The sequence below is a fragment of the Chryseobacterium jejuense genome (assembly GCF_900100075.1).
In the GTDB taxonomy this organism is placed as follows: Bacteria; Bacteroidota; Bacteroidia; order Flavobacteriales; family Weeksellaceae; genus Chryseobacterium; species Chryseobacterium jejuense.
The window spans coordinates 576716-634386 of the sequence record NZ_FNEG01000001.1; the positions used below are offsets into that span (position 1 = coordinate 576716).

Below are 57671 nucleotides of genomic sequence, written 5' to 3' on the forward strand. Positions count from 1 at the left end.
TATCTATAGGATATAACGAACAGAATGGTATTGTGAAGACAAATTCCTTTAAAAGAACTTCTGTAGGTTTGAATATTAACCCTAAATTCTTTGATAATCATTTAACCGTAAACATTAATGCTAAAGGAACCTTTACCGATAACAGATTTGTAGATGGTGGAATAATTAAAGCTGCTACTTATTTTGATCCTACACAATCTGTTTATGATAATGTAAATGCAGTGCCAGGAAACGGAGGATATTATGAATGGTTCTTAACTGAGGAGAAAAATGGATTGCTTACCAATAAATTGAATGGTAATGCCAATGCCAATCCAGTATCTATGCTGAATGCAATTCGTGACATTTCTTCAGTAACCAGAGGATTAGGGAACATTCAGTTAGATTATAAATTTCACTTCCTTCCGGATCTTCGCTTTAACGTGAATGCCGGGTATGATTACACCAAAAGTGAAGGTCATAAAGTAAAGGATGGAAATTATAAATCCGGTTATGATGACAGAGGAAGTTCCAATTTCTATTCTATGGAAAAGAATAATAAGTTATTGGAAACTTACTTCAACTATGTGAAGACTATATCAGCAATTAATACAGGAGTAGATATTACCGCTGGATATGCTTATCAGGATTTTCAAACTACTATTCCTGGGGCATTAACGTATAGAGGAACGGGAATCAATAGTAAGGATTTGGATTTTAAAACTCAAAATACCCTGATCTCTTTCTATGGAAGAGCGATCTTTACTATTGACAATAAATATGTTATTTCAGGGTCAGTACGTAGAGACGGATCTTCAAGATTCTTTAATGGAACAAGAAATAATGTATGGGGTGTTTTCCCTGGAGTATCTGCAGCTTGGAAATTAAATGAAGAAAACTTTATTAAAAACATTTCTGCAATCAGTACTTTAAAATTGAGAGCAGGATGGGGGAAAACCGGACAGCAAGAGCTTCCTGCTCTAGATGGAAACAAACCTAATAACTATCCTGCTTTTGCTTCATACAATCCAAGTTATTCGGAAGCAAGTTATCAGTTTGGTAATCAATATTATTATATGTTCAGGCCTGCTAACTATAATCCAAATCTTACCTGGGAAACCACAACAACAAAAAACTTAGGATTGGATTTTGGATTCAAAAATAACAGAATTACAGGTTCAATTGATGTGTTCAGAAAGGATACTAAAGACTTGTTAGTATATGCAGATGAACCTGCAGGAGGTTTAAGTAATGCCAGCTGGCAGAATGTTGGAGATATGAAGAACGAAGGTATTGAAGGGAGTATTACTGTAGTTCCTATTAAAACTGAAAAAACAACTTGGGAGGTAAGTTTCAACGCTACTCATTATAAACCTGTCATTACCAAATTAAAAGAAAGAGCAGATGCATCATTTAATATGGAAGTTGGTGGTATTGAAGGAGCAGCAGGAAATAGAATTCAGGCGCATGCTGTAGGATATGCCCCTAATGCATTCTGGGTGTACCAGCAGGTATATGATACTAATGGAAAACCAGTAGATGGAGCTTATGTAGACAGAAATGGAGATGGTATAATTAATACAAAAGACATGTATTATTATAAATCTACAACACCAGATGCTATTTTAGGTTTCTCTACTAAAGTATCTCACAAGAACTGGGATTTCTCTTTAAGTGCAAGAGCTGTATTAGGAAATTATGTATATAATAATGCTGCCTCAAACAGTTCTTTACAGTCTGCATCTACCAATGAGTATCTTCAGAATGTATTTATGACAGCACCTCAATATAAATTTTCATTACCTCAATATAAATCGGATATTTATGTAGAGAATGCATCATTCTTAAGGTTGGATAATATCAATATTGGATACAATTTCGGAGAAATTTTCTCTAAGGGAAGTAATCTGAAAATATATGGAATGGCACAAAATGTTTTTGTGATCACGAAATATTCAGGAGTTGATCCTGAGGTTTTCGGAGGAATAGATAATGGTTACTATCAAATGCCTAGAATCTATTCTTTAGGTTTTAACTTCCAATTTTAAATAAGAATCAAATGAAACTAAATAGAATTAAAATTAAAAATATTGTTTTGTCTCTTTCTGCAGTATTTTTGTTAACAGCCACTTCTTGTGTGAAAGATCTTGAAAGAGAACCCATAACAGATGTGACTTCCGTGAGTATATATAAGGATTTCGCAAACTATAAAAATATTCTGGCAAAATTATACGGCGGGTATGCTATGGGAGGTCAGATTGGTGGTGATGGAGATCAGCCAAATAGTGATATCAACGGAATTAATGGTGGTTTTTCCCAATACACAAGACTACTTTATAACTTGAATGTTGTTACTACTGATGAAGCAGTAATTGGCTGGAATGATGGAAATCTTCATACCCTTCATAAAATGACTTGGGATTCTTCTAATGAGTTCATTGCAGCAATGTATTACAGAGTTTATACTGAGATTGCTTTTTGTAACGAATTTTTAAGAAATGTTACAGATGAGAAACTGGCATCCAATGGTATTACTGGAGATAATCTTAATCAGGCAAAATTAATGAAAGCTGAAGCTCGTTTCTTAAGAGCACAGTCTTATTTTTATGCCATAGATATGTTTGGAAATGTTCCTTTTGTGGATGAATCTTATATGCCGGGATCTAAAACTCCACCACAAAGAATAGAAAGAAAAGAATTATTTAAATTCATTGAGTCTGAGTTATTAGCTATTGCTGGAGAATTAAAAGACCCGAAAACTAATGAATACGGTAGAGCAGATAAAGCTGCAGCCTGGTCATTATTGGCAAAATTATATTTGAATGCTGAAGTATATACAGGAACTCAAAGAAATACAGACTGTATTACCTATTGTAATAAAGTGATTACTGCAGGATACTCTTTAAAACCAAAATATGAAGAATTATTCCTTGCAGATAATGATGTCAATAATCCTGAACAAATCTTAAGTGTAAATTTTGATGGACTTCGAACGCAAACCAATGGTGGAACCACTTTTCTGGTACATGCTGCAGTAGGAGGAACAATGCCTTCTTCTGATTTTGGAATTAATGTAGGATGGGGTGGTTTAAGAACTACTAAAGCTTTTGTAGGTTTGTTTCCAACAAATGGAAGCGATAAAAGAGGAAGATTCTATACATCAGGACAGAATCTGGAGATTAATGATCTAGGATCTTTTAGTGACGGTTATGCATTCATAAAATATAAAAACATAAAAAGTAATGGATCTCCGGGAGCCCATAACAATTGGGTTGAAGCAGATATTCCGTTATATCGTTTAGCTGATATTTATTTGATGTATGCAGAAGCTGTTCTTAGAGGTGGTACTGGTGGAAGTCAGACTACTGCTATCGAATATATTAATAAGTTAAGAGAACGAGCTTATGGTAATGTAAGTGGAAATGTAACCTCTATAAATCTTAATTTTATTCTGGATGAAAGATCAAGAGAGCTATCTTGGGAAACAACAAGAAGAAGTGACCTAATCCGTTTCAATAAATTTACATCAGGAGATTATGTATGGCCATGGAAAGGAAATGTTAAAGATGGAAAAGCGGTAGAAAGTTATAGAAATCTTTTCCCAATTCCGGCTAAAGATATTATTGCAAACCCTAATCTGATTCAAAATCCTGGGTATTAATCTAAAATATTGCTTAAACATGAAAAATATAATTAAAATATTAGCAATAGCTTTTATAGGAATGGGGCTTGTTTCTTGTGAAAAAGATGAAGATCAGGCGATTATTAGTGAAACTTCACAAAGCAGTATTTCTGCAGATAAAACAACAATTGTTTTAGATAAAAGTAATCTAGATGCTACTGCTGTAAACTTTAAATGGGCAAAATCAACATTTAATATTTCTGTAGTATCTACTCAGCAGGTTGAATTTGGAATAAAAGGAAAAGGATTTAAAGACAGCAAATTAATTGATGTTGTATCTTCTCCTTTTTCTATGACTAATAAGCAGTTGAATACGCTAGTATTAGGATTAGGAGGGACTGGAAATGTGGTTAATGAATTAGAGGTTAGGTTTAAGACTGCTGTAGGTGGTGCTAAATACTATTCTAATGTAATAACATTGCAGGTAACTCCATATATCTTAGGACCTGTATACAATTATACAGATCTATTCCTGATTGGTGATGCTACAGCAGGAGCTTGGGATAACACTACAGCCAATGCAAGATTGTATCCTTTACAGAAAACAACTACTGCTGGAAAATATTCATATACCGGATATTTTGCAAAAGGAGGCTTTAAGTTTATCAAAACTCCTGGATCTTGGGATTCTCAGTACGGAATGGGGGGAGCTGCAGGAACATTAAGTGCAAGTGGCTCTTCTGGAAATATTTCAGTGGAAACAGCGGGATATTATAAGTTGACTGTTGATACCAATGCACTAAGCTATACATTGACATCAATACCTACTCCAACCACTACATACACAACAGTTTCTATGATTGGATCCGCTTCAGGAGATTGGAATACAGATGCAGATTTACAAAAATCAACATTTGATTCTCATATTTGGGTGAAGAAAAAAGCTAATCTAGGTTCTGGTGAATTTAAATTCAGAGCCAATCACGATTGGGGAACAAACTGGGGAGCTACTCAGGAGTTTTTTGGTGTAGCAGAGCTTAATGGAGGAAATATTCCTGTAAAAGAAACTTTCAATTACGACGTGTATTTCAATGATATCACGGGAGAATTCTCAGTAATTCCAGTATTTTAAGTCAATAAAAATCAAATTAAAATAAAGCAAAGTGCTGCTTTACCGCAGCACTTTATCTATTTTTTTAAGTTAATAAATAGTCATTATGAAGAAAATTACAGTTGGAGCACTCTTGCTCTCAATGATGTTTGGTGTGAAAGCACAATCTTTAAAATCGCCGGACGGTAAATTTGAAATGAATTTCCAGCTAAAAGATGGAGTTCCTTTCTATAATCTGAAATACAACGGTGCGGTGGTTGTTGAAGATTCAAAATTGGGATTGAGATTATTTAAAGACACAGCCATAAAATTTGCTTCTGAAATTGCCAAAGCAGAAGATGCAAAATACGACCTAAACAACGGTTTTGCAAAAGTAGATGAAAAAAGAGACTCTAAAAACGAGACATGGCAGCCGGTTTTAGGAGAAAAGAAAAACTATATCAACCACTACAATGAATTAGCAGTGACGTTAAATCAGGCTTCTACAGACAGAAGTATTGTAGTGAAATTCAGACTTTTCAATGATGGTCTTGGATTTAGATACGAATTTCCACAGCAGAAAAATCTAAATTATTTCGTGATCAGAGAAGAAGATTCTGAAATTGATTTCCCAACCGATATGAAGGCCTGGTGGATGGTAGCAGATTACGATTCTCAGGAATATCAGTATCAGGAAACAAAAGTGTCTGAAATTCCTGCAAAATGGGATAAAGCATTTGATGCCAATGCTTCTCAGAGCTTGGTGAAAAATGCAGTTCAGTCTCCATTGATGCTTAAGAAAGAGGGAAAATCACCTTTGTACATTAACGTTGCAGAAGCAGCTGTATTAGATTATCCGGTTTCACACCTTGAAGTAGACGCTCAGAACTTTAAGTTCAAAACACACTTAACCGCAGACAGACAAGGAGCAAAAGGGTATATCCAGACTCCATCAGTAACTCCTTGGAGAACAATTATCGTTGCGCCAAAAGCTGAAGAGGTAATGGATTCTAAAATGATCTTTAACCTGAACGAGCCTACAAAATACACAGATACCTCTTACATTCACCCTACAAAATACATGGGAGTTTGGTGGGAAATGATTATCGGAAAATCTCAATGGGCCTATTCTACAGCAGAAAATGTTCATTTAGGGAAAACAGACTTTGCGAAGTTAACTCCAAACGGAAAACATGCAGCTAACAATACGAAAGTTAAAGAATATATCGATTTTGCTGCTGAAAACGGATTCCAAGGGCTATTGATTGAAGGATGGAACATTGGCTGGGAAGACTGGTTCGGACATTCTAAAGAATTTGTTTTCGATTTCATTACTCCTTACCCGGATTTCGATATCAAAATGCTGAACGATTATGCACATTCAAAAGGAATTAAATTGATCATGCACCACGAAACTTCAGGTTCTGCTACGAACTATGAAAGATGGGCAGATAAAGCGTTCCAAACGATGAATAAATATGGCTATGATGCTGTAAAAACAGGATATGTAGGAGATATTATTCCAAGAGGAGAGCATCACTATTCTCAATGGACAATCAATCACTATTATAGAATTGCTGAAAAAGCAAACGACTATAAAATCATGGTAAACTCTCACGAGTCTGTACGTCCTACAGGGGAAAGCCGTACTTACCCGAACTACATCTCTGCAGAAGCAGCACGTGGAACAGAGTATGAAGCATTCGGAGGAAACAAGCCGGATCACCAGACAGTACTTCCGTTTACAAGATGGATGGGTGGTTCTATGGATTATACACCGGGAATTTTCCAGACGAAATTAGACTATTATTTCCCTGGAGATAACCGTTTCGTAAAAACTACATTGGCAAAACAGCTTGCTTTATACGTAACGATGTATATGCCCCTTCAGATGGCTGCTGACCTTCCTGAGAACTATAAAAAGCATATGGATGCATTCCAGTTTATCAAAGATGTAGCTGCTGATTGGGATGATACGAAAATTTTATCTGCAGAACCAGGAGATTATGTTATCACTGCCAGAAAAGCAAAAGGTACAGAAAACTGGTTTGTAGGAGGCATTACGGATGAAAACAAACGTGAATATACAGTAGATTTTTCATTCCTGGATAAAGGTCAGACCTATGAAGCAACCATTTATGAAGATGGAAAAGATGCTGATTATATAGATAATCCTCAGAGTTATCATATTTATAACAAAACAATCACAAGTAAATCAAAAATTAATTTTAAAATGGCTAGAAGTGGTGGTTTTGCAATAACTATTAAAAAAAAGTAATTATTTTGTAAAATATTTCTTTTTCCGTTTGATAAAATATCTATATTTGGGGAATTATTGTAATTTATTAACCAAAACTATTTTATCATGAAAAAGAAACTAAAAATTACCAGTAACTTAGAGCAAAAGAACATCCTTAAAAAAGCGATGCAGTCTTCTGAAAATGTAGATTTGTATAAATCTATTTTTGGTGGGGTTTCTGTAATAATATCCCCTGACAATTGTAGCGTAACAGCTAGATCAGGAGCATCTGCTGCTTATAACAGAGCTGATCAATTCTTATTAGCTACCACTAAGCTATAATTACTAAATTAAAATGTATAGTTCTTCGCTATGGCGGAGAACTATTTTTTTATTCTATAGGATATGATTACATCTTTTGTATTAAAGGTTGCAAGTAGATGCAATCTCAACTGTTCGTATTGTTACATGTATAATTTGGGCGATAAAACGTATCTGAAGCAGCCTAAATTCATGTCAATTGATACCATAAAAGCCTTTGCTGCTAAACTTAATGAATATTGCCTGGAAAATAATTTGAATAATATACAGATTGTTTTTCATGGAGGTGAACCCTTATTAATATCCAAAGAGTTTTATCGTGAATCTATCAGGATTTTCACGGAAATACTTCCCGATAATTACTTTGATTTTGTCATCCAGACCAATGGTGTTGGGCTAGATGATGAATGGTATCAGCTTTTTAATGAGTTGGATATCAGGGTTGGGATAAGTATAGATGGGCCTAAAGAATATCATGATAAATACCGTGTTTTTCATAATGGAAAAGGCTCTTATGATGAGGTAAAAGAAGCAATTATATTAGGACAGGAGTATGGGCTTAATGGAATTTTGTCTGTCATAAATATTAATATTCCTCCTCAGGAACTGTATGATGAAGCGAAGGATCTTAAAGTAAAAGGTCTTAATATCCTTTTGCCTGATGGTCATTTTGACCAACTTCCTGATGGAATGGAAAAAGAATTGGTTAATACAAAAAATTATACACCCTATGCAGATTGGCTTATAGAATTATTTAAGATCTGGAAGGACGACAAAGATAGGATGAGTGTAAGATTTTTTAAAACACTTATAGACCTTATTGTAGGTGAAGATGAAGGAGATCAGATTTTAGGTAAAAACGTCAATGGAGTTGCTGTACTGGAAACTAATGGTAATTTAGAAGTAGCAGACTTTATAAGAGCCTGTTATGAAGGAATCACCAGAAATGATATTAATATCCATACCCACGCTATTGGTGATGTTTTTAAAGATAAACTTTTTGATGTGTATATGAATGCTCACTCAATGGTATCGCAGAAATGCCTTAACTGTTCTATCTATGATTTTTGCGGAGGCGGATTTTTAGGGAATCGTTATTCTAATGAAAGAGGTTTTGATAATCCTACTATATATTGTCATGATATGATTAAACTTATTACCTATATTCAGAATGATATTATAGACGGAATTCCACAAGAAACACAAGAAGAAATGGAATTGTGTAAAGTTTCTTATAATGATATAGTCAATGAGCTGGAATTTGAAACTGAAGAAATTATGATTGAAACTGAAGTTAAAGAGAAATTAATGCATTATCGTTTAGCATGAATCTAAAGAAGGGAATGTATTTGGCTGGAGAATCTGATTTCAACTGGAAGAATCAGCTTAAAATCAGTAAAGGAGTAGTGGCTGAAAAAGTCGTTAATACAGGGATTGAGTATTTTGATAACGCTTATTTGCCTCATGATAAATGGCGGGATCTTACAGAATCTGAATACAAAATTCTTTCGTATTCAGAGAAAGGAAATAAAATGTTCAATACTTTAGGGTTGGGCGAGATTCCGGATGAATTGAAGACCTTGTTTAAAGCAATAAAGCTGGAGGAATGCAAGACTCTTTTTGATGTTCAGCCCAAATTTCAGGAAGATGAAAAGCTTACATTAAAACTTAATAAAGTTTTAAATCAATTTCTTAATCAAAAATCAGATACTCAGAAATACAATTTTCATCGCATCACAAGATGCCTTCCCAATATGCATACCACTACTTTTCATCTCCATAATAGGGAGCATATAAAGTACACAGGTTTGCATATAGATCAAAGTACAAAATTTACGCCCAATACAGCATATAAATCAGACAATAGAATCTCCATCAATATTAGTGAAGAATCCAGATATCTATATTTTGTAAACTTAACATTGAAACAAATTTATACCGATGTTAAGAAGCGTCATCAGGATATTATTGTTACCTCAAATAATATTGTTGAATTATTTTTTTCATTGTATCCGGATTATCCGGTAATCAGAATAGAGGTAAAACCTTACCAATATTATATTGCTCCAACAGATAATTTCATTCATGACGGAAGCACACTGGGCAACAAGAAGTTTGATATAACCATGGTATTTGTGGGAGAATTCAATAATTACTAATCACTATGAAACTAAAATCAGGAATCAAAATATACGGTGAGCATTTAGAAGATGTCTTAGAAATTAATTCCGGTCTTGTTCATCATTCAGAACAGGAACCTGTAGAAATTGTATTCAAAGACCTTAAGTTCAAAGCACAATATGAACCCAATGCGCATCTGGCAAAAAGAGACTGGAGAAAACTTTCAGAGAAGGAACTAGATACTCTAAAAGGAGATCATATCAATAAGAAAGATTATAACTCGGTTTTTATAGGAGATATTCCTGAAGAATTGAAAGACATGTTCCATAAACTGAATCTTCATTCAGCCACTTCGGATGGTGATGCATTTCAAAAATTCATTGAAAATAAAGACTTGGTTCAGGAGCTAAATACCCATCTTAATGGGGTGTTGGATGAAATCTCATTAGCGCCTTATAGATTTATGAGTATTGCCACGAACTATCCCAATAGTGAAGTGGTGTCTTTAAATAAAAGAAAATTACCTGAAAATTATACCTTTAAAGACATCCATTATATAGGCGTGCATAAAGACAGTTCCAAAGACATGACTTTACATACCTGTTATCAGTATGGGAACAGGTTTACCATCAATTTAGGGGAGCAACCGCGCTATTTTTTGTTTGTTAATCTTACGATGAAGCAGGCGTGTAATATGCTTAAAGAAAAAGAAGAACTTAAAGATGTAGAAATTACCAATGAAAACATTACAGATTATTTTCTAAAGCATTATCCGTCCTATCCTATGATTAAAGTAAAACAAGAGCCTTATCAGTTTTACATTGCCCCTACAGACAATTGTTTTCATGATGGTACTACAATAGGCAATACGGCTATAGATGTTGTAATGACTTATTTGGGTAAATTTTGTATTTAATTTAAATAGTATTGAGCTATGAAGTCTTGTTTATCATTATTGCTTGTCTCGTTTTTAGCTTCCTTTTCATGGGCTCAGAATAAATTACCTATTCTAAAAGCAAATGGACCTAAAGCCATTATTTACGAAAAAGACAATGGCTTAAAAACAGATTGGAATATAGATCCTAAAATTAAACCGGATGTTTATACAACATCCAAAATAGCTGCTTCTAATAAAAGGGTTACTATAAAAACAGATATAGACTCTCTTGTTGTAGATCTCAAAAAAGGAGAAAAAAAAGATTTTATTATTCTTTTGAAAGGTAAAGATTCTGCGTTAACAAGAATCGAATCTCTGCCTCCGAAAGACTTTAGTAAAATGTCTTTCAAAGATACGATGAAGCTTCATATAAATGAGCAGAATACAATATTTATAAAAACAGTACTCAATAAAGTAGATACCCTTTTACTCAATTTTGATACTGGGACGAGTGATCTTGTGCTTACCCAGGAAACTTTGAAGAATAAAATCAAAAGTTCATTAAAATCAGGGACCAATATTCTGCAGATCGGAAAAAAAGAATACAAAGGCTTTACTATTTACCCGGCACAACTTACCGGTCATGGTACAGATGGCAGATTTGGCTGGGATTTATTTGATGGAATGATTGTAGAAGTAAATCACGATAAAGGATTAATGGTAGTGCATTCTCAGCTTCCATCCAATGTAAAATCACAATATTCTCCGGTTCCTATCAAGTATTTTAATAACGTCTTCCTGGTACAGGTTGGTATTTCACAGGACAAGATTAAAAATAAAGATTGGTATCTTTTCGATACGGGGTATCAAAGAACTGCGATGCTGGACGGTCCTTTGTTGAATGAACAGGGTTTTCCAACGGATAAAATGACAGTTATTAAAAAAGTAATCATGAAAGGAGCCCAGGGAAATGAAATTCCTGTTATGACTTCAAACCTTCAAACCTTATCATTAGGAAAAACCAAACTAAAAGATATCCCTGCACAGATTTTATCTCAAAGCAGGCCGGTAACAGGCTCCAGAATGAATATTTTGGGTAATGAAATTATAAAAAGGTTCAATTTGTTTTTAGACTTTCAAAACAATATTGTGTATCTGAAGCCTAATAAATTGGTTGATGCTGATTACATTGAAAGGAAGTAATTTTTTTTGGTTTCAAAGGGTGGCGGTTATTTTTTCAATGCCTGTAAAAACTAAAAATCCCCAGGTCAATAATTGCCTGGGGATTTTTTATTCTTTAATTTGAAGTATATTCAGGTTCAACAGCTTCTGTGGGTTCAGGTTGAGCTGGGAGTGGTTTGTTTTTTACTTTTTCTTTGTACTCTTTCTGGAACTGTCTTACGGTTTTTCCGGTGCCGTCATGTCTCCATCCCGGAGAGTAGAAGAGGTATTTCAGACGATTTTTAAAAGAAAGCCCTGGTTGTCTCAGATCCTTTCCAATTCTTCTCCATTCGTAAAAAAGCACGGTGGCCGGATCTTTAGACTTCATTTTAGGATAGATACCATATTTTACGGGAACTTCAGGATCTTCCTTTTCAAAGGTTCCAAAGATTTTGTCCCAGATAATCAATCCCATTCCCATATTACGGTCTAGGTATTTAATGTTGCACGCATGATGTACACGGTGATGAGAAGGCGTTACTAAAATATATTCCAGAAAGCCCATGCTTTTTATAGATTGCGTGTGTACAAAGGTTCCATAAATCTGAATAGCAGAATAAGCTACCATAACATGCAGTGGATGGAATCCGATGAATGCTAATGGAGAGAAGAATAAATATCTGTACAAAGGTTGAAATACAGGACTTCTGAATCCTGTGGTAATATTGAAATAATCAGAATTATGATGGGTGATATGTACCGCCCAAAATACACGGGAATGATGATCTACATAATGATGAACATAATAAGCGAAATCCTGAGCCAGGAATACAGCAATCCAATACCAGATTCCAACCTCCCAGTCAAAAATACGATGATAGTAAAAGAACATCATAACAAGCATAGAAAAGCCTTTCATAATGATGTCAAGGCTATAATTTAAGAGCGCCAAAAGCACATTGGTAGCCACATCTTTCGTTTCATAAAGCTTCTCTTTATTGAAGTGGCTATATACCATCTCTATAAAAATAATACCTGCGAATAAAGGAATGGCCCAAGGGTAAACAATGTCTGGTCCATCACTTTCAAACATCTTACTAAAATCAAACATTTTTTCTGTAAATTTAAAAATAAAACCGTTAAAAATTGCTTATTTTGGATTAAATATCCTTTTAATGTGATAATTTAATGAAAATTTAATAAAAAAATAGATGGCAAATTGTGAAATATTGTTGTTTTCTTTTAAAATATACCATAAGTATTGTTATGTTTTCATGATTTTTTTTATCAAACCAAAGAATCATACAACATTGATGGATAAAAGAGAATTCTGCTCATTATTTTATAATAACTCTAAAGTTTTTTTCGTAATTTGCTGCTAAGTTGTTCATACTTAAATTGTTGTGTGTTTAAATGTAACTTATTGGTTTTTAGTCTGGTGAGTGGTGTTCTAAATAGCATTTCATAATGCGCAGCTGATGATTAAATGGAAGACTACAACTAAGTTATGAGAAAAATATATACGTTTTTTGCCCTTTCCGCTGCTTCAATAGCTTTCTCCCAGTCAACAACGTTGGAAAAAGTAGAACCGGCTTTCTGGTGGAAGGGAATGAAAAATCCTGAACTTCAGATCCTTGTGTACGGGAAAGGAATTGCTAATAATCAAATCTCACTTTCAGATGGAGTTCAAATTAAAAATATTCAAAAAGTAGATAACCCAAACTACATTTTTATTACCGTTAATACCAATGAGATTAAAGTTCGGAAGTTTACCATCAATATTGAACAAGATAAAAAGAATGTAGGCTCTTATACCTATGAACTGAAGGCGAGAAATTCAGGAGCTGCAGATCGTGAATCCTACACTTCAAAGGATGTGATGTATCTCATTATGCCTGATCGTTTTGCCAATGGGAACGAAAAAAATGACTCTGTTCCGGAATTAACTGAAAAAGCTGATCGCAGTTTGCCTAACGGAAGACACGGCGGAGACCTTCAGGGAATCATCAATAATCTTGACTACATTCAAAACCTTGGTGCAACAGCGGTTTGGCTAACACCTGTGAATGAAGACAATGAAAAAGTATATTCCTACCACGGATATGCCCAGACCGATTTGTATAAAATTGATGCCCGCTACGGAACCAATGAAGACTACAAAAAACTTTCTCAGGAATTAAATAAAAGAAATATGAAACTGGTGATGGATTATGTCACCAATCACTGGGGTATTTCTCATTGGATGATGAAAGACCTTCCCACACAAGACTGGATTCACTGGTTCAAAGAAGGAGAAGAGGGCTTCAAAAGATCCAATTACAAAACATCTACACAGTTTGATCCCAATGCTTCGGATATCGATAAAAAATATGCGTTGGATGGCTGGTTCGATAAAACAATGCCTGATCTTAACCAGAAAAATCCTTTGGTTTTAAAATATTTAACCCAAAATGCCATTTGGTGGATCGAATATGCAGAATTGGGCGGTTTCCGTGTAGATACTTATCCTTACAATGATAAAGAAGCCATGGCAAAGTGGGCGAAAGCTATTACCGATGAATATCCTAAATTTAATATCGTAGGGGAATCCTGGTTGTATACCGCAGGACAAATTTCAGCTTGGCAAAAAAATTCCAAGACGGGAGAAGCGGCCGGATACAATTCAAACCTGCCTTCTGTAATGGATTTCATGCTCTTTGGAGATATGCCGAAAGCCTTTAAAGAAGAAGAGGGCTGGAATACAGGCATGATTAAGCTTTATGATTCTTTCACCAGCGATTTTCTTTATCCGGATATCAATAATGTAATGGTGTTCTTTGAAAACCATGATACCGAAAGATGGAATGAGATTTTCAACGCAGATTCGAACGTTTACAAAATGGGATTAACCCTAATCTCAACAGTCCGCGGAATTCCACAGATCTATTACGGTTCAGAAGTCGGAATGCGAGGGAATAAAGAAAAAGGAGGCGATGCTGATATTCGCAGAGACTTTCCTGGAGGCTGGAAATCTGATAAGCAAAATGCTTTCAATCCGGCAGCGCAAACTTCTGAACAAAAAGAATTCTATCAATTCACCCAAAAATTATTAAACTGGAGAAAAGGAAAAGGCGTCATTCATACCGGAAAAACGAAAAATTTTGTTCCGAAAGATGGAGTATTTACTTATTTCAGATATAATGATAAAGAAAGTGTAATGGTGGTCATCAACAATAATAAAAAAGATCAGACGTTAGACTTACAATATTTTGAAGAATCTCTAAAAGGGTTTTCCAAAGGCAAAGAGGTGATTTCAGGCAAAGAGGTTTCATTACAGAATACATTAACAATTCCTGCCAAAACCCCATTAATTATTGAACTTGAAAAATAAATAATACTATGAAAAAATTAATAGCTGTTCATACACTTATCCTGTTTTTATTTGGATTTACAATGCTTTCAGCACAATCAAACAAAACACTTCAAAAAGAAAAATCAGAAATCAGTACCATGTTGGATGCCTTCAACGTAGCCGCTGCCAAAGCTGATTATACAGGGTACTTCAACTTTTTTGCAGATGAATCAACATTTATCGGAACAGATGCTACAGAAGTCTGGAATAAAAAAGAATTTATGATGTGGGCAAAACCTCATTTCGATAAAAAGAAAACCTGGAATTTTACAGCCCTTAAAAGAAATATCTACTTCAGTAAAGACGGAAAGTTGGCTTGGTTTGATGAATTATTGGATACTCAAATGAAGATCTGCCGTGGTTCAGGAGTTGTAGAAAAGATCAATGGACAATGGAAAGTAAAACAATACGTCCTTTCTATGACGGTTCCTAATGATGTTGTAGATAAAGTAGTAGCGGACAAAACAGCTCTTGAAGATGTTTTGATTAAAGAATTAAAAACAAAATAAGCATAAAGATAGCTATGGCTGGAAAAATGAAACCGGAACTTTCACTTACTCAGATCATCAATATGAGTATGGGATTCCTTGGAATCCAAATGGCATTCGGACTACAGAATGGAAATGCAAGCCGTATTCTTGCCAATTTAGGAGCAGATGTTCATGAGTTATCTTGGTTTTGGCTGGTAGCTCCCATTACAGGACTTATTGTTCAACCTATTATTGGACATATGGGCGATAATACCTGGAGCCCGTTGGGAAGAAGAAAACCCTATTTCCTGATTGGAGCTGTCTTGTGTGCTATAGGATTAGTTCTATTACCTAATGCTGCTTCTGTAACTCAAATGTTTGCAGCTAATGCCCTTTTATTAGCAGTGATTTTTCTGGCGATGATGGATGCTTCCGTGAATGTTGCCATGGAGCCTTTCAGAGCTTTGGTAGGAGATATGCTTCCAAAACACCAGGGAACTATCGGATTTTCAGTACAAACCATTTTGATTGGATTTGGAGCTGTTTTGGGTTCTTATTTGCCGGATTGGCTCACAAAACTTGGAGTTTCCAATGTTGCACCTAAAGGTTTTGTTGCAGACAATGTCATCTATTCCTTTTATGTAGGAGCGGTATTGCTGATTATCTCTATTCTGTATACAATCCTGACAACTAAAGAATATTCTCCGGAAGAATTTGCAGCCTTTGAAGATGGAAAAGAAATAGAGCATGAAAAGTCTAAATTTTCAGATATTTTCAAAGATTTCGCCGGAATTCCTACACAGATGAAAAAGCTGGGAATTGTCCAATTCTTCTCATGGTTTGCCCTGTTTACGATGTGGGTATTTACAACCAGTGCTTTGGCAACTCACCATTTAGGCCTTTCTCCGGAAGATACCCATTCAAAAGCATTCAATGATGCTGGAGATTTAACCGGTAAACTCTTTGGAATGTATAACCTTTGGGCTATTCCATTTGCCTTTTTATTAACACCTATTGCTAAATGGATCGGTAAAAAACAAACCCATGCTTTAGCGCTGTTGTGCGGTGGTTTAGGATTAATCTCCATGTATTTTATCAAAGATGTAGATAACCTCTGGATTTCAATGATTGGATTAGGATTTGCCTGGGCAAGTATTCTGGCAATGCCTTATGCAATGCTGATTGAAGTGATTCCACAGAGGAAAATGGGTGTTTATATGGGGATATTTAATTTCTTTATCGTAATTCCGCAGATCATCAACGGTTTGTTTGGTGGCCCTATTGTAAGTGGTGTTTTTGGTAAACAAGCCATGGATTATGTTGTAGTAGGTGGAGTGTGTATGCTGATCGGTGCTTTAGTCACAATGATTTTTGTTAAATCCGAAGATGAAACTCCTAAAGAAATTGAAGAAGAGATTAAGCAGGTTCACTTTTAACCTGAAAGTAAGGTGTCTATAGAATAGAAATAACCTAATATAATTCAATAGAAGCGGGCTTTAGCCCGCTTTCCTATTTAACATCTCTTCCATTTGGCTTTAGAGCCAAAACTTATATTATTTCCTGACTCTCGCATAATAAGCTCGCAGATTTTGCAGATGACGCAGATTGTTTTTAATTAGTTGAAGATATAAACATTATATTTTATCCATACAAATATAAGAATCTGTGCATTCTGTGTGCTTTGTTGGAAAATAAAAACCTTATTAATGGATGAAACCAAAAATAAACGCCACCTAAATCAGGTGGCGCTATTAATTATAGTCTTTTGAATATTGCTGTTATCTCATCCTTTATTCCATCACCATTTACATCAGTTAACTCTTGTATGATTTCTAATTCAGTGGCGGTTAATTTTTTTATAGTAGAAACTTCAGTGCTTCCATCATATTTAACCTTCAGTGTTTTAGAAGAAGAGTCATAAGTATAGTCAGTGTTAGTGTCAGCATCAAGTTTGCATTCTGATTCAGCATTTCCATAGTAGGAAATTTCATGTATTTTTCCATTGGCTGCAATGTCTATAAATCCTTTTTTATCGCATACATTGGCATCCGATGATTTGCTGGCAATAATACTACCGTCTTTTCCGGAGTAGGCCATATATTTAGAAGGCTGCCATTTGCCAATAATACTAGGCTCTGTAGTTTTGTTATTGGCATCATCATTATCATTACTATTACATGCGAATAAGCTTAAGGCTGCAATGCTTAAAAATAGAGTTTTCTTGATCATACTTTTTATATTTGTTTTAAACGGAACAAATATAAAAAGTTTTAAATACTCTTCGTAGTGAAATATATAGATTTAATTCTATTTCTAAAAAATAGTGTTTAGCTAAAACTTAGATCATTTTTTCATCATAAGCTCACAGATTTTGCAGATAGCACAGATTGGTTTAAACTATGCGGAACAATACTTTATGATCGAAATAAAGATTTGCAAAATCTGTGCGATCTGCGAAAAATAAGATATCTCCTATAAATCTTTTGTCTGATTTTATTGAAAATATATTCAATGGGTTGAAAATTAACATTTTGTTAAGCTGATTCCGATCTTTTTATCTTTAAATTAGATGAACCAAATTCTAAAAAATGTATGATATCATCATCATAGGAACCGGAGCCGGAGGTTCCACTATGGCTTATCAATTAGCTGATAGCGGTAAGAAAATATTAATTCTGGAAAGAGGAGATTATGTTCCGGTTGAAAAAGAAAATTGGAGTTCCATAGAAGTTTTTCAGAAAAACAGATATACAACAACAGATCTTTGGCTGGATAAGAATGGAAACACTTTCCGTCCGGGAATGCACTATAATGTGGGTGGAAATACCAAGTTTTACGGAGCAGCTTTATTTCGCTTAAGAGAAGAAGACTTTAAGGAAATTCAGCATTATGACGGTATTTCTCCTGCCTGGCCTATTCAATATGATGATTTAAAATCCTACTATCTGGAAGCAGAAAAGCTCTTTCATGTCCATGGAAAAAGAGGATCTGATCCTACAGAGCCTTTTGATTCGGAGCCTTATCCTCATTCTGCACTGCCTCATGAGCCCAGGATTCAGGAAATTTTTGATGAATTAACGAATTATGGACTTCACCCTTTCGAATTGCCGATCGGAGTTAATTTTGAACCTCATTCCACAGCCAATGCTCCTTATACATTAGACCGTTTTGATGGTTTTCCGGATGCTTCTGAAAGAAAAGGTGATGCGCATCTTTGTGCATTATCAAAAGCATTAGAATATTCCAATGTCGAACTGATGACGAATGCAAAAGTTGTAAAACTTAATACCGATCACTCAGGGAAAAGAATTACTGAAGTTATAATAGAACAAGGGGAAGGAATGGAAACATTGACGGCAGATCTTGTTATTCTTTCGGCAGGAGCAATCAACTCAGCAGCAATATTATTACAAAGTAAAAATGATCAGTTTCCCAATGGGCTTGCCAATTCTTCAGACCAGGTGGGAAGAAACTATATGTTTCATCAGAATACAGCTTTGATTGCCTTATATACAGAACCCAATCCTACAAAATTTGGGAAGACATTTGGAATCAACGATTTCTATCATTCTGCCAGAGGATATAAATTTCCCTTAGGGCATATACAGATGCTGGGGAAATCAGACGAAAACCAGATCAAAGCAGACAGTCCGATTCCTGCTCCGGGTTTTACCTTTGATTTAATGGCAAAACATGCGGTTGACTTCTGGCTGACCTCAGAAGACTTACCAGATCCTGAAAACCGTGTAACAGTTGAAGACGGACAAATTAAAATTAGTTATACAGACAATAACCAAAAAGGACACGAGTTCTTAAAAACAGAATTAATCAAAGCCTTAAAGGCATCAGGGAAATTTGAAAGCTTCCTGTTTAAAGGATATTACTTCAGTAAAGGAATGGATATAGCTTCACCTGCCCATCAAAATGGAACAACAAGAATGGGACCTGATCCTGAAACCTCAGTCGTTGATACTTACTGCAAAGCTCACGATCTGGAAAATCTATACATTGTAGACGGAGGATTCTTTGTTTCCAGTGGAGCGGTAAATCCTGCACTTACGATTATTGCGATGGCATTAAGAGTAGGAGAGTATCTCAAAAAGCATGTTTTAAAGTAAATTCATGGATTCTAAGAAAATCATTATCATCGTTGTTTTCTTATTAGCTTTTCTTACTGGGGTGAACTTTGTAATTTTTCCGGCATTAGGAAATGCTTTTATGGATTCTTCCCTATTTGCACTTTCCATATCTCAATTTGGTAATTTGTTTGTACCTCAGGTCATCTGTATTATCATTTCATGTTTAAGTGCTCCATTTTTGGTTAATAAATGGGGACCGAAGGTTATTCTGGCTGTTGGTATCTTGTTAATGCTTGCCTCAACTGGTACTTTGTGGTTCCTGCATTATTTTATGAGCGGGAAATCATTATTGTTTCCCATACTCTTGATTCTGGTTGCTTGTATGGGAATGGGGTTTGGATTTTCCATTACAACACTCAATCCTTTGGCCGCAAGTTTATTTGAGAAAGGAAACTCTTCAGCCATTTTAATTCTTCAGTTTCTGGTAGGATTAGGGACGTCAACATCTCCATTGATGATGAATCTGATCGGAGACGTCAAAAACTGGATGTATGTTCCTGGGGTAATATTTATTGTTGTAAGTCTTGTATTCATTCTCTTTTTATTGCTTAAAATTGATAAAGGGACATTTTTCGAACTTCCTGACCATTTCAAAATTCCAAAAAAACTCTGGATATTTTTTGCTGCAATCATTTTATATGGTTGTGTAGAGGGCACTTTTGGAAGTTTTGGTGGGATTATTCTTAAAAATAAAGGATTGGATAATAGTAATGCAAGCTTTGGATTATCCTTATTTTGGGGAGGAATTGCTCTTAACCGGCTTTTATTCGGGATGCTTTCTAAAAAACTCGAGCTATCCTTATTCTTTATAACCTCTCCACTTTGGGTGGGTATTTTACTTTTGTTGCTCCTGATCTATCCCAACATCCAAATCTTATTGATGATGATGTTTTTAATCGGTTTCTTTATGGGAAGTATATTTCCTGGTTCTATTGGCTGGGGTACAGTTGAATTTCCAACATATTCAGTATTGGTTTCTGGATTTCTTATGGCTGCCAATCAAATCGGAACAGGAATTGTGACCAATGTTCTGGGGCACTTTTCCAATTATATTTCTACGATTATCGGACTATTGATCATATTAATGCTGCTTATCTGTGTTTTATTCTTTTATCTTAAAAAAGGGTCTAAAATTAAAGAGGCATTTTAGGAAAAGATAAATCAAATATTGACTGAGAGTTAAAAGAGTAAAACAAGAAGTATGATATCTATAGAATAATAGTAATAAAATTCAATAAAAGCGGGCTTTAGCCCGCTCTCATATTTTAAATATAGTCGAATGGCTTTAACTAAAACTCATATGATTTTTTGAATGATCTTTGCAGACTAAGATTTTTAACTATTTTATTCGTGCATTAGCGGCCAATAAAACAGTGTGCAGTTTTATAGAAGGTAAAATCCTTGCGCCTTAAAAACACCTTCATTATTCAATATCTTTTGCGCCTTTGTGTAATCCAACAGAATAATTTTCCTTTTCTCAGGCACTCCTTTTTTCTTATCCTATATCAACTTTTTTTTACCTCCACATCTCTTACATTTGTACCATAAATAATCACAGAAATGAAAACAGTATATCATAAAGCGGATTCAAGAGGCCATGCTAATCATGGTTGGTTAAACTCTCACCATACATTTAGTTTTGCAAACTATCAGAACAAAGACAGAATGAACTTTGGAGTATTAAGAGTATTGAATGACGATACCGTTTCTCAAGGAATGGGATTCGGGACGCATCCACACAGGGACATGGAAATTATTTCTATTCCTTTGGAAGGAGATTTGGAACACAAAGATTCAATGGGAACTACCGCGGTAATCAAGAAAGGTGAAATTCAGGTGATGAGTGCTGGAACTGGAGTACAACACAGTGAATACAACAAAAATAAAGACGAGGAAGTAAAATTCTTACAGATCTGGGTTTTCCCAAAAGAATTGAATGTTGAACCACGATACGATCAGAAAAGCATCAAAGAAGGTGAGAAGATCAATGGATTCCAACAGATTTTATCTCCCAATAAAAATGATGACGGAGTCTGGATTCACCAGGATGCATGGTTTAATATTGCCAACTTTAAACAGGGTAACGGTAAAAACTATATGTTGAACAAAAAGGATAACGGAGTATATGCATTTGTTTTAAAAGGAAGTGCAAAAGTAGGAGACCGTGTTCTGAATGAAAGAGACGGATTAGGAATCTGGGATACTCAAAGTTTTAATATTGAAGCCATAGAAGATGCTGAAATATTATTGATGGAAGTCCCTATGGAATTACCTTCTTATCTTAAATAAAAAACTAAATTTGTATCCTTACAATTAAAATAAAATAGGATCACCATCAACAAACTCATTGCGGATGGTGGTTCTTTAATGATAACTTAAAAATTTAATACGAAATATGAAAATCTTAGCAATAGCAGGAAGTAATTCAGAAGTTTCAATGAACAAACAGTTGGTAGCTTATGCATCAACATTATTTGATAAAGCAGAAGTAGAAGTGATTGATTTAAATCCTTTCGAAATGCCAATCTACAAACACGAAAGAGAATTAACAGGCGGAGTTCCTCAGGAAGCTCACGATTTTGCAGCTAAAATTGATGGAGCAGATTTACTGTTGGTTTCTTTAGGAGAACACAACGGAACGTACTCTACAGCATTCAAAAATGTGTTCGATTGGGTTTCGAGAATCAAAGACAGAACGGTATGGAATGAAGTACCCATGTTATTGATGGCTACATCTCCAGGAGGAAGAGGTGGAGCAGGAGTTTTAGAAGCAGCATCTAAGCGTTTCCCTTTCCACGGTGGAAATGTGGTAGAAACGTTCTCACTTCCTTTCTTCAATGATAACTTCGATAAAGCTGAACAGAAAATTTCTAACGCGGAGAAAGACAGTGAATTAAAGGAAAAAGTAAAGAAGATTGCGGCTATTGAAACTATCCTTGAAAAATAGAATTTGAATATTCATTTAAAATTACTATTTTTGCAAAAAGAAAAGAGATGAAAATTCAGACCTCCTATAAACAATGTTTTTCTCATAAAGGGAAAATTGTGGGCTCTGAAATTCTGAGATAAAATAACGGCCGATAATCTGAAAAGATTGTCGGCTTTTTTGTTTTCTAAATCGAATATAAAAAGTAAATTGAAATATATAAAGATCGTAAGACTACAGGCACCGGATCATCAATAATCTGAGAACTGAAATCTGATGATCTAAAAAATCTAAGCAGACATGAGTAACACTTACAAATCAGCAGGAGTAGACAAAGAAGAAGGATACAAAACGGTTGACAAGATCAAAAAAGCGGTTGGTGAAACCCATAATTCCAATGTGTTGAACCACTTGGGAAGTTTTGGTGCTTTCTATGAGATCGGTGGATACAAAAATCCGGTTCTTGTTTCAGGAACAGATGGAGTAGGAACAAAGTTGAAAGTAGCTTTGGATACCAAAAAATATGACTCAATTGGAGTAGACTGTTTCGCAATGTGTGCTAATGATATTCTTTGCCATGGGGCTAAACCTTTATTCTTCTTAGATTATTTAGCTTGTGGAAAGCTTGATTCTGAGATTGCAGCTGAAATCGTTTTAGGAATGGTAGAAGCTTGTAAAGACAATAACTGTGCATTAATTGGTGGAGAAACTGCTGAAATGCCGGGGATGTATCAGCCTGGAGATTACGATGTTGCAGGATTCTGTGTAGGAATTGTAGAAAAAGACCAGATCATTGACGGTTCTAAGATTAAACCAGGTAACAAAATTATTGCATTACCAAGCTCAGGATTCCACTCAAACGGATTCTCTTTAGTAAGAAAAGTATTCCCGAATTTCGAAGAAGAATTTGAAGGAAAACCATTATATGAAACGCTTTTAGTTCCTACAAGACTATACTTTAAGGATATTCACAAAGTATTGGAAGAAGTAAAAGTAGAAGGAATTGCTCACATTACGGGTGGTGGTCTTTACGAAAACGTTCCAAGAATTATTCCTGAAGGACTTTGTGCTTCTATTGACGGTTCTAAAATCAGAATCCCAAGTGTAATGCTTGAATTGGAAAAAAGAGGTGGTGTTACTCGTGAAGAAATGCACGGAACATTCAATATGGGTGTAGGGATGGTAATTGTTGTAGATGCAGAACATGCTGAAAAAGTATTACACCTTTTAGATGATGCTTACGAAATTGGAGAAATCACTGAAGGAGCAGAGAAAATCAATTTATCATTATAAAAATTAATTACTATGCCAGTTATGGCTAGACTGGTCAGTGTTACATCATAAATGAATAAATCCATCCGCTACTTGGTCATAGCAATAGTGCTCCTCGGAGTAGGATATTGGGGATTTCATAGCTGGAAACATAAAACATCTTTAGGAGAACTTATGACCATCGAAGCTTCATATATGATGTATGCCTGCGGAGATGATAATGATGATATAAAAGTTGAAAAGGTAATCAATCCAAAGTATAGCTTTTTATTAGGAAAAGATATAAATCCTGAAACGCTGGTACCAGAAGCATTCCAGACTTTAGAGTTGAAGAATTACTTCTATGATAACCGTACCGACCAATATAATTTGACGTACAGGTTGAAAGGTCGTTTGGAGCAGAACTCAAAGTCAGGATGCAGTAATTCCGCTCCCAGATTTTATGTTGAGGAAATAGAAAGACTGGATGGAACACATCGGGTAATAGTAAAATAAATCAAACAGGAAACTGAAAGCCTTGTCAAGGTTTAAAACCTTGACAAGGCTACCCAATAAATATGAAAAAACTAGTAGTGCTTGTCTCCGGTTCAGGAACCAATCTGCAAAGAATCATTGATACTATTGAGGCTGGAGAGATTCAGAACGCAAAAGTAGCTTTGGTAGTAGCAGACAGAGAATGTTTCGGACTGGAAAGAGCAAAGAATCATAATATAGAAACCATACTGATTCCAAGAGGAAAGAATTTCAGCAGCGAATTGGCTAATGTAATCCCACAAGATACAGATCTTATTGTATTGGCAGGATTTTTATCCATTTTAAAACCTGAATTCTGTGAAAACTGGAATGGTAAAATAATTAATATTCATCCGGCATTACTTCCGAAATTTGGTGGAAAAGGAATGTGGGGAATGAACGTTCACAATGCAGTGATTGAAGCCAAAGAAGTAGAAAGTGGGGCAACAGTACACTTTGTAACGCCGGGTATTGATGAAGGAGCAGCTATTCTTCAGAAATCTTTTGAAGTAACAGCAGATGATACTCCCGAAACATTAGCGCAGAAAGTTCATCAGATTGAATATGAGATATTTCCTTTAGCGATTAATAAAGTCCTGGGAAACTGATAATGTAACAATCTAGTAATGTACCAATTTACCAATCATTTAATTGTTACATTGTTAAACTGGTACATTGCTACATTAGCAAATAATCTAAGTAAAATAAAAAGTAATCCGGAAGTGAAAGACCCGGATACAGTTTGAAATAACTGTGAAAAGTAAAAATTGAAAGTAATGAGTAAAAAGAGAGTTTTAATCAGTGTTTCTGACAAAAGTGGATTAATTGAGTTCGCACAGTTTTTGGAAGCTCAGAATTATGAGTTGATCTCCACAGGAGGAACGTTCAAACATTTGAAAGACGCTGGTTTAAATCCAATTCAGATTGATGAGGTAACCAATTTCCCTGAAATGTTGGACGGTAGAGTGAAAACTTTACACCCAAAAGTTCACGGTGGATTGTTAGCGGTTCGTAACAACGAAGAGCACATGAAAACCGTTCAGGAGCACGGAATTGGTCTGATAGACATGGTTATCGTAAACCTTTATCCTTTCTTTGAAAATGTGAACAAAAACATTTCTTTACACGAGAAAGTAGAGTTTATTGATATCGGTGGTCCATCTATGCTTCGTTCTGCGGCGAAAAACTTTGATTCTGTTACCGTAATTACCGATGTAGAAGATTATACAACTGTAAAACTGGAAATGGAACAAAACGGGGATACTTATATCGAGACTCGTAAGAAGCTTGCAGGAAAAGTATTCAACCTTACATCAGCTTATGATGCTGCTATTTCAAGAATGCTTTTAGATGAGGAATATCCAACCTATTTAAATGCATCTTACAAGAAGGTTTCTGATCTGAGATACGGTGAAAACCCTCACCAGTCAGCAGCTTATTATGTTTCTACTTTCGAGAACGGAGCAATGAAAGACTTCGAGCAGCTTGGAGGGAAAGAACTTTCTTTCAACAACCTTCGTGATATGGACCTTTGTTGGAAAGTAGTCACTGAGTTTAAAGAAGAAATGGCTTGTTGTGCTGTAAAACACTCTACCCCTTGTGGAGTTGCTATCGGTACTTCAGCATTGGAAACGTATCAAAAAACTTTCGAATGTGATCCGGTTTCCATCTTTGGCGGAATTGTTGCAATGAACTATAAAATTGATGCAGCAACAGCTGAAGAGCTAAACAAAACATTCCTTGAGATTGTAATGGCTCCGGATTTTGACGAAGAAGCTCTTGAAGTATTAAGAAAAAAGAAAAACCTAAGAATCATTAAAATTGTAAACCCTGTTTCTGACAAGAAAACATGGGTAAAAGTAGACGGTGGTATCTTGGTTCAGGATAATGATTTACATTTCTCTGATGATATAAAAGTAGTTACTGAAACTCAGCCTACAGAAGAACAGAAAAAAGCATTGCTTTTCTCTCAGAGAGTTGTAAAATATGTGAAATCTAATGCTATTGTAGTTTCCAACGGAATTCAGGCCTTTGGAATCGGAGGTGGACAGGTTAACAGAATCTGGGCTACGCAACAGGCGATTGAAAGAGCAAAAGAAAAATTCACAGGAGATTTAGTATTGGCATCAGATGCATTTTTCCCTTTCCGTGATGTAGTAGACTTCTGCGCTCAGGAAGGTATTAAGGCAATCATTCAGCCTGGTGGAAGTGTAAAAGATCAGGACAGTATTGAAGCTGCTAATGAACACAAAATCCCAATGATGTTTACTGGGGTTAGACACTTTTTCCACTAATTAAAATAGAATTAAAAAATAATTAGGGATTGTAATTATAGCATCCAAAATTATATATTTGTAGAATAAGACTAGATAATAAATAAAGTATGAGAATATTAATCATAGGTGAAGGCGGTAGAGAATCTGCTTTAGCAGCAAAGCTTCAGAATGACCCAAGAATTTCTAAAATGTTTTTTGCTAACGGGAATGCTACTACCGATGCAATAGGGAAAAATGTTCATTTATCAGAAATCAAAGAACTTAGAGATTTCGCTATTAAAGAAAAGGTTGATTTAACAATCGTTGGACCGGAAGCTCCATTGGTAGCTGGGATCAAGGATGAGTTCAAAAAACACGACCTTAAGGTTTTCGGACCTACTCAGAAAGTAGCAAGCCTGGAAGGAAGTAAAGCTTTCTCTAAGAAATTTATGCAGACCTATGATATCAAAACAGCGAAAGCAGTAGTATTTGATTCATACAATGATGCTAAAGAATACATCCAGACTCAGCAATATCCTTTGGTTATTAAAGCGAGTGGTTTAGCTGGTGGAAAAGGAGTTGTAATTTGCGACAACCTTGAAGAAGCTGAAGCTACGATCCACGACTTCATGATCAGAAGAATCTATGGAGACGCTGGTATTCGTTTAGTAATTGAAGAATATTTACAAGGATTTGAAGCATCTATCATCGCTTTCTCAAACGGTGAAAAACTGTTCCCTTGTATCGCTGCAAAAGATTATAAGAAAGCTGGAAACGGTGATACAGGACCAAATACAGGAGGTATGGGTTCAGTGGCACCAAGCCCGGAATTCACTCAAGAACACTACGCTGATTTTGAGCAAAATATTTTAGAGCCTACTATTAAAGGTCTTAAAGCTGAAGGTTTCAGTTTCAAAGGAATCATTTTCTTCGGATTAATGGTAACTAAGAACGGAGCTTACCTTCTTGAGTACAACATGAGATTCGGAGATCCTGAAACTCAGGTATTGATGGCTCTTATGGAAAACAATCTTCTAGATGTGATCCAGGACTGTATGGATGGAAAAGACATCGAGCTTAAGTTTAAAAACGAAAAAGCAGTTTGTCTTGTAATGTGTTCAGGAGGTTATCCAAGAAACATTGAAACAGGTTTTGAAATTACAGGAGAAGATAAAGTAAAACACAGTAAACTGTTATACGCAGGAGCTGTCACAAAAGGAGATAAAGTAGTTTCCAACGGTGGTAGAGTATTGAACATTGTAGCTACAGGTGCTACTTTCGAAGATGCCCGCAAAAAAGTTTACGAAGACGCAGGTCATGTACATTTCGATTACGGCTTCTACAGAGAAGACATCGGAAAGTTTTAATAAATCACGAAAAAAGATTTGGAGCCATTCCAAGTCTTTTTTTGTAAAACAGTTAGGTAGTAAGCAATAAGCTTTTATGGAGCTAGATTTTATCAATAGGATTGGGCTTTAGCCCAATTATAAAAAAAGAGATGAAATTGGCTTTAGCCAAAACCTAAACAAATTGGTTAAACAGTTTTTGAGTGAAGCTTTGATGAGCAGATGTATCACAGACTTTATCATTCCATAGAATCTCAATTACAATGAGATGTTTAAGAATGAAAATCATTGTGAAAACTTAATGAAATTGAACCATCAAAAGAATAACTCAACATTATAATTCATAAATCATAATTCAAATGAACAACGGTATTATTATTTTAGATTTCGGATCCCAGTACAACCAGCTTATCGGAAGAAGAATCCGTGAGATGGGTGTGTACTCTGAAATCTTACCTTTCAATACACCTTTACAAGATATTATAGCAAAACAGCCAAAAGGAATCATCCTTTCAGGAGGACCTAGCTCTGTAAATGCAGAAAATGCCCACCTTGTGGAAAAAGCATTATACGAACAAGGAGTTCCTGTATTGGGTATTTGCTACGGAATGCAGATGACTGCTCACCTTTTAGGAGGAAAAGTAAACAAAGGAGAAAAAGGAGAATACGGAAAGGCTAATCTTGAGATCGTTAAAGAGAGCTCTTTATTAAAAGGAGTAACTCAGAACTCTGTAGTTTGGATGAGCCACTTTGATGAGGTAGGAGAGTTACCGGCAGGTTTTGAATTAAACGCAAAATCAGGAGTAATTGCTTCTATTTCCAATGAAGAGAAGAAAATCTTCTGCGTTCAGTTCCACCCGGAAGTTTCTCATACCGAAGAAGGAGGAAAAATGCTTGAAAACTTCGTGTTTGGAATCTGTAATGCAGAGAAAAACTGGAAGCTGACAAACTATATCGAGAAAACAGTTGAAGAAATCCGTGAGAAAGTAGGAGACAACAAAGTAATCCTAGGTCTTTCCGGAGGTGTTGACTCTTCTGTAGCAGCAGTTTTGATCCATAAGGCAATCGGAGATCAGTTAACTTGTATCTTCGTAGATACGGGATTATTGAGAAAGGATGAAGGTAAGAAAGTAATGGACCAGTATGGAGAGCACTTCCACATGAACATTAAGATGGTGGATGCTCAAGACAGATTCCTTTCAAAATTAGCAGGAGTAGACGATCCGGAAGCGAAAAGAAAAATCATTGGAAACGAGTTTATTCACGTATTTGATGAAGAATCTCACAAAATTGAAGGTGCTAAATTCTTAGCTCAAGGTACCATTTATCCTGACGTTATTGAAAGCCAGTCTGTAAACGGACCCTCTGCAGTAATCAAGTCTCACCACAACGTTGGAGGACTTCCTGAAGATATGGAATTCGAATTATTAGAGCCATTAAGAGAACTTTTCAAAGACGAAGTAAGAAGAGTAGGAGAAGAACTAGGAATTCCTCACCACTTGGTTTACAGACACCCGTTCCCTGGTCCTGGATTAGGAATCAGAGTATTGGGAGCTGTAGATGCTGAGAAAGTAAGAATCCTTCAGGAAGCTGATGATATCTTCATCGAAGAACTATACAAAAACGATCTTTACGAAAAAGTATCTCAGGCATTCGTAGTATTACTTCCTGTAAAATCTGTAGGAGTAATGGGAGATGAAAGAACTTACGAATACACAGCTGTAGTTCGTTCGGCTAATACCATCGATTTCATGACTGCAACATGGAGCAGACTTCCTTACGAATTCTTAGATACTGTTTCAAGCAGAATCATCAATGAAGTAAGAGGAATCAACAGAGTAGCTTACGATATTTCAAGCAAACCACCTGCAACGATTGAGTGGGAATAATTTCAACTTGAATTTTAAATATAAATCCTGCCTAAACCGGGCAGGATTTATATTTGATTATTAAGAAAACAACTTTTATCTTGTTTAGGAAAAAAAATCCCTAGGTTTAGTTTTGGATAATTGGTTAATTTATCGATTTTTGCAATATGGAAATGGAATTAGTAAAAGAATATTTAAATAATAATAATTATCAACCCATCTATATAAATGGAGATTCATTGCATATTTTAAAAAGAATCGAAGATAATACTATTGATTGTGTTGTTACGAGCCCTCCTTACTGGGGGCAAAGGCAATATGAAAATGGAGGAATTGGCTTAGAGGAAAACTTTGAAGAGTATATAAATAATATTATTAAAATTGTTAGTGAAATTAAGCGTATTTTAAAACCTACTGGTTCTCTTTGGCTTAATTTGGGAGATAAGTATGAAAAAAAACAACTGTTAGGATTGCCTTGGAGGGTGGCAATTAGAATTTGTGATGAACTAAAGTTGACTTTAAGGAATAGTGTAATTTGGAATAAGCATAAAGGAATGACAAGTTCTAAAGATAGATTATCTAATGTACATGAGAATATTTTTCATTTTACAAAAGTTAGTAAAGGATATTACTTTAATGATTCTGCAATTAGAACAAAACCTCGTGATTCGAAAGTCGTAAATGGAGCTGTTGTTTCAGCCACTGGTGTTTCTGGTGTTAGATATAAGAGACAAATTGAATTGTCAACAGAACTGTCAGAACAAGAGAAATATAATGCTATGACTGAGCTTGAGAATGTTTTAGATAAAGTAAGAAATAATAAAATTTCTGATTTTAGGATGGTAATTAGAGGTAATCAAAGAACTACTCATTCTAATTCTGAAAATTTATCTGGACGAGCTAAAGAGCTAAAAAATAAAGGATTTTATTTTTTATTTTATAATCCTAATGGTACAATGCCAAGTGATATATGGGATATAATACCAGAAGATACGCAAAAAAGAAAAAAGCATTATGCTGTTTACCCTGAGGAATTATGTCATATACCAATTTTAGCAACCTGTCCAGAGAATGGGATTGTTTTAGATCCTTTTTGTGGTACAGGAACAACAATGAGAGTAGCAAAAAAATTTAACAGAAAATCTATAGGAATTGATATATCTAATGAATATTTAGAAATTGCTAAAAATGGACAATAAAATAACTGAGTTTTTTACATATAATCTTTTGGAAGAAGTTAATTGGTTCGAAATTATTAATCACCAAATGTGTCAATATACTTCTAAAAAATGTATTAAAACTAGAAAAAGTCAAGCTAATATATCAATTGGAACATGTACATTGTCTTATCAAAATCGGAATATAATAATTTGCCCTTTTAGATTACTTGAAAGAAAGCAGATATTTATTGATTGTCTTCACTTACTAAAGGGGCATGTGCCTGGAAATGAACTTCATATAATTCCCGAGGTAAGTGTTCCTGGCGGAAGTGTAGATTATTTTTTAGTTTCTTGTAACCAAGATAGAAAAATAATTGATTTTGTTGGAATAGAGTTGCAAACTCTCGATACAACTGGAACAGTTTGGCCAGAAAGGCAGAAGCTTTTAAAATTATTAAATATTGAGTTACAAGATGAGAGTATAGAAAATAAAAGTTTTGGTATGAATTGGAAAATGACAGCAAAAACAATTCTCATTCAAATTCATCACAAAATTGAAACTTTTGAACATTTAAATAAAAATTTGGTGCTTGTTATTCAAGATCGTTTACTTGAATATTTGGAAAAAGAGTTTAACATATCTAATAATACAAATGATGCAACTTTAAATGATTCTATGCATATTCATTCTTATAAGCTAGGTGAGATACAAAATAAATATAAGTTATTCTTAGATAAAAGATTGAGTACAGATAGTATAGGTATAGCTAATACACTAGGTTTAAAAAGTGAAGCAAAAATAGAATTACAACATTTATTAAAAAAAATAGAAATTAAAATTTCAGATAATACTATGTTGTCTTTATAATATAAATACTATAAATGTCATTAGATGATTATGGCCACTACATTTAACAATAAATCCTGCCCGTTTGGGTAGGATTTATTGTTTTATTCATGGATTATTGCTTCTTTCCAATTTCGTTTACAACTGTCCTTCCAGGCTTTAGGAAACTTATCATTATTGAAAATAGGTTCGGGAATCAGTTCAAAAATATATTTTCTAGAGCTTTTTCCATTGCTTACCGCATAGAAGAAAGGGGAATCTTTATGTTTAATAATTCTGTCCCCAATATTTACACTGTCGCTATAGTCACCAATGAAGATCAATGTGTCAGCTTTATTGTTTCTTGATATTGTAACATGGGAAAAAAGATTTTTCCTCACATCAACTTTTTTAAGAATAGTTCCGTCAAAGGATGCCTTGATATTAGTAATTATAAATTTATCATTGTTATTATTAGATTTTGTCATCTGATAAATAATAAAAATAAGGAATAAAGCAAAAAATAGTAATTGTAAATTTATTTTCTTTCGATTAAAAAAGTTTGTTAGCATAAATCTTTGGTTGAAAATTTTTAGTTATGTAGAATTATTAAAACTAAAATTTTCACTAAATTTAAGTAAAATTACATCAAATGCAAATAGATACAAGACCCCTGACTGTTCAGGATTATGATGAGTTGGCAGAAACAATGAAAAGAGCCTATCCGCAAATGTCAGAATCCATATGGTCTAAAAAAAGTATAGAAAAACTGACCAGGATATTTCCCAATGGACAAATCTGTATCACAGTAGATGGGAAATTAGCAGCAGTAGCGCTTTCTATCATTGTTAATTATGAAGAATTCGGGGATGATCATACCTATAGTGATATTACAGGAAATTACACCTTCAATACCCATTCATCCACCGGAAATGTTTTATACGGAATAGAAGTCTTTGTAGACCCTGAATACCGTGAACTGCGCCTTGGAAGAAGACTATATGATGCCCGAAAAGAACTCTGTGAACAGTTAAATTTAAAATCCATTGTTCTTGGAGGCAGAATCCCGAATTACCATAAACACAGCCATGAACTTTCTCCAAGAGAATATATACGAAGGGTGAGGGATAAAGAAATTTATGATCCGGTATTATCTTTCCAGCTTTCCAATAACTTTCTGCCGATCCGAGTGCTGAGGAAATACCTTCCGGAAGACGAAGCTTCCAGAGAAAATGCAGTACTTCTGCAATGGAATAATATTTATTACAGCAAAAGGCCCAATACCATGCAGGACAGTATCATCCGTTTGGGATTGGTACAATGGCAGATGAGGCATTTTAAAGATATAGATGCCTTTTATGAGCAGGTAGAATTCTTTGTGAATGTAATGGGAGATTACAAATCAGATTTTGTGCTGTTCCCGGAACTTTTCAATACCCCTTTACTGGCACCTTTCAACAGTCTTTCAGAAAGAGACAGTATGATAGAACTGGCCAAACTTACTGAAGATATTAAAAAGAAAATTTCTGAATTGGCCATCAGTTATAACGTCAATATCATTTCCGGAAGTATGCCTGTCTTTGATCATGAAACCAATGACTTGTATAATGTAAGCTATCTTCTTCACCGTGATGGCCGCATGGATGAATACAGGAAAATTCATATCACTCCAAATGAAAAAAGGTATTATGGAATGAAAGGTGGAAATGAAATTAAAGTTTTCGATACAGATTGTGGTAAAATAGGGCTTGTGATCTGTTATGATGTGGAATTCCCGGAATTACCAAGAATTCTGGCAGATCAAGGCATGAAAATATTATTTGTTCCTTATCTCACCGATACTCAGAATGCTTACATGAGAGTACGCCACTGTGCAGCAGCCAGAGCCATAGAAAATGAGTGTTATGTAGCCATTGCAGGCTGTGTAGGAAATCTTCCGAAAGTAAACAATATGGATATTCAGTTTGGGCAGGCAGCTGTATTCACCCCTTCAGATTTTGCATTTCCATCCAATGCGGTGAAAGGGGAAGCTACTCCGAATACGGAAATGACACTGATTGTAGATGTAGACCTTAATTTACTAAAAGACCTCCATCACAACGGCTCGGTTCAGGTAATGAAAGACCGAAGAAAAGACCTTTATGAAACCTACCTTAAATAACAAAACAGAATGCGAAAGCATTCTGTTTTTATTTTACCTAAAATTTAATGTGTATCTTATAAATACTGTGGGCAAACTACCGCAGGGCAAATCATTCCCGGACATTTTGGAAGTCCATCTGTAGGACAGCACTGACGTGAGCATTTACCATCACCAATAATGATTCCGCTTCCTGAAACATTCTTTAATTGTTCTCTTGAAAGTTTGCTGTTACGTAAATTTTTCATTTTTAATATTATTTTTAGTTAGTTGTGTAAAGTAAAAGAAGAGTATTCTTATTAGAAAATAGTGCTTTATGCTCTTTGCTGTTATATAAAATCAAGCATAAATATTTTTTTTGTTAAAAAACAAAACAGAATGAACAGGCACTCTGTTCTATTTCACCTAAAATTTAATGGAGTATTTTATGAATACTGTGGGCAAACTACGTCAGGGCACATAAGCCAAGGGCATGTTTGTCTTCCGTCAGTAGGGCAGCATTCGGATGTACAGTTTTTAATTGGGGGAATACCTCCACTTCCTGCAATACCTTTTAACTGTACTCTTGAAAGTTTTTTGTTGCGTAAATTTTTCATGTTGTAATACTTTTATTGGTTTGTTTTAATGTTTGTATTTCATAAATATATAAATTATTACTATACATAGCATTATTTTTTCATTATGATTAAGAATGATCATTTAAAACACTGATTATGTGATGAAATTTTTAATCTCTGCATGGTGATTTTATACTTGTTTTTTTATAAAATGAGCTAAATTCAAGCTCGTAATTTTTACTAAGATGAGCATGAAGTTAGCCATTGGAGGCTGAAATTAATAAAAACCATAAAGAATCATTCTTTTTTTAGTTTCGTTTTTCAAGAGTTGAATAAGAACACAGATAGTAATCGTATGGCTAAAAGTAACTTCCAACCCCAAGCTTAACTTCCAGCCACTTAACCCTAAATTTTTTACTCTTAACCTAAGACAACATAGCATTAGGAACAGTTTTTGGAGTAAATTGCACCTACTATTGATACACTATGTTTGATAAGCAACAAAGAAAACTGAAAAGATCCGCAAGACTGATTTCCGTATTAAGCAAATACGGTTTTAAAGATATGCTCGCAAGGATGAATAGCGGAAATAAGCAGGAAGATATTTCCGGTAATTCAGATGAGATTATTTCAAAAGGAACCGTTTACGAAAGAATAAGACTCGCTTTAGAAGAGCTAGGGCCTACTTTTGTAAAGCTTGGACAAACATTCAGTAGTAGGGAAGATCTGTTGCCACCGGAACTGATTCAGGAGTTACAGAAGCTGCAGGATAAGGTGGAAACAGTAGATATGGATGTAGAAGAAGCTCTGGAAAGTGAGTTTAATATCTCTGTAAAGGATCATTTCCTGGAAATTCAGAAAGAGCCATTAGCCACGGCCTCAATTGCACAAGTGTATAAAGCTGTTTTACTGGATGGAAGTCCGGTCATTTTAAAACTTAGAAAACCTGATGTTCAATCGGTGATTGAAGATGACTTATTGCTCATCAAGGATATTGAAAAATTAATTTCAACTTATTCGGAAATAGGAGAAAAACTTAATCTGAAACAGGCCATTTCCACCTTTGAAAGATCTTTATTGGAAGAAGTTTCTTTGATTAATGAGAAGAATAACATCCAACAGTTCAGACTCAATTTTAAAAACAATAAAGAAACCTATGTTCCTAAGGTTTATGATGAATTTTCCAACAATAATATTCTTTGTATGGAATTTATTGATGGGATCAAGGTAACCGATAAATCTGTTCTTCTGGCTAATGATATTGATCCTGTAAAAGTTTCTGAAAGGGGATTGAGACTCTTTGTTTCACAAATTTTAGATTACGGATTCTTTCATGCCGATCCGCATGCAGGGAATATTTTAGTAAAAAAAGATGGAAGAATTGTCTTTATTGATTTTGGAGCTGTTGGAAAGATTCAGCCTAATGATAAGGAAATTCTTGAAAATCTGATCGTAAGTTTTGTGTCTAAAAATTCACATAAAATAGTCCGTTATCTCAAAAAAATGGCGGTGAGCTATGAAATTCCAGACGAAAGAAGGTTTGAAAATGACGTAGAAGACATCTTGAACTTCGTACACAGCTCCTCATTAAAAGATATTAATGTTCAGGTTATTATCAATAAAATGAAAGATATTTTAAAAGATAACAGATTGTATATGCCTGATTATTTCTATCTTTTATTTAAAGGAATTAGTCTGATAGAAGGGGTTGGAAGGAATATCAATCCTGATCTGGATATTGTGAAAAGTCTTCATCCGTATACTAAGAAGATATTCACTAAAAAGATCAGCCCGAAAAACCTTTTAAAGACCGGAATAGACAAGATGATGAATTTCACAGATAATGTGGATGAAATTCCCAAAGAACTCCGTTCTGTACTTCAGAAACTGGACGAAAATAAATTTACCGTTTCCAGTGAGATCAAAAATATTGAAAAGACCAACCAGCTTATAAAATCCAGTATTATCAACCTGATTTTAGCCATGGTTTTAGGAGCGAATATCATTGCAACGGCGATTGTTTTTGTTTCAGAATCAGGACCTAGAATAGGCGCGTTGTCTTTAGTAGCGGTCTTAGGGTTTGTATTCTCAATTATTTTAGTATTTATACTTTTGTTGAGGGTAACGAGAAAATAGTTGATTTGATTTGATTTGATTTGATTTGATTTGAGTTGAGTGCTGCGAGTATAAAAGACACATAATCTAAACCTCAAACCTCGTATCCCATATCTAAAAAACAGACCAATGAAAAAACTAATAATAACCACCGTAACCCTTTGTTGCTCATTTTGCATGGCGCAGGAGGGAAGTGAAATGAAAATTCAGGGAGACTTTGATGGCAACGGAACAAAGGAATATGCTTATATAAAAGTTGCAGATTGTAACGATGAATGTATTGGAGGATGTGATACAACAGTTTACTTCAGTGATAAAAATATAAAACCATTCATTACTTCACTTGCCAATGGCGGAAGTTTATATAATCTGGGTGACCTTAATAATGATGGGAAAGATGATATTGGTTTTTATCCCTATTGGTGTACAAGTTGTTGGCATTCTTTCTACACTTATACTTTAAGTAAAACAGGATGGAAGCCTTTAGTGTCACCTATTCCAACACATTGCAGTCAGTGGGAAGAAGATAAATTCCCGATTAAAAAAGATCCTAAAAAGAAAGGGTATGTTATGATCACTACCAGTGAATGGAAAGATGATGATATTAGAATAAGCAGTAAAAGCGTAAAGGTTAATTAATTGTTCCAGGTGCAAAGTCTCATATCTCCACTCTCTTTGTCTCTGGTCTGTTTTCCTTACAGCCTTTCTCCTGTTATTTAAAACCCGATTTTACATTATAATATTAATACCTATCTTTGCAAAATGGAAAAACTCACTTTTGCAGATTTTGACCTGCCGGTTAAAATTCTTGATGTTTTAGCAGATTTAGAATTATTCGAGCCTACTCCGATTCAGGAGAAAAGTTTAAAGCCTATCCTTTCCGGGAGAGATGTAATGGGAATTGCACAAACCGGAACCGGGAAAACATTGGCGTATCTTTTACCCGTTCTGAAAACTTGGAAATATAGTAAAACAGGAAATCCTACGGTTTTAGTATTGGTTCCTACAAGAGAATTGGTGGTACAGGTAACGGAAATTATTGAGAAACTGACTGAAAATATCACTGCAAGAGTTATTGGAATATATGGTGGAAAAAATATCAATACTCAGAAACTATTATTCAATGATGGTTGTGATATTTTAGTAGGAACACCGGGTAGAGTAATGGACCTTTCCATAGACAATGCGATTTCTTTAAAAGAAGTTCAGAAGCTTATCATTGATGAATTTGATGAAATGCTTAACCTTGGGTTCAGACCACAATTGACTCATATTTTTGAAATGATGAAAGAGAAGAGACAAAATATCCTTTTCTCTGCAACCATGACAGAAGCTGTAGACGGTATGTTGGATGAATATTTCGCGAGCCCGATAGAAATTTCATTGGCAAAATCAGGAACACCCCTTGAAAAAATTGAGCAAACTGGATATAAAGTTGAAAACTTTAATACTAAGATCAACCTTCTTGAGCATTTGTTGAAGAATGACACAGATATGTCTAAAGTGTTGATTTTTAATAATAATAAAAAACACGCTGATCTTCTTTTCACTAAGATTGATGAGCTTTTCCCTGAACAATTTGATGTTATTCACTCCAATAAGTCTCAGAACTACAGGCTTAAGGCGATGAAGAGATTTGAAAATGAAGAAATCAGAGGTTTAATTACAACAGATGTAATGGCAAGAGGTCTTGATATCTCAAATATTACCCACGTTATCAATTTTGAAACACCTGATATCCCTGAGCAGTATATCCACAGAATCGGTAGAACAGGTAGAGCAGATAAAGAAGGGAAGGCAGTGACTTTTGTTACTAAAAAGGAAGAACCTTTAATTCTGGATATCGAGCTTTTAATGGATAAGGAATTACACTTTAATGACTTCCCGGAAGGCGTTAAAATTAATCCAACCAAAATTGCTTCAGAAAAAGATGAAGTAGTAATGAAAAATCCGGCACAGGTAAAACTGAACGATGGTGGAGGAGCTTTCCATGAGAAAAAGACCAAGAATACAAAAGAAAACTGGGGTGGACCTTCAAAAAGAAAAGCTCCCAAGAAGTTTGGAGCTAACAGAGCACAACAGAAAGCAATCTCTAAATCTAAGAGAAAGAAATAAAAAAAAACGATTCCAAATCAGGAATCGTTTTTTTTATCAATTTTGTTAATGAGTTGTTGTAAGATTTAACTTTCCTCCGCTTCATCATCTAGAAAATCAAGTTCATCATCCCTTTGTATATAATCCGGAGATATTCCTGGAGGATTAAACAGTCCCCAGTTATCTACGATGTAATGCTTCGGATTGAATGCTGTTACCCAATCAATGAATAAAAGGCGGAAATCCTCTATAAGATTTCGGATAACCTTATAATATTTAGCATCAGAGAATCCCAAAAATTCAAGATTATTTCCGCTTACCATAATGTCCCGCGCTGCTTTTCGGATAATAGCAGCATTTTCCATTTTGATATCATACAGTTTTACAGCTTCAGCTCCAGAAATCTTAGCCATAATAACCATACTGTCTTCTAATAAATTAGCTTTCAGATGCTGAAGGTAGTCATTGTCTTCAGGAAACAAATCCGTAATGGTTCGTAACGCATTAAAGATTTCTTCCGCCTTTTTGTAGATAGGTAAATTTCGGGATTCTTTCATTTTTATTTCATATAAGGAGTAATCACCTTAGTCCAGATCTGGTATCCTTCAGGCTTAAAGTGAAGCATGTCATCCACAAAAATATCTTTTCTTACATTTCCGTTGGCATCTTCCATAGCCTTGGTAACATCTATGAACTCTGCATTAGGTTGTTTTTTCATAAATGCTTCAATCCTGGCGTTGGCTTCTTTAATTTGAGGCCAAAGCACTTCTCTGCTTGGTGAATATTTCATTGAAATATAATCCACTTCAATATTAGGAAATCTTTCTCTTACTTTTTTATAAAAGCTTTTGTATCTCTTTACTACCTTCTCTGCTTTTAACTGATGGTTATCAGCAAAATCATTTTCACCGCAATAAATAATGATCTGCTTAGGCTGATACGGAGATAAAAGATCATTCGCAAAATCATTAAGATCTGTAAGTCTTGAGCCTCCAAAACCTCTGTTGATAATGGTTTTGGTTGGAAAATAATCTGCTACATCAGTCCATTTGGTAAAAGAGGAACTGCCTATTAATAAAATAGCATTTTGAGGTGGCGGCGTTTGTTGATCTTGTTTTTTGAATTCCTGGATATCATGCCAGAACATGGGCTTTTTTTCCTGCGAAAAGGTAATAGTAAAATACAGCAATAGAAATGCTGATAGAATCTTCTTCATTATATTCAGTTTTAAAATTTGAGATAAAAGTAATAAAAAACTCCCGATCAGCGGGAGTTTAAGTCTTATCTTTTATAAGTAATGTAGGTGACATCTATAACCTTGTCTCCGTTTTTATCATAATTTCCAACCAGCTGTGCCAGTCTAAACTCGGTTTGAGTAAGCATATCAACTCTGAAACTCATATTATCAGGCTCACCATCTTCACCTTTTAGTTGAAGATTCAGAACTTTAGAATCTGTATCGTAAGTGTATTTCCCTTCGTTTTTAGCAGCAAGATGACAATTGGTTCCATCTGCATTTCCATCGTAAGCCGTATAGCTTACGTAATAATCTGTTCTGAAGAAAAGTGTATTTTTCGCAGTACATCCTTCCGGAGTTGTAGTTTCAAGCACAGTTTTATTATCTTTTCCTGAAATAATTTCTGTCTTTACTTCTTTCCAATCCCCTTTCATAATATCCATTTCATAGGCTGTAAGGTTATCATCATTACAAGAAGTAAGCGCCAGAGCTGAAAAGGCAAATAAAAGTAGCTGTTTTTTCATTTTCACAAATTTAAGAATATGCTAAAATATAAATAAATTTGAAATATATATGATGAAATGATCTTTTTTTAAACGAATGTTTATAAATAAGTCAATTTTTGAAACTCTGTTTGAGATTTTAAATAGATATGGATGTAAAAAGGAATATTTGTCTTAAGATAAAAGATAAAAGTAAAAGATAAAAGATCTTGTCGTTAAACAACTATTGCGTTTTTGCATATCCACACGGATATCAACATGAATAGGGGCGGGCTTTAGCCCGCCCTAATAAATTTTATAATATTCCATTGGCTTCAGCCAAAACATAAAGTAAGAACTCTACAGCTTAAACTTTAAACCTTGAATTATCTAGTAACTCATCTCCACAATCTTGGAAGCATCCTGAGGGGTTAGTTTTTTATACTCTCCAAGTCCCAGCCAGTTTCTATCTGTAAAGGCTTTCTCCACTCTTTCAGCAGTACCATTATAATCTTCTGTATATTCTGAAAGTTTGGTTTTGATATTCAGACTATGGAAGAATTCTTCAAGTTTTTTAATTCCCAGTTCAGCTTTTTCTTCAATGCTTCCTTCTTTAATGCCCCACACTCTTTCAGCATACTGAGCCAGTTTTCCTTTTTTATCTTCAAAATTATAACGGTAATGAGAAGGTGCAATCACTGCCAGAGTTCTCGCATGGTCAATACCGAAGTAAGCTGTTAATTCGTGTCCCATAGCATGTACAGCCCAGTCAGTAATAACTCCTTTTTGGATCAGTCCGTTTAAAGCCATCGTACAACACCACATAAAGTTTCCGGCAGCATCATAGTTGAAATCATCAGCCAATACTTTTGGAGCCGTTTCCTGAAGGCTGATCAAGATGCTTTCTGCAATTCTTTCCTGAAGATCAGCAGAAGAAGGAGCTGTCATATATTGTTCCAGTACGTGAGTGTAAGCATCTGTAATTCCGTTAACGATCTGATTTTTAGGAATAGATCGGATAACTTCAGGATCTAATACAGAAAATTGAGGGAAAAGTCCCGGACCTCCCGAAGATAGTTTTTCATTGGTTTCTCTTCTTGAAATCACATATCCTGAGTTCATTTCCGAACCGGTTGCCGGAAGCGTCAGAATACAACCAAATGGCATTCCTTCCCCTTCAAAAGTTCTTACCTGGTTTCTCAGAATATCCCATGGTTCACCATTATAGTTGGCTGCTGCAGAGATAAACTTAGTTCCGTCAATCACAGATCCTCCACCAACGGCAAGAAGATAATTGATGTTATTTTCTTTAATAAAGCTAATGGCGTTAATGAGAACCTCATATTCAGGATTAGCAGGAACTCCACCGAATTCATGCAGTTCATGATCTTTTAAAGCTTCTTTTACCTGGTCATAAACACCATTATTTTTAATGCTTCCACCACCGTAGATCATTAATATTTTGGCATCTTGAGGAATTTCTTTGGAAATTTTAGCGATTTCGCCCTTTCCGAAAAGTATTTTGGTCGGATTTTTAAACTCGAAATTAAGCATTGTTTTAAATTTATTTTAACCCAAATTTACGGAATGAAAAAGGAAAAGTAAGTTAATGAAAGTTTAAAATTGCTATCATTGAATTTCATGAAAGCTATCAAAATTGATCTTTCAATCCGTCTCCATTGATAATTGATTGAATGTCTTTATTGAGACACATTGGAAAGATAACTTTTTGCTCTTTTAATAAAGTCCACTTTATCCTTTTTAATATCTTCCAACAGTTTTTTCCTATCATCAGGAATTGTCAGATATTGGTCTCCCCATAGATTGATTTCAACAATAATGGGAACCAAATCAATTCCCTTTTCTGTAAGATGATATAAGATTTTTAACTTGTTTTCCGGATGGTTTTTTTTATCAATGATCCCGTTTTCTAACAAATTCTGAAGCCTTGTCGCTAAAATATTGGATGCAATTTTTTCATCAGCTTTCTGAAGCTCACCATAAGTACATTCCCTTTTAAGCATCAGATCACGAATGATTAGTAGTGACCATTTATCACCCCAAATTTCCAATGAACAGCTAATGGGGCAATCCGATCTTTTTTTACTCATGAGTTTAAATTTAAAATATTACTTGCAAATTGAAAGTGTTTGTTTTAATTTTGCTTTTATTTTGCAAGTAAATTTAATCATAAATAATTAATAAATCAAATGGAAAACTATGACATTGCCGTGATTGGCTCAGGACCCGGAGGATATGTAGCAGCGATAAGAAGTGCACAATTAGGCTATAAAACAGTAATTATTGAAAAATATGAAACATTGGGTGGAACCTGTACCAATGTAGGCTGTATCCCAACAAAAGCTTTATTGGACAGTACACATCATTATTCAGAAGCTCATCATAAGTTCAAGGAACATGGAATTAAGCTTGATAAGATAGACCTTGATTTTACCCAGATGTACAAAAGAAAATCTGAAGTAGTTGCTAAGAACACCAGCGGACTTGATTTCTTAATGAGTAAAAATAATATTACCCGTCTGAAAGGGACTGCAAGTTTCATCAATAATTCTACCATTAAAGTGGTTCATGAAGTAGAATCTAAAGAAATTATCGCCAAAAATTATATCATTGCAACAGGTTCAAAACCATCCACGATTCCCGGAGTGGAAATTGATAAAAAGAGAATTATTACTTCTACAGAAGCCTTGTCGCTGAAAGAGAAACCAAAATCTATGATTATTATTGGTGGAGGAGTAATTGGAGTGGAAATGGCTTCCATTTTCAACCGTACCGGAACTAAGGTTACCATTCTTGAATATACAGATCATCTGATTGCGGCTATGGATCATGAATTAGGAAAGAACCTTCAGAAAATTCTTAAAAAAGAAGGAGTTGATATCCGGTTAGGACAGGCTGTGTATAAAACCAAAAGTTCAGATGCTATAGCTAAAGTATTTTTTAAAGATAAAAACGGTACAGAAAACGAATTGGATGCCGATTATATTCTGGTGGCAGTAGGAAGAAGTCCCTATATAAAAGGACTGGGGTTAGAAAACACAGGTGTACAGTTAGATAACCGTGGATTTATTAAAGTTGATGAAAACAATCGAACTTCTATTTCTAATATCTATGCCATTGGAGATGTAATAGGAGGTGCCATGCTTGCCCATAAAGCGGAGGAAGAAGGCGTTTTGGTTGCGGAGACAATTAACGGACAAAAACATCATATCCATTATGATCGTATTCCTTCTGTTGTATATACCTGGCCGGAAGTAGCATCCGTTGGATATACTGAAGAATACCTCAAAAAAAATAATATAGCTTATAATGTGGGAAAATTCCCGTTTTCAGCCAGTGCAAGAGCCAGAGCTTCTATGGATACAGATGGTTTTGCAAAAGTTTTGGTTGATCCGAAATATGGTGAAGTCCTGGGAGTACATGTCATAGGAGCAAGAGCCGCAGATCTGATTGCTCAAGGAGTAATCGCACAGGAATATGAGGTGACAGCAGAAGATATGTTCCGTATTTCCTATGCCCATCCAACGTATTCGGAAACCTTGAAAGAAGCTTACCTTATAGCATCCGGACAAGGAGCAGTTAACATCTGATGTTGGAAAAGGAGCCAGCTACAAAGCTTTTATCTAAGATAAATCATTTAGCATTACATATTCTTTTTAATTGCCACGAATGCACTAATAAAATAATTTGTGTATTCGTGGCAAAAAATAATGTGTATTCTACTAAAATTGTATGGCTTTGTGTATTTCAGATACTATAAAGTGGTGCAATCCTCACTTTTAGAGTAAACACCATTGCTTTTAGCTTCCAGTTTTCCTGTCTTTCTATCAATCTTAATTAAAAAAGATTCCTTAGTTACAGGACAGCCTTTAGATTGCAAAGCATATAGGGAAATGGAATGGTCTTCAATTTTATAAGAACCTGTAAAACGATTTTGAGTGTCGATGGAGTAGCCGTAAGTTTTAGCTAATAAAATAGCCTCCGGAAGATTATCAACCGTTCCGATAAAATCTCTTAATTGCTGCTCATCTGAAAAATAAACTGGCCTTTCTTTTTTACACGCCAAAATATAGGAAAAGCAATTATTCCCAATGCATTTCTGAAAAAATCCTCTTTCCGGAACTGGCTCATTAATGGTCATAAAAAGAGGAGCCTGACTTTCATAGATCACAGCTTTGTCAGGATCGGGATCGTTAGTAAGTACTCTCCAATAGGCATATTCTTTATTGGGAATGACGAATGGATAAAGATATTCGGTAGTATCCAGAATATTTGGGATTTTTTTATAATCATCAGGAACCTTGACCTGTGCAGCAAGCAGATTGGAAATGATCAGGGATAGTGTGATGATAATTTTCATAAAGAAAGGTGTTTTCAGGGCAAATTTACAAAAATTACTTACGCTTCTTAATGTTCAGGGAATATTATAAAAACTTCATAGGATATCCGGTCTTAATATTTCCATGCGCAATTTTATTCAGTTTCGATTCTATCATTTTTTTGGTGAGCGGTTTCAAATGATCAATATACAAAACTCCTTGTGTATGGTCATATTCATGCTGAATGATTCTCGCTGTTAGTCCTGTGAAGGTTTTGTTTTCTCTGATAAAATCCTGATTAAGATATTCAATGGTAATTCTCCATGGTCGTTTCACCTTTTGAGACAAACCGGGAATGCTTAGGCAGCCTTCATAATCTTCCCAGGTTTCCCCAGAAGAATCAATAATTTTAGCATTAATAAAGGTTTCTCTGATCCCTTTATCATTCTTTTCAAAATAAAGAAGCTGATCTTGAGTATCAAAATTTTCAAAAATGATTTGACTGTCAACAATAAATAGCTGCAAAGGTTTATTGATTTGAGAAGAGGAGAGACCACAGCCATTGGAATTTTCCATGGTTTCCCACATATTGGAAATGAGGTCCTGGATTTCATGGCTATTTTCATTAATCTGTATGCATTTCTGTTTTAAAATGCGGTTACCATAGGCTACAATAGGTAAATTCATTGAAATATTTTTCTGCAAAGTTCAGCAGAAGAGTAAAGATATACAATGAACCTATGTTAATTAATCTGTCTGCGGATTCTGCTTAAAGCCTGTGGAGTAATTCCGATATAAGAAGCAATGTATTTCAAGGGAACACGCTGTAAGAGCTCAGGTTGCTCTGTAAATAGTTTTAAATAACGTTCTTTGGCTGTAAGTTTCAATAAAGAAAGTTCTCTTTTACTTTTAGACAGAAACAATTTTTCAGAAGCAAAACGTCCCAAATGATTTCCTACATTCGTCTGGCTGTAAATTTTCTGTAAGTCGTTATATGAGATTTGCCATACCACGGTCTCAGTTAATGCCTGCATCTCATATTCAGATGGCGTTTGGGTAAGAAAAGAATCATAAGCACAGGTAAATTCTTTTTCAAAGCTGAAGCTGAAAGTATAGCCATGTTCATCATCAGGAATATAAAATCTTACCAATCCGGATTCTATAAAAGACAGGTGATTTTCTGTATCGCCCTGCAGGGTAATGATATCGTTTTTAGCATACACTTTTCTGCGGAAATATCCTGCGATAAATTCCCATTCAGATTCCTGTAGCTTAACAATTTGTTCGTAATATTCTCTGATGTAACCCATATGCGGAAATTTTAATGTAATCTCTTATTCAAGAAGAAATCAAAGAGCAAAGTTACGAAATGTTTAATTGAAGAGATCAATATGGATGATGTATGGAGCGCCTAATTTTTTAGATGTAATTCCCCTTATTATTTTTATTTTTCAGGTTAGAATAAAGTTTTTATTTTTTGTCATTTATCAATTCAACTAATTCCAAAATCACTTACATTTGTTATTATGAGACACGACCAACGCGCAGAAAAATTCAGGCAGATCGTGGAGAACAAATTCCAGATCTACAATTCATTATTTATGAGCCTGCCCTATGATAAAATGACTAATATTGGGATGCTGCTTCCTTTTCTTTATGAGGAAAGCAGAACCGGCTACGAAGGCGGCAAAACCCCCGAAGAAATTGTTGAAGAATTCTTTAAAAACCATACCGATCTTCAGACTGAAGAGCAGAAACTTGAACTGCTTTTTAAGATCATCCAGTATATAGAAAGACAGGTGGTTTTATTTGATAGTATCGAAGACGCAGCGTTTCCGAATCTGCATTCAGAAAGTGATGGCGGAACTGTTACCAATCTTTTTGAACGTTCTTTCCAGGATCATAAAATTGAAAAAGTACGTGAAAAGTTAAAGGATTTCAGCGTTAAGGTAGTGTTTACAGCGCACCCAACTCAGTTTTACCCAAGTTCAGTACAGAGAATTATCCAGGATCTCAGAGGAGCCATTACAAATGATTCCGTTACTCAGATTGATACCCTTTTACAGCAGTTAGGAAAAACACCTTTTGTGAACAAAGAAAAACCAACTCCTATTGATGAGGCTTTGAGTATTATTTCCTACCTGAGATATGTATATTACGATACCATCGGTGAGTTATTTACCAAGATTAAAAAAACTTTTGGAAACGGACACTTTCATCTGCATGAAGATCTTATTCAACTTGGTTTCTGGCCGGGAGGAGATCGTGACGGAAATCCTTTTGTGACGGCAGATGTTACCAAAAGAGTAGCAGAAGAACTTCGTTCAGCCATTCTGAAATCTTATTACAGTCACCTGAAATTCATCAGAAGAAGATTAAGCTTCAGAGGCGTTTCAGAAGTATTGACAGCATTGAGTGAGGAATTGTATGCTGCTATTTTTGATGGTAAAACCATTACAGCGGAAGATATGTTAAAGAAAGCCGATGAGGCTGAAAAAATATTAGTGAATGAACATAACGCCCTGTTTTTAGATCTTTTGGTTAATTTCAGAGATCGAGTGAAGATTTTCGGAACTCATTTTGCGACATTGGATATTCGCCAGGACAGCAGAATTCACCAGAAAGTAATTGATGAGGTTTTTGCAAAAGTTTATGGGAGTGAAGAAGCGGATTATGAAGAGAAATTCAATAAACTGATTCAGGTTTCAGGTCCTGTAAATGCAAATGATTTCGAAGATATTGTAAAAGATACCTTGTTAACCGTGTCTCAGGTCTCTGAAATTCAGAATTTGAACGGACTGAGAGGAATGAACCGTTATATTATCTCCAATTCTGACGCGGTGAAAGATGTAATGAATGTTTATGCCTTCTTTAAGATCTGCGGATATAAGGATGAAGACATCAACATGGATATTGTACCGCTTTTTGAAACCATGGAAGGGCTTGATAATGCCGAACATGTGATGAATGAGTTGTATCAGAATCCTGTTTATAAAAAACATCTTGAAAGAAGAGGAAACCAGCAAACTATTATGTTGGGCTTTTCTGATGGCACCAAGGATGGTGGTTATTTAAAAGCCAACTGGGAAATTTATAAGGCTAAAGAAGTATTGACAAAACTTTCAGAACAGAATAATATCAAAGTTGTATTTTTCGACGGTAGAGGTGGACCTCCAGCAAGAGGTGGCGGGAAAACCCACGATTTCTATGCTTCTCAGGGAAAAACAATTGCTAACAATAAAATTGAGCTAACCATCCAAGGGCAGACGATTACCAGTATTTTTGGAAATAAGGAGCAGGCCATGTATAATTTTGAACAACTTTTGACTGCCGGAGTAGAAAATGATGTATTCAAAAATGCTAAAAAAGACCTTACGGAGAAAGAAAGAGCTTTGATTATTGAGTTGGCGAATATCAGTTATCAGAAATATTCGGATCTGAAAGCGCATCCAATGTTTGTACCTTATCTGCAGGAGATGAGTACCCTGGAATATTATGGGAAAACCAATATCGGAAGCCGTCCATCCAAAAGAGGAAACGGAAATGAACTGAAGTTTGAAGATTTAAGAGCCATCCCGTTTGTTGGCTCCTGGTCACAATTGAAGCAAAACGTTCCCGGTTTTTTTGGATTTGGCTACGCCATGCAGCAAATGAAAGAACAAGGCAGATTTGAAGAAGTAAGAGAATTATATAAAGGATCAGACTTCTTTAAAACGTTAGTTTTGAACTCGATGATGAGTATGAACAAGTCTTACTTTCCATTGACTTACTATATCAAAAACAACCCTAAGTTTGGAGCGTTTTGGAATGTTCTTTTCAGTGAATATGAACTTTCAAGAGAAATTATGCTGGAGCTTACAGGTTTCAAAATGCTTCAGGAAGAAGATCCGTTATCCAGAAAATCTGTGAAGATCCGTGAGAAGATTGTTCTCCCATTGCTAAGTATTCAGCAGTATGCCCTGATGAAAATTCAGAAAGGGGAAGGGAATAGAGAAGCTTATGAAAAACTAGTGACAAGATCATTATTTGGAAATATTAATGCTAGCCGAAATTCTGCTTAAAAGAAATAGGCTCATTACTTGCATAAAAAATGGCTGCTTCATTTGAGGCAGCCATTTTTTTATTCTTTAATAAATTTTTCATAGTACACTTTATCTTTTGAGAGGATTTTAAGGTAATATACTCCTTTTGCAAAATCATCAACTTTTACAGACTTCTCATGGTCTACTTTTCTTATCAGTCTTCCCAAATTATCATAGATTTCCAATGAACTGATTTCTATTTCTGAGGCAATATTCAGGATATTTTTAACAGGGTTCGGAAACAGAGCAAATTTTTCTTTCTTAACAATTTCAGAAGTATTGAGTACACTGTTATAGAGGCTTCCGAAATTAAGAATACCATATCCCATCTGATCTGTGTGATTAGGGTAAAGAGAGGCTGTTTGTCTTAGTTTTGTTTTGAGTTGATCTCTGTTTAGGGTTGGGAATGCCTGAAGAAGGCAGGCAACGCCACCAGCTGCAATGGGAGTAGCAAGAGACGTTCCGTTGGTTGAATAGGTTGTATTTCCTAAAACTGTTGCTGTAGCAGTTCCCCGTGTGCTTCCATCCGGTTTAATAATTCCAAGTGAGTTCGGTCCGTAAGATGAAAAAGCTGAAGAATTTCCCGAAGAATCTACAGCACCAATGGTAAACACTTTAGCATTGTCTGAAGGTGTTAAAAGATAATGCCATGAACCATTTCCGGAATTTCCTGCGGCAGCAAGGACAAAAATTCCTTTTTCAGCGGCAATTCCAGCACCTCTTGCAATAAAAGAGGTACTTCCGTTCAAATCAGCATAAGTGTAGTTGTATTGTGGATTATCAAAAACATTATACCCAAGTGAGGTGGTGATAATCTCTACACCTTTTCTGTCTGCTTCTTCAGCTGCTTCAATCCAATATAGTTCTTCTTCCGGAATTTCAGCAGTGGTGTTTTCGCTGCGGTAAAGATAGAAATCGGCATCAGGAGCTGAGCCTGCAAATACATTTTCCAGATATCCGCCTATAACACCTAAAACAGTTGTTCCATGGGCATTCAGGGAAGGGTTGTAGATGTCGGTGGATTTGGTGACAAAGTCATATCCTCCTTTTATTTTGTTATTATTTCGTAATCTTAGAAAAGCATCTCCGGTATTTACAGTAGGGAATCCGGTGTCAATAACAGCAATAGAAACTCCGGTTCCGGTATAGCCGGCCAGGTGAAGAGGTCTTATATTACTCTGGTCTATCTGTGCTGTGCCGGAACCATATTCAAAAGTGGTAAGAATCTTTTGAGAATGTGTTGGCATTTTCCATTTATTAACAGGTGCTGATTGCACGGTAGGAGCTCCGTTTCGGGCAAAACTTTCTACAGACAAAACAAAAGGCTGGGTCTGCAAAAGAGTGATTTGAGCAGGAGTTGCATTGACAGCAGCTCCATTAAGCCACTTAGAATAATCGGTGACAGTAAATCCTAGATTTTGAAGATTTTGTATATAAGACTGTTCTAAAGGAGCATCCTGGTCATTAAGTGATATACCTAAGGTTGTACGTCTGTCAAGCGATTTTTGACTCAGCTCAGACAGAGGATTAGCAAAAAATGCAGCTTTATTGGGCTTGTCTTTAAAATACACAAAAACAAGCTGAGTTTGCGCAAAGGTATAAGAGTAACCTGTTAGGAAACAAAAGAGTAAAATTTTTTTCATATAAATTTTTGTATAAAGATAAAAACAAAATCAATAAAATTTTTGATAGGATTTTAAAATCCTTATTTTTACAGAAATAATTTATTTATGAAAAAAATTCAGATGGTTGACTTGCAAAGTCAGTATTACAAAATAAAGAATGATGTAGACAATGCAGTTTTAAATGTAATGGATTCCGCGGCTTTTATCAACGGTCCTGAAGTAAAGTCTTTCCAGAATGAATTGGAGTCTTATTTAGATGTAAAGCATGTTATTCCTTGTGCTAATGGAACAGATGCATTACAGATTGCTCTTATGGCGTTGGATTTGAAGGAGGGAGACGAAATCATTACTGCTGATTTTACCTTTGCTGCAACAGTAGAGGTGATTCATCTGCTTAAATTAAAGTCTGTTTTGGTAGATGTTGACTATGATACATTTACAATTTCAACAGAAGCTCTAAGAAAGGCAATTACACCAAAAACAAAGGCTATTATTCCTGTACATATATTCGGACAGTGTGCGAACATGGAAGAAATCCTTAAAATTGCTGAAGAGCACAATTTATACGTAATTGAAGATAATGCACAGGCAATTGGTGCAGAATATACATTCTCTGACGGGACATCAAAATATGCCGGAACAATGGCAACTGTAGGTACAACTTCTTTCTTCCCTTCCAAAAACCTTGGATGTTATGGAGATGGAGGCGCTATTTTCACCAATAATGATGAGCTGGCACACCGTTTAAGAGGAATTGTAAATCATGGAATGTACGAAAGATATTATCATGATGAGGTTGGGGTAAACTCTCGTTTGGATAGTATTCAGGCAGCCGTTTTAAGAAAAAAATTACCACACCTGGATTCATACAACGAAGCGAGAAGAAAAGCAGCCGATTATTATGATGAGGCATTCGCTGGTAATGATAATATTTTAACTCCACAGAGATCTGAGAGCTCTACTCACGTATTCCATCAGTATACACTGAGAATCCTGAATGGGAAGAGAAATGAACTTCAGAAGTTCCTTACAGAAAAGGAAATTCCGGCAATGATCTACTATCCGGTAGCATTAAGAAAGCAAAAAGCATATTTCCAGGAGAGCAACGCTGCTGATTTTGTGAATACAGATAAGCTTTTGGATCAGGTGATCTCTTTACCAATGCATACGGAATTAGACGAAGAACAGTTGAAGTATATTACAGACGCTGTACTTGAGTTTATGGGGTAATGAATGAAAATAGAATATTTAAATATAGAATAGTTGGAATAGTGGTATTTCTGTTCGAATTGTTTTTACTTTTTTTATTTGGCTATGGTACTTATGATTCATTTATAGAATTCAGTATTGAACAGAAATTTTCAGTAGAGAGTTTTATTTTTATTTCTGCAGCATCAATCTGTATAAGTACATTTTTAAGCTTAATATTACTTTTATTTAAAAGCAGAAAAGCGATTCTATATTTAAATATAAACTATATTTTAATTTTATTATTCTTTGCTTCAGGATACATTAACATTCTGGTCAAAAAAACGTTTGAAGAAGGTGATAGTTTAAAATTATTTTTCACATTTTCTACCATCTCAGTTTTTATTTTGATAACTAATGTTTTTAAAAATAAAAAAATACATTTTCTGGAAATGGATGAGATTGGAAAATATAAAGATTAAAAAATAAAAATGGCGATACTTGTTACAGGAGGACTTGGATATATTGGTTCTCATACCGTTGTAGAACTGCTTAATAATGGCTTTGAAGTTGTTATTGTAGACGATCTGTCCAATTCGGAGAGATTTATTTTAAATAATATTGAGGAAATTACAGGTAAGAAGCCGGTTTTTTATCCTTTTGATTTGAAGCGTAAAGAACTTCTGAATCAGGTTTTTGATGCTCATACCATTGAAGGATGTATTAATTTTGCAGCTTTTAAAGCTGTAGGAGAGAGTCAGGTAAAACCTATAGAGTATTACGAAAATAATTTATTCTCCCTTATTAATATTCTGCAGGAATTTAAAGAAAGAGAGATCTCAAACTTTATTTTCAGCTCATCATGTACGGTATACGGACAGGCTGATGTGATGCCAATTGATGAAAATACACCATTAAAAATGCCTGAAAGCGTTTATGGTAAGACTAAGCAAATGGGAGAGGAAATCCTTATTGATTTTGCTAAGGCATACAACCGTAAAATCTCTTTGTTAAGATATTTTAACCCAATTGGAGCACATCCATCTGCAAAACTTGGAGAGCTGCCAATAGGAATCCCTAATAACCTTGTTCCCTATGTAATGCAGACTGCTGCAGGAGTTCGTGAGAAACTAAGTGTTTGGGGTGACGATTATCCAACGGAGGATGGAACAGCTGTTCGTGATTATATCTATGTTGTAGACTTGGCTAAAGCTCATGTAGCAGCCTTGAAAAAACTCATCGAAGACCAATCGGGTGAAGCAGTGATTGATACTTATAACTTGGGAACAGGAAGAGGATCATCCGTTTTGGAAGTGGTGAAAGCATTTGAAAAAGCTAATAATGTAGAGGTTTCTTATCAGATCTGTGATAGGAGAGAAGGTGATATTACAATTGCTTATGCAGATCCTTCCAAAGCAGAAAGAGAGCTTGGTTGGAAGTCTGGCACTTCTTTGGAAGAGGCTTTAAAGACTGTTTGGGAGTGGCAAAAATATCTGAATTCAAGAAACTAAACTTATAAATTCAATCATATGGCTTGGAATCCTGTAGTATACGATCAATTTAAAGAAGAGCGTTCAGCACCTTTTTTTGATTTGTTAAAGCTAGTAGAATCAAGAACGGGAATATCCGTTATAGATTTGGGATGTGGAACCGGAGAGCTTACCTCAAAACTTTTAGATTATTTGGAAGATTCGAAGGTTTTAGGGATAGATTCTTCTGAAGAAATGCTAGAGAAAGCAGCTCAGTTTGAAACAAGCAGATTGACTTTTGAAAAAAGAAGCATTGAGGAACAGCTTCATTTAGGAGATACTTATGATTTGATTATTTCCAATGCTGCGATTCAATGGTGCAGTCACCATAAAGAGCTTTTCCCAAGAATTATAAGTAAAATTAAGGAAGGCGGACAATTAGCAGTGCAGATTCCATCTAATCACGAATATGTGGTTCATCAGCTCCTCAGAAAAGTTGCGGGTACAGAACCTTATAAAAGTGCTTATAATGGATGGGAAAGAGAGTATACAGTTTTAGCAATTGAAGACTACACTCAGATATTATTTGAGAATAAAGGGAAAGAAATTACAGTATTTGAGAAAGTATTTCCGCATGTTCTTGAAGATGCAGAAGCTGTCTTTACTTGGGCTTCCGGAACAGCGATGCTTCCTTATATAGAAAAGCTTCCTGATGAAATGAAAGAAGAATTTAAAAACAATTATAAACAACAATTACAAAACATCTTCCCTGAATCACCAGTATTTTATCCGTTTAAAAGAACCTTTATTTCAGCGAAGTTTTAATTTTAACATTAATATGAAGACACAAAGAATAGGTATTACATTTTCCTCGTTTGATTTATTACATGCAGGACATATCAAAATGCTTGAAGAAGCAAAAACAGTGTGTGATTATCTGATTGTAGGGTTACAGATTGACCCATCCCACGATCGTCCAAATAAAAACAAACCGAGCCAGACGATTGTTGAACGTTATATTCAGTTAAAAGCAGTGAATGCTGTGGATGAAATTGTACCTTACTACACAGAAGAAGATTTGTTGGATATCTTAAAATCTTTTGTAATTGATATAAGAATCATTGGTGATGATTATATAGACAGAGATTTTACTGGTAAGCAATACTGTGAGGAAAAAGGGATTGAGATCTTTTACAACAAAAGAGACCACAGATTTTCCACGAGCGACTTAAGAAAAAGAATCTACGAAGCTGAAAAAGAAAAAGAGAGCAGAGTAGAGTCTGTAAAATAAAAACAAAAAACCCGAAATTTAAATTTCGGGTTTTTTTTATTGTATTACATTGGGCCTTGTTGGTCGTCACCAGTTGCATTAGAATTAATATCCTTTTTCCTTTTAGGCTGTTCTATTTTTTCACCCTGTTTGAATCTGTAAGTTAAAGAGAGAGAAAACTGTCTCGGCTGCCATTGCATAAAGCTGCTGCGGGTATAATCGCTGGTGTAATTAAACACTTCCATACCTCTTGTATTAAAGATATCCTGAATGTTGAATGTAATAGTTCCATCTCCTTTCCAAATGGTTTTGGATGCTCCGAAGTTTACAGCATACATATCTTTTCTATCCTGGTTTTCTGTTTTCTGTCCACCTCTATAGAAACCTTGTAACTGTACACTTAACGTTTTATCCAATCTGAATGTAGTATTAAGACGTAATCGGGTAGAGAAACCACTTCCTGTAAAGTTTAATGTTCTTATCTGTTTCAATCCATCTTTATCTATTGTAGCATAAGACGTGATTCCTGTTGTTTTGTATCTGAAGATATCCGCACTACCCATAATTTTGAACCATGCAAAAGGATCATAGGTGAAATTTAAGTCCAAACCAATACGATCGTCATTGCCCAGGTTTTCCGGTTTAGTGTAGAAGATAGTCTTTCTTTCATCCGGTCTGTAGACTAGCATTTTTGTGTCCTCTGTGGCGTGTCTGTAATAGAAGGTAGGATTCAGGGTAAACTTTTTCTTTGTAAGGTTATAACCTACTTCATAAGAATCTACATACGATGGATTTAAATCAATATTTCCCTCGAAAATATTCTGGTTATTGGTGTAACTCGAGAAAGGAACCATAAAGAATGATCTTGGTCTGTCTATTCGTCGGGAATAATTAACTAAGATCTGATTATTCTTAGCGATGTCATAACTTAAGAATATACTTGGGAATAAGTTATTGTAATTTTTAGGTTTATCCAATGGAGCTTTCGTAGGGTTCTGGCTGATATAATTGATCTTAACATTGGAAATTTCATCTCTTAATCCTACCTGATAACCAAAGTTTCCAATCTTACTTCTAAACTGTAAATAGAAGGCATTGAACATTTCCCTGTAGTCTGTATTGTTATTGTAATCTGCAATCAGTGGATTGTTTGATGTGGTGCTTACAAAATTATTATACGTATTGTTATTAATATCCAATCTGTAACCGGCTTCAAACTTAGAGTTTTCGCCTATCGGTAATTCATAATCTGCTTTTCCTATTATGGTTTTGCTTACAGAATGTCTTCTGGTAATATCCTGTACAGAAAGAACCTGGTCTACACTTTCCTGAATGTCTGCATTATTATTACTTCTGTTTCTCTGTAAACTTAATGATACAGATAAGTTTTGACCTTTATCGTCAAACTTATGGTCCAACCCTAAATCTCCCTGAAAAGCAAGGTTATTAAAGATACTTTTAGAATCTCTCAAAGTGTAAGGATTCATAAGTTTCCATGGATCTGAGGTATCTTTTGTGTATTTGTAAAAAGAGTCGTAGGTATTTACCAGATCATTTCCGTCACCCTCAAAAGTCCTTACTAATCCTGTTAGATTAATAGAGGTTTTTTCAGAAATATCATATACAAAACCGGCACTAGCATTATAGTTTTTATTATAAGTGTTGCTGGTAGAGTTTTGAAGCTGATGAACGGGAACAGTAGGGATTTTATCTATTTCTGCCTGGGTAGTGGGAATAGGGTCTACCTTCGGGAATTTAATATTATGATAGGTGGTTTCAGTATTACTTTTAGTTTTATTTTCCGTATAGCCACCGCCACCATTTACAAACCAGGTCCAGTTGTTTTTTCTCCAGCTTAAATTGGCATTAAGGGATGTTCTTGGGAAATATCCAAGACTTCCAACCACACTCCCATTAAATCCTACTTTTTTGCTCTTTTTAAGAATAATATTTAAAATACCGGAAGTACCACTTGCTTCAAACTTTGAAGAAGGGTTGGTAATAACTTCAATTCTCTCGATTTGATCAGCTGGAATACTCTGTAAAGCGTTTGCTCCATCATCAATACCCAATAGGGAAGAAGGCTTACCGTTGATTAGGAATTTTACGTTAGAACTTCCTCTCATAGAAACCGTTCCATCCGTATCTACAGTAACTGATGGCACATTGGTTAAAACATCCTGCAGACTTCCTCCTTTGCTCACGATATCCTGAGATGGATCATATGTTTTTTTATCCAGTTCAACTTTATAAGGCTTGGCCGCGGAAGCAGTAATAACAACACCCTGAAGCTCTTGTGTTTTTCCGTCTAATGTGGTATTGGCTTCAGCTTCAATAGATAGTGCTCCGATATTTCCGGTTCCGGATATATTTTTATTAATGATGCTTTTTTTGTAATCAATAGCTTCTACGGCAATGTCATAACTTCCGGGAGTAAGCTGTAGCTTATATTGTCCTTTTTCATCCGTCAATACAGCATCACTTAATGATTTGTTGGCCTTGTTGCTAAAGGTTACAGAGGCGTAAGGTACCGGCTGGTTTTTTTTATTGACAATGGTTCCTGAAACGTCAGCCTTCTCTTGGGCAAAAGCCATAGCAGCTGCCGAGAGTACTAAAGTAAGTCCTAGTGTTTTTCTGGTGAAAATATTGACAATTTCTGTCTTATTCTTCATAGGTTATTTTTTTGTATAAAATCGTGAAAGGATAACCCTTAACGTGTTAAAAATTAGTATCTATTTAATTTTTAACATGTTATGATTTATTTATTGTTTTTTAATCTATAAAATAGTGGTGTCTGCTAAGCTTACTTTATATTTTTTGAATTAAGCCAGTCCTGATAAGCTTTTGCATTTACAGCATGCTCTTCCGCACTTGCCGTAAACTTATGATATCCAAATCTTGCCGGATCTGCACACATAAATATATAATTGTTGCTTTCAGCATTTAAAACAGCATCTACTGAGTTTTTATCCACTACGCAAATGGGTCCTGGAGGAATTCCTGCATTAGCATAGGTATTGTAAGGAGATGGTGTAGATAAATGCTTATATAAAACTCTTTTAATTGATTCTTTAAAGTTTGTCTGTTTATTAATCGCATAGATTACAGTAGGATCAGACTGAAGTTTCATTCCTTTTCTGTAACGGTTTAAATATAAACCGGCAATGGTTTTCATTTCATCCTTCTTTCCTCCCGACTCTTTATATACAATAGACGCAAGAGCATAAATCTGTTCTCTTGAAAGCCCAGATTGCTGTTCTTTATTTTTTCTTTCACTAGTCCAGAACTCATTGTACTGATCTTCAAATTTTGCAAAAAATTCTCTTGGGCTTACCGTCCAGAAAAAATTATAAGTATCAATGAAGAAATATTTTTTTAGATCTTCAATGTCTTTATATCCTTTTTCTTGTGCTACTATATCCAGATCATTCACAAAATGAAGAGAATCCAATTCCGTTTTTTTGGTAACCTTTCCAATCATCTGGTACATATCCCC

51 protein-coding genes (2 of these 51 running past the window's edge) are annotated in these 57671 nt (G+C 35.1%); 35 read left to right on the forward strand and 16 right to left on the reverse strand.

Annotated elements, in window-relative coordinates; all coding sequences use genetic code 11:
* The 9 genes from BLS98_RS02570 to BLS98_RS02610 all read left to right on the forward strand — a co-directional run.
* Positions 1-2027: the 3' portion of a SusC/RagA family TonB-linked outer membrane protein gene (locus BLS98_RS02570; protein ID WP_089733294.1), read on the forward strand. The gene continues 751 nt to the left of window position 1, outside the view; the window shows 2027 of its 2778 coding nt (coding positions 752-2778); the start codon falls outside the window, past its left edge; it ends in the stop codon at positions 2025-2027.
* An 11-nt stretch (positions 2028-2038) separates the two neighbouring features.
* Positions 2039-3640, forward strand: a complete 1602-nt coding sequence (locus BLS98_RS02575; RefSeq protein WP_089733296.1) for a RagB/SusD family nutrient uptake outer membrane protein — start codon at positions 2039-2041, stop codon at positions 3638-3640.
* A 19-nt stretch (positions 3641-3659) separates the two neighbouring features.
* Complete coding sequence (locus tag BLS98_RS02580; protein ID WP_089733298.1) at positions 3660-4733, forward strand: SusF/SusE family carbohydrate-binding protein; 1074 nt, start codon at positions 3660-3662, stop codon at positions 4731-4733.
* Positions 4734-4818: 85 nt separating this feature from the next.
* Positions 4819-6969 (forward strand): glycoside hydrolase family 97 protein, encoded by a 2151-nt coding sequence (locus tag BLS98_RS02585; RefSeq protein WP_089733300.1) that lies wholly within the window; start codon positions 4819-4821, stop codon positions 6967-6969.
* Positions 6970-7056: 87 nt separating this feature from the next.
* Positions 7057-7272 (forward strand): hypothetical protein, encoded by a 216-nt coding sequence (locus BLS98_RS02590; protein ID WP_089733301.1) that lies wholly within the window; start codon positions 7057-7059, stop codon positions 7270-7272.
* A 63-nt stretch (positions 7273-7335) separates the two neighbouring features.
* Positions 7336-8580, forward strand: a complete 1245-nt coding sequence (locus BLS98_RS02595) for a radical SAM protein (protein ID WP_089733304.1) — start codon at positions 7336-7338, stop codon at positions 8578-8580.
* A complete protein-coding gene (locus tag BLS98_RS02600; RefSeq protein WP_089733306.1) occupies positions 8577-9410 on the forward strand; it encodes a hypothetical protein in 834 nt (277 codons plus the stop codon). The genes BLS98_RS02595 and BLS98_RS02600 overlap by 4 nt, the downstream gene beginning before the upstream one ends.
* 5 nt (positions 9411-9415) lie before the next feature.
* Entirely contained in the window at positions 9416-10288 is an 873-nt protein-coding gene (locus BLS98_RS02605) for a hypothetical protein (protein WP_089733308.1), read from the forward strand.
* Positions 10289-10306: 18 nt separating this feature from the next.
* Positions 10307-11452, forward strand: coding sequence for a hypothetical protein (locus BLS98_RS02610; protein WP_228425441.1), 1146 nt, complete (start codon positions 10307-10309; stop codon positions 11450-11452).
* A 94-nt stretch (positions 11453-11546) separates the two neighbouring features.
* On the opposite strand, the gene BLS98_RS02615 is transcribed toward BLS98_RS02610, so the two are convergent.
* Positions 11547-12521, reverse strand: coding sequence for a sterol desaturase family protein (locus tag BLS98_RS02615; RefSeq protein WP_089733309.1), 975 nt, complete (start codon positions 12519-12521; stop codon positions 11547-11549).
* Positions 12522-12917: 396 nt separating this feature from the next.
* On the opposite strand from BLS98_RS02615, the gene BLS98_RS02620 reads away from it, so the two are divergent.
* Genes BLS98_RS02620 through BLS98_RS02630 form a run of 3 tightly spaced genes read left to right on the forward strand, consistent with a single transcriptional unit; the run spans position 12918 to position 16707 of the window.
* Positions 12918-14780 (forward strand): glycoside hydrolase family 13 protein, encoded by a 1863-nt coding sequence (locus BLS98_RS02620; protein ID WP_089733311.1) that lies wholly within the window; start codon positions 12918-12920, stop codon positions 14778-14780.
* 8 nt (positions 14781-14788) lie between these two features.
* Positions 14789-15310, forward strand: a complete 522-nt coding sequence (locus BLS98_RS02625; protein ID WP_089733313.1) for a nuclear transport factor 2 family protein — start codon at positions 14789-14791, stop codon at positions 15308-15310.
* A gap of 14 nt (positions 15311-15324) precedes the next feature.
* Entirely contained in the window at positions 15325-16707 is a 1383-nt protein-coding gene (locus tag BLS98_RS02630; protein WP_089733315.1) for an MFS transporter, read from the forward strand.
* A gap of 319 nt (positions 16708-17026) precedes the next feature.
* On the opposite strand, the gene BLS98_RS02635 is transcribed toward BLS98_RS02630, so the two are convergent.
* The gene (locus tag BLS98_RS02635) at positions 17027-17500 is read right to left on the reverse strand and encodes a lipocalin-like domain-containing protein (protein ID WP_089733317.1); all 474 of its coding nucleotides are present in this window, start codon (positions 17498-17500) and stop codon (positions 17027-17029) included.
* 359 nt (positions 17501-17859) lie between these two features.
* On the opposite strand from BLS98_RS02635, the gene BLS98_RS02640 reads away from it, so the two are divergent.
* The 12 genes from BLS98_RS02640 to BLS98_RS02695 all read left to right on the forward strand — a co-directional run bounded on the left by BLS98_RS02640 (position 17860) and on the right by BLS98_RS02695 (position 31618).
* Positions 17860-19389: a GMC oxidoreductase gene (locus tag BLS98_RS02640; RefSeq protein WP_089733318.1), complete on the forward strand. Its 1530-nt coding sequence runs from the start codon at positions 17860-17862 to the stop codon at positions 19387-19389.
* A gap of 4 nt (positions 19390-19393) precedes the next feature.
* Positions 19394-20560: an MFS transporter gene (locus BLS98_RS02645; protein WP_089733320.1), complete on the forward strand. Its 1167-nt coding sequence runs from the start codon at positions 19394-19396 to the stop codon at positions 20558-20560.
* A 410-nt stretch (positions 20561-20970) separates the two neighbouring features.
* Positions 20971-21699: a pirin family protein gene (locus BLS98_RS02650; RefSeq protein WP_089733322.1), complete on the forward strand. Its 729-nt coding sequence runs from the start codon at positions 20971-20973 to the stop codon at positions 21697-21699.
* Between the two features lie 106 nt (positions 21700-21805).
* Positions 21806-22357 carry an NADPH-dependent FMN reductase gene (locus BLS98_RS02655; protein WP_089733324.1) on the forward strand — a complete coding sequence of 184 codons (552 nt, stop codon included), beginning with the start codon at positions 21806-21808 and terminating at the stop codon, positions 22355-22357.
* A 279-nt stretch (positions 22358-22636) separates the two neighbouring features.
* Positions 22637-23629, forward strand: a complete 993-nt coding sequence (gene purM / locus BLS98_RS02660; protein WP_089733326.1) for a phosphoribosylformylglycinamidine cyclo-ligase — start codon at positions 22637-22639, stop codon at positions 23627-23629.
* Between the two features lie 51 nt (positions 23630-23680).
* Positions 23681-24103 (forward strand): hypothetical protein, encoded by a 423-nt coding sequence (locus tag BLS98_RS02665; protein WP_139166065.1) that lies wholly within the window; start codon positions 23681-23683, stop codon positions 24101-24103.
* A gap of 62 nt (positions 24104-24165) precedes the next feature.
* Positions 24166-24729 carry a phosphoribosylglycinamide formyltransferase gene (gene purN / locus BLS98_RS02670; protein ID WP_089733330.1) on the forward strand — a complete coding sequence of 188 codons (564 nt, stop codon included), beginning with the start codon at positions 24166-24168 and terminating at the stop codon, positions 24727-24729.
* A gap of 168 nt (positions 24730-24897) precedes the next feature.
* Positions 24898-26415 carry a bifunctional phosphoribosylaminoimidazolecarboxamide formyltransferase/IMP cyclohydrolase gene (purH, locus tag BLS98_RS02675; protein ID WP_089733333.1) on the forward strand — a complete coding sequence of 506 codons (1518 nt, stop codon included), beginning with the start codon at positions 24898-24900 and terminating at the stop codon, positions 26413-26415.
* An 89-nt stretch (positions 26416-26504) separates the two neighbouring features.
* On the forward strand, positions 26505-27743 hold the full coding sequence (gene purD / locus BLS98_RS02680; protein ID WP_089733335.1) for a phosphoribosylamine--glycine ligase: 1239 nt from the start codon (positions 26505-26507) through the stop codon (positions 27741-27743).
* A gap of 338 nt (positions 27744-28081) precedes the next feature.
* Positions 28082-29611 (forward strand): glutamine-hydrolyzing GMP synthase, encoded by a 1530-nt coding sequence (gene guaA, locus BLS98_RS02685; RefSeq protein ID WP_089733337.1) that lies wholly within the window; start codon positions 28082-28084, stop codon positions 29609-29611.
* 146 nt (positions 29612-29757) lie between these two features.
* Complete coding sequence (locus BLS98_RS02690) at positions 29758-30789, forward strand: DNA-methyltransferase (RefSeq protein WP_089733340.1); 1032 nt, start codon at positions 29758-29760, stop codon at positions 30787-30789.
* Positions 30779-31618 carry a NotI family restriction endonuclease gene (locus tag BLS98_RS02695; RefSeq protein WP_089733342.1) on the forward strand — a complete coding sequence of 280 codons (840 nt, stop codon included), beginning with the start codon at positions 30779-30781 and terminating at the stop codon, positions 31616-31618. Before BLS98_RS02690 ends, BLS98_RS02695 begins: the two co-directional genes overlap by 11 nt.
* 83 nt (positions 31619-31701) lie before the next feature.
* Here the strand turns inward: BLS98_RS02695 and BLS98_RS02700 are convergent, their stop codons facing one another.
* Positions 31702-32064 (reverse strand): hypothetical protein, encoded by a 363-nt coding sequence (locus tag BLS98_RS02700; RefSeq protein ID WP_089733344.1) that lies wholly within the window; start codon positions 32062-32064, stop codon positions 31702-31704.
* Between the two features lie 164 nt (positions 32065-32228).
* On the opposite strand from BLS98_RS02700, the gene BLS98_RS02705 reads away from it, so the two are divergent.
* Positions 32229-33737, forward strand: a complete 1509-nt coding sequence (locus tag BLS98_RS02705) for a bifunctional GNAT family N-acetyltransferase/carbon-nitrogen hydrolase family protein (RefSeq protein WP_089733346.1) — start codon at positions 32229-32231, stop codon at positions 33735-33737.
* A 56-nt stretch (positions 33738-33793) separates the two neighbouring features.
* Here the strand turns inward: BLS98_RS02705 and BLS98_RS23170 are convergent, their stop codons facing one another.
* Both BLS98_RS23170 and BLS98_RS23175 read right to left on the reverse strand, forming a co-directional pair.
* The gene (locus tag BLS98_RS23170; protein WP_165602228.1) at positions 33794-33964 is read right to left on the reverse strand and encodes a hypothetical protein; all 171 of its coding nucleotides are present in this window, start codon (positions 33962-33964) and stop codon (positions 33794-33796) included.
* A gap of 177 nt (positions 33965-34141) precedes the next feature.
* Positions 34142-34312: a hypothetical protein gene (locus BLS98_RS23175; RefSeq protein ID WP_167356159.1), complete on the reverse strand. Its 171-nt coding sequence runs from the start codon at positions 34310-34312 to the stop codon at positions 34142-34144.
* A 447-nt stretch (positions 34313-34759) separates the two neighbouring features.
* Between BLS98_RS23175 and BLS98_RS02710 the strand changes: the two genes are divergently transcribed.
* The 3 genes from BLS98_RS02710 to BLS98_RS02720 all read left to right on the forward strand — a co-directional run bounded on the left by BLS98_RS02710 (position 34760) and on the right by BLS98_RS02720 (position 38503).
* Entirely contained in the window at positions 34760-36409 is a 1650-nt protein-coding gene (locus BLS98_RS02710; protein WP_089733348.1) for an ABC1 kinase family protein, read from the forward strand.
* Positions 36410-36517: 108 nt separating this feature from the next.
* A complete protein-coding gene (locus BLS98_RS02715; RefSeq protein ID WP_228425125.1) occupies positions 36518-37027 on the forward strand; it encodes a hypothetical protein in 510 nt (169 codons plus the stop codon).
* Between the two features lie 123 nt (positions 37028-37150).
* A complete protein-coding gene (locus BLS98_RS02720) occupies positions 37151-38503 on the forward strand; it encodes a DEAD/DEAH box helicase (protein ID WP_089733352.1) in 1353 nt (450 codons plus the stop codon).
* Positions 38504-38568: 65 nt separating this feature from the next.
* On the opposite strand, the gene BLS98_RS02725 is transcribed toward BLS98_RS02720, so the two are convergent.
* The 5 genes from BLS98_RS02725 to BLS98_RS02745 form a co-directional block, all read right to left on the reverse strand.
* Complete coding sequence (locus BLS98_RS02725; RefSeq protein ID WP_167356160.1) at positions 38569-39039, reverse strand: hypothetical protein; 471 nt, start codon at positions 39037-39039, stop codon at positions 38569-38571.
* A gap of 2 nt (positions 39040-39041) precedes the next feature.
* The gene (locus tag BLS98_RS02730; protein WP_089733354.1) at positions 39042-39698 is read right to left on the reverse strand and encodes a GDSL-type esterase/lipase family protein; all 657 of its coding nucleotides are present in this window, start codon (positions 39696-39698) and stop codon (positions 39042-39044) included.
* Positions 39699-39763: 65 nt separating this feature from the next.
* The gene (locus BLS98_RS02735; RefSeq protein WP_089733356.1) at positions 39764-40243 is read right to left on the reverse strand and encodes a lipocalin family protein; all 480 of its coding nucleotides are present in this window, start codon (positions 40241-40243) and stop codon (positions 39764-39766) included.
* Between the two features lie 348 nt (positions 40244-40591).
* Complete coding sequence (locus BLS98_RS02740; RefSeq protein ID WP_089733359.1) at positions 40592-41755, reverse strand: iron-containing alcohol dehydrogenase; 1164 nt, start codon at positions 41753-41755, stop codon at positions 40592-40594.
* A 146-nt stretch (positions 41756-41901) separates the two neighbouring features.
* Complete coding sequence (locus tag BLS98_RS02745) at positions 41902-42312, reverse strand: winged helix-turn-helix transcriptional regulator (protein WP_089733361.1); 411 nt, start codon at positions 42310-42312, stop codon at positions 41902-41904.
* A 99-nt stretch (positions 42313-42411) separates the two neighbouring features.
* Here BLS98_RS02745 and lpdA point away from each other — a divergent pair, with 99 nt between their 5' ends.
* Positions 42412-43812: a dihydrolipoyl dehydrogenase gene (lpdA, locus tag BLS98_RS02750; RefSeq protein ID WP_089733363.1), complete on the forward strand. Its 1401-nt coding sequence runs from the start codon at positions 42412-42414 to the stop codon at positions 43810-43812.
* A 164-nt stretch (positions 43813-43976) separates the two neighbouring features.
* Here lpdA and BLS98_RS02755 read toward each other — a convergent pair whose 3' ends face one another.
* The 3 genes from BLS98_RS02755 to BLS98_RS02765 form a co-directional block, all read right to left on the reverse strand.
* On the reverse strand, positions 43977-44582 hold the full coding sequence (locus BLS98_RS02755) for a hypothetical protein (protein ID WP_089733365.1): 606 nt from the start codon (positions 44580-44582) through the stop codon (positions 43977-43979).
* Between the two features lie 64 nt (positions 44583-44646).
* Complete coding sequence (def, locus tag BLS98_RS02760) at positions 44647-45228, reverse strand: peptide deformylase (RefSeq protein WP_089733367.1); 582 nt, start codon at positions 45226-45228, stop codon at positions 44647-44649.
* Between the two features lie 56 nt (positions 45229-45284).
* Entirely contained in the window at positions 45285-45851 is a 567-nt protein-coding gene (locus BLS98_RS02765) for a Crp/Fnr family transcriptional regulator (RefSeq protein WP_089733369.1), read from the reverse strand.
* Between the two features lie 216 nt (positions 45852-46067).
* Here BLS98_RS02765 and BLS98_RS02770 point away from each other — a divergent pair, with 216 nt between their 5' ends.
* The gene (locus tag BLS98_RS02770; RefSeq protein ID WP_089733371.1) at positions 46068-48602 is read left to right on the forward strand and encodes a phosphoenolpyruvate carboxylase; all 2535 of its coding nucleotides are present in this window, start codon (positions 46068-46070) and stop codon (positions 48600-48602) included.
* Positions 48603-48661: 59 nt separating this feature from the next.
* Here BLS98_RS02770 and BLS98_RS02775 read toward each other — a convergent pair whose 3' ends face one another.
* Entirely contained in the window at positions 48662-50266 is a 1605-nt protein-coding gene (locus tag BLS98_RS02775; protein ID WP_089733373.1) for a S8 family peptidase, read from the reverse strand.
* Between the two features lie 87 nt (positions 50267-50353).
* On the opposite strand from BLS98_RS02775, the gene BLS98_RS02780 reads away from it, so the two are divergent.
* From BLS98_RS02780 to BLS98_RS02800, 5 genes are read left to right on the forward strand one after another with little or no spacing between them, the layout of a single operon-like run.
* Complete coding sequence (locus BLS98_RS02780; protein WP_089733375.1) at positions 50354-51478, forward strand: DegT/DnrJ/EryC1/StrS family aminotransferase; 1125 nt, start codon at positions 50354-50356, stop codon at positions 51476-51478.
* Positions 51478-51918 carry a hypothetical protein gene (locus BLS98_RS02785; protein ID WP_089733377.1) on the forward strand — a complete coding sequence of 147 codons (441 nt, stop codon included), beginning with the start codon at positions 51478-51480 and terminating at the stop codon, positions 51916-51918. The genes BLS98_RS02780 and BLS98_RS02785 overlap by 1 nt, the downstream gene beginning before the upstream one ends.
* A 9-nt stretch (positions 51919-51927) precedes the next feature.
* The gene (galE, locus tag BLS98_RS02790) at positions 51928-52947 is read left to right on the forward strand and encodes a UDP-glucose 4-epimerase GalE (RefSeq protein ID WP_089733378.1); all 1020 of its coding nucleotides are present in this window, start codon (positions 51928-51930) and stop codon (positions 52945-52947) included.
* 18 nt (positions 52948-52965) lie between these two features.
* Positions 52966-53730 carry a methyltransferase domain-containing protein gene (locus BLS98_RS02795; RefSeq protein WP_089733381.1) on the forward strand — a complete coding sequence of 255 codons (765 nt, stop codon included), beginning with the start codon at positions 52966-52968 and terminating at the stop codon, positions 53728-53730.
* Between the two features lie 13 nt (positions 53731-53743).
* The gene (locus BLS98_RS02800; protein ID WP_045495314.1) at positions 53744-54196 is read left to right on the forward strand and encodes an adenylyltransferase/cytidyltransferase family protein; all 453 of its coding nucleotides are present in this window, start codon (positions 53744-53746) and stop codon (positions 54194-54196) included.
* 44 nt (positions 54197-54240) lie between these two features.
* Here BLS98_RS02800 and BLS98_RS02805 read toward each other — a convergent pair whose 3' ends face one another.
* Positions 54241-56847, reverse strand: a complete 2607-nt coding sequence (locus tag BLS98_RS02805) for a TonB-dependent receptor (protein ID WP_089733382.1) — start codon at positions 56845-56847, stop codon at positions 54241-54243.
* Between the two features lie 131 nt (positions 56848-56978).
* Positions 56979-57671: the 3' portion of an endolytic transglycosylase MltG gene (gene mltG, locus BLS98_RS02810; protein ID WP_089733384.1), read on the reverse strand. Its footprint extends 333 nt past the window's final position; only the last 693 of its 1026 coding nucleotides appear in the window; its start codon lies beyond the right edge, outside the window; its stop codon occupies positions 56979-56981.

Bases quoted from the DNA above. Each gene is read 5' to 3' on its own strand.
- BLS98_RS02575 (WP_089733296.1), top strand. From the start codon at position 2,039: ATGAAACTAAATAGAATTAAAATTAAAAATATTGTTTTGTCTCTTTCT.
- BLS98_RS02580 (WP_089733298.1), top strand. From the start codon at position 3,660: ATGAAAAATATAATTAAAATATTAGCAATAGCTTTTATAGGAATGGGG.
- BLS98_RS02585 (WP_089733300.1), top strand. From the start codon at position 4,819: ATGAAGAAAATTACAGTTGGAGCACTCTTGCTCTCAATGATGTTTGGT.
- BLS98_RS02590 (WP_089733301.1), top strand. From the start codon at position 7,057: ATGAAAAAGAAACTAAAAATTACCAGTAACTTAGAGCAAAAGAACATC.
- BLS98_RS02595 (WP_089733304.1), top strand. From the start codon at position 7,336: ATGATTACATCTTTTGTATTAAAGGTTGCAAGTAGATGCAATCTCAAC.
- BLS98_RS02600 (WP_089733306.1), top strand. From the start codon at position 8,577: ATGAATCTAAAGAAGGGAATGTATTTGGCTGGAGAATCTGATTTCAAC.
- BLS98_RS02605 (WP_089733308.1), top strand. From the start codon at position 9,416: ATGAAACTAAAATCAGGAATCAAAATATACGGTGAGCATTTAGAAGAT.
- BLS98_RS02610 (WP_228425441.1), top strand. From the start codon at position 10,307: ATGAAGTCTTGTTTATCATTATTGCTTGTCTCGTTTTTAGCTTCCTTT.
- BLS98_RS02615 (WP_089733309.1), bottom strand. From the start codon at position 12,521: ATGTTTGATTTTAGTAAGATGTTTGAAAGTGATGGACCAGACATTGTT.
- BLS98_RS02620 (WP_089733311.1), top strand. From the start codon at position 12,918: ATGAGAAAAATATATACGTTTTTTGCCCTTTCCGCTGCTTCAATAGCT.
- BLS98_RS02625 (WP_089733313.1), top strand. From the start codon at position 14,789: ATGAAAAAATTAATAGCTGTTCATACACTTATCCTGTTTTTATTTGGA.
- BLS98_RS02630 (WP_089733315.1), top strand. From the start codon at position 15,325: ATGGCTGGAAAAATGAAACCGGAACTTTCACTTACTCAGATCATCAAT.
- BLS98_RS02635 (WP_089733317.1), bottom strand. From the start codon at position 17,500: ATGATCAAGAAAACTCTATTTTTAAGCATTGCAGCCTTAAGCTTATTC.
- BLS98_RS02640 (WP_089733318.1), top strand. From the start codon at position 17,860: ATGTATGATATCATCATCATAGGAACCGGAGCCGGAGGTTCCACTATG.
- BLS98_RS02645 (WP_089733320.1), top strand. From the start codon at position 19,394: ATGGATTCTAAGAAAATCATTATCATCGTTGTTTTCTTATTAGCTTTT.
- BLS98_RS02650 (WP_089733322.1), top strand. From the start codon at position 20,971: ATGAAAACAGTATATCATAAAGCGGATTCAAGAGGCCATGCTAATCAT.
- BLS98_RS02655 (WP_089733324.1), top strand. From the start codon at position 21,806: ATGAAAATCTTAGCAATAGCAGGAAGTAATTCAGAAGTTTCAATGAAC.
- purM (WP_089733326.1), top strand. From the start codon at position 22,637: ATGAGTAACACTTACAAATCAGCAGGAGTAGACAAAGAAGAAGGATAC.
- BLS98_RS02665 (WP_139166065.1), top strand. From the start codon at position 23,681: ATGAATAAATCCATCCGCTACTTGGTCATAGCAATAGTGCTCCTCGGA.
- purN (WP_089733330.1), top strand. From the start codon at position 24,166: ATGAAAAAACTAGTAGTGCTTGTCTCCGGTTCAGGAACCAATCTGCAA.
- purH (WP_089733333.1), top strand. From the start codon at position 24,898: ATGAGTAAAAAGAGAGTTTTAATCAGTGTTTCTGACAAAAGTGGATTA.
- purD (WP_089733335.1), top strand. From the start codon at position 26,505: ATGAGAATATTAATCATAGGTGAAGGCGGTAGAGAATCTGCTTTAGCA.
- guaA (WP_089733337.1), top strand. From the start codon at position 28,082: ATGAACAACGGTATTATTATTTTAGATTTCGGATCCCAGTACAACCAG.
- BLS98_RS02690 (WP_089733340.1), top strand. From the start codon at position 29,758: ATGGAAATGGAATTAGTAAAAGAATATTTAAATAATAATAATTATCAA.
- BLS98_RS02695 (WP_089733342.1), top strand. From the start codon at position 30,779: ATGGACAATAAAATAACTGAGTTTTTTACATATAATCTTTTGGAAGAA.
- BLS98_RS02700 (WP_089733344.1), bottom strand. From the start codon at position 32,064: ATGACAAAATCTAATAATAACAATGATAAATTTATAATTACTAATATC.
- BLS98_RS02705 (WP_089733346.1), top strand. From the start codon at position 32,229: ATGCAAATAGATACAAGACCCCTGACTGTTCAGGATTATGATGAGTTG.
- BLS98_RS23170 (WP_165602228.1), bottom strand. From the start codon at position 33,964: ATGAAAAATTTACGTAACAGCAAACTTTCAAGAGAACAATTAAAGAAT.
- BLS98_RS23175 (WP_167356159.1), bottom strand. From the start codon at position 34,312: ATGAAAAATTTACGCAACAAAAAACTTTCAAGAGTACAGTTAAAAGGT.
- BLS98_RS02710 (WP_089733348.1), top strand. From the start codon at position 34,760: ATGTTTGATAAGCAACAAAGAAAACTGAAAAGATCCGCAAGACTGATT.
- BLS98_RS02715 (WP_228425125.1), top strand. From the start codon at position 36,518: ATGAAAAAACTAATAATAACCACCGTAACCCTTTGTTGCTCATTTTGC.
- BLS98_RS02720 (WP_089733352.1), top strand. From the start codon at position 37,151: ATGGAAAAACTCACTTTTGCAGATTTTGACCTGCCGGTTAAAATTCTT.
- BLS98_RS02725 (WP_167356160.1), bottom strand. From the start codon at position 39,039: ATGAAAGAATCCCGAAATTTACCTATCTACAAAAAGGCGGAAGAAATC.
- BLS98_RS02730 (WP_089733354.1), bottom strand. From the start codon at position 39,698: ATGAAGAAGATTCTATCAGCATTTCTATTGCTGTATTTTACTATTACC.
- BLS98_RS02735 (WP_089733356.1), bottom strand. From the start codon at position 40,243: ATGAAAAAACAGCTACTTTTATTTGCCTTTTCAGCTCTGGCGCTTACT.
- BLS98_RS02740 (WP_089733359.1), bottom strand. From the start codon at position 41,755: ATGCTTAATTTCGAGTTTAAAAATCCGACCAAAATACTTTTCGGAAAG.
- BLS98_RS02745 (WP_089733361.1), bottom strand. From the start codon at position 42,312: ATGAGTAAAAAAAGATCGGATTGCCCCATTAGCTGTTCATTGGAAATT.
- lpdA (WP_089733363.1), top strand. From the start codon at position 42,412: ATGGAAAACTATGACATTGCCGTGATTGGCTCAGGACCCGGAGGATAT.
- BLS98_RS02755 (WP_089733365.1), bottom strand. From the start codon at position 44,582: ATGAAAATTATCATCACACTATCCCTGATCATTTCCAATCTGCTTGCT.
- def (WP_089733367.1), bottom strand. From the start codon at position 45,228: ATGAATTTACCTATTGTAGCCTATGGTAACCGCATTTTAAAACAGAAA.
- BLS98_RS02765 (WP_089733369.1), bottom strand. From the start codon at position 45,851: ATGGGTTACATCAGAGAATATTACGAACAAATTGTTAAGCTACAGGAA.
- BLS98_RS02770 (WP_089733371.1), top strand. From the start codon at position 46,068: ATGAGACACGACCAACGCGCAGAAAAATTCAGGCAGATCGTGGAGAAC.
- BLS98_RS02775 (WP_089733373.1), bottom strand. From the start codon at position 50,266: ATGAAAAAAATTTTACTCTTTTGTTTCCTAACAGGTTACTCTTATACC.
- BLS98_RS02780 (WP_089733375.1), top strand. From the start codon at position 50,354: ATGAAAAAAATTCAGATGGTTGACTTGCAAAGTCAGTATTACAAAATA.
- BLS98_RS02785 (WP_089733377.1), top strand. From the start codon at position 51,478: ATGAATGAAAATAGAATATTTAAATATAGAATAGTTGGAATAGTGGTA.
- galE (WP_089733378.1), top strand. From the start codon at position 51,928: ATGGCGATACTTGTTACAGGAGGACTTGGATATATTGGTTCTCATACC.
- BLS98_RS02795 (WP_089733381.1), top strand. From the start codon at position 52,966: ATGGCTTGGAATCCTGTAGTATACGATCAATTTAAAGAAGAGCGTTCA.
- BLS98_RS02800 (WP_045495314.1), top strand. From the start codon at position 53,744: ATGAAGACACAAAGAATAGGTATTACATTTTCCTCGTTTGATTTATTA.
- BLS98_RS02805 (WP_089733382.1), bottom strand. From the start codon at position 56,847: ATGAAGAATAAGACAGAAATTGTCAATATTTTCACCAGAAAAACACTA.